Genomic DNA, 57,671 nt, shown 5'->3' on the forward strand with positions numbered 1-57,671 from the left:
CTGGTAATCGTGATCGTAACATCTGCCGTGGGCTGACTATTCAGCGCTACGGTATAGGTATCCGTTGCTCCTCCTTCCGTAACGGTCGTGTTATTGAGCGTCTCCCGAACCAAAACACGGTTGAGCGGAACAAAATAACCGCCGGGATTACCCACGTTTCCTGCTACGGATGAATACGAGTTCTGAACATCGTTGACAGCCGACAACACCCAATTACCGATCGTATTGGTGCCAAGGTTAGCCTGTGTTGTCCAGGCACTTACTCCGTTTGTAAATACGGTACTTCCTGATGTGCTACTACTTGGATACGTAAGCTTATCGACCAGGTTGTTAGACGCATCGAAGATGTTCATTTCATCGCCGTTGCCAAGGTTCTGGTTATTACTGCCAACGACTTTTACGGTTGAAGGCAGATACCAGGCCGCCCGGAAAGTTGCTGCTGGCGCTTCAGAAATGATTACCGATTCGCCGGGTTGTACCACGCCAAAGCCGCCAATTGAAAACGCGCCGGGCACCGGATTGCTGTCATCGAAACTCCAGCCTGTCAGGTCGATCGGCGCAGTACCTACGTTCGTCAGCTCGATAAATTCATTGGCATTACCGGCTCCATTATACGCATATTCTGTAATCCGGATCACGCCCGCCGAAGCCGCATTGACCGACAGTGAAAACGTTGCGCTGATAGTGTTGCTGGCCGGATCAGTCGCCACTATAGTCACTAACTGGACACCAGCGGCCGTAGGTGTACCCGAAATAACACGCGTGTTATTATCTGCCGACAACCCATTGCTCAAACCCGTAATGGCGTAAGTAAGCGTCTGACTTTCGGGATCAGTAAAGGCCGGTACTGTAAAGCTAAACACTGTACCTACTGTAGCCACCTGATTGGCTATCGCCGGAGCAATAGGAGGTAAATCTCCAGAGCCAACCATGGTCGTGACAGCCGCAGCCGAGTTATTGGCTTCGTTACTTTCGGTAATGGTATTCGCTGGATCAACCAAAGCCGTGCCGCTTAGCAGCGTGCCATTTGCCGTTGGAGTTACCATTACGGTCAGCGTAGTACTGGCTCCAGCAGCCAGCGTACCGCCCGAAAACGTAACGACACCCGCCGAATGGTTGTCTGTAAATCCACTAGCCCCAACGGCTGAATTGTAGGTGGCACTGGTAGAGGCAGGCAACGTAAACTGAGCCGAAATGCCCGACGCGCTGACGCCCCCCTGATTACGAATCACCAGCGAGTAATTGAACGGCTGGTTGAGCGTAGCCGACGCTGGGGCCGAAAGTGCGATGGTGAGGTCTGGCTGGGAATTTGATGGAGCGAACGCGATGCCCCGGAAAACGGTGTTGGCAGGAGCGGTTGCAAACGTTGACGCCGTTGCATCAGAACCCGTATCAGTTAGTTTAACAATTCTATTGATCGCCGTCGAACTTGTCTCAAACGTTGACGCGTAAATAACTGGATTAGCTCCCGAAAAATCAACGGCAAGCCCGTAGGCGCCAGCGGTACCACCTACTGGCAATGTATAAGCCAACGACCAGGTGCCTCCGCTGTTTGTCCACTTCTGCACTCCGCCACCGGTTGTACGTCCATCTGCTACATAGCAGACTGTGCCATCAGAATTAAACGCAAAATCGTATGTATTTGAGCCACTACCGGCATTTACAACCAAAGTAGTTGTGTTTCCAGATGACGTTGGCAGGCCAGTTCCGACACTGGAAACGCCTAAAAAAGTGGATGAGGATGTAGAGACATACAACTGACTATTAAAAATACCTACTACACGAATATTTGTAACGGTACTGCTTACCTGGGTTCCGCCGTCCGTTGCTCCCAGTGTCGTAGCCCGTACACCACCTCTACTATTGGTCGAAGCCGTTCCTGCTGTCCATATAGCGGTTCCATCGCTCGAAACCGCCGACCGTATATTATTTGTATTATAGGCAGCGCTTTGGGGGAGAACCGTTGTCGTGTTAATACTCCGGTTATTATCGATCAGCGCTACTACCCGATCAAAACTACCGCTCGACGCAACGCCTGCGGTGGCAACGTCGGCATCATACCCAACCATTGTCAAATAGCGACCATCAGCCGAAAGCTTCAAAATACCTTCAGAACTGGCTGACCCACTCACAGTCAATCGTCGATTCGAACCAGCTACTGCTGTTGGCAAGGGCAGCGTATTAACGACCGAACCAGCGGGGGTATATTCAACCAAATTAACAGGATTGGCAGCACTGGTAGGCGTCGCAGAGCCATCTCCTATCTGAGTAACGACGAGGTTCCCAGCCGTATATTGTGCCCAGGCGGCATTTATAACGCCCGATCCGAGCACTAGTGATCCGCATAAAAGTAATGCGTTGAAAAGATGAGTTCGTATAGTTTGGTTCATAACAAGACATGAATTTCTCTTGCGCAAAACTACGGTCCCCCTCTTGGCCATATGTTACTCAGATATTATGTTCTACAACTTAAGCGATAACTATTCCATAATATCACCGCTTAATATACTCCGCTAGCCTCTATGTGTATTAAGCGGTGATTTACCAGGCCACAACAGATAGGCGTGATCAGGATTATATAAAACTGATGCGCGATTATTTTATCAATTAACCTGTTTAGGCTTTCCCTTTTATAGAAAAATTCAGGCAGTTTTTGGTCATTTCTCCTGCGTAGAAATGACCAAAAAAACTAGTCAACTTTCAATAGGCTTTGGGAGATTTAAATGCTTTTATTAATGAATGAACAAAAAAATGAGGCTAAAAAATTGCCTCATTTTTTTTGTTTTCTCTTAACCTAATCTACAATTTTTTAATAAAAACTATTACTATTATAAAAAATAGAATAACAAAATAGGGATAGATAAAAATGCAAGTAGAAGTAGTATAAATATAGTTTTCCATCGCCAATGATAATTAACATATCGGCTATTACCAGCAAACAAATTCATTAATTCGTTCACCCAATGGCTAATCATTCGGTAAGTTTCCATCTGCGATGGCACAAAAGTATAGCAGGAATTAACATCACAATATTATGAAATTATTATTGACAACAATATATTGATAATCAGCAATTTAATTCAATTCAAATACATTATCAGACTACACAATAACTCATTAACTAGCTGTTTATTACACCTGAAGCAAGATCATTATCACTAGTTTATGAATAGTTCTATTTGATAATTGATTGGTCATACTGTCTTCTCATCCAGTTAATACTAGCTATCTACTTTTGCAGCCAAATAAAAGGGCCTTATAAGGTCATTCTACTTTTTTTATCAATTTCTTCGGCAGCAAATACTGCCTCTCGTATTGGCGTACGCTTTTACGCATTTTAGCATTCACTGTTTCTTACTAACCAATTTATTCTGATGAAAAAAAGATTTACGCGATCAACTTATCGATTGCTGTTTTATGGTCTCTGGATCATAGGCACACTTGCGGGTCATGCCGCCTATGCGCAAAGCAGAAGTGTCAAAGGAAAAGTCTCGGATGCTAAAGGAGGTGGACTTCCAGGTGTTAACGTGATTATTAAAGGTACCAGCACAGGTACATCAACTGATGTTAACGGTGATTATTCACTAAGTGTACCAACAGCCGAAGCGGTATTGACCTATTCGTTTATTGGGTTCGATTCGCAGGAAAAACCAGTGGGTAATCAGGCCATCATCAACGTCTCGTTAGTTGAAAATACGGCGCAGCTAAACGAAGTTATCGTAACGGCGCTGGGCATTAAAAAAGAAGCCCGCACCATTGGGTACACAGCGCAGGAAATTGCCGGTGATCAGTTGGTGAAGGCTCGTGAACCAAACCCGATCAACTCGCTAACGGGTAAAATTGCCGGTCTTACAGTAGCCTCAAGTGCCGAGTTACTGGGTCGTCCGCAGTTGATTCTGCGTGGCAACAGTGACCTGCTCTTTGTGGTCGATGGTGTCCCCATTAACTCAGATACCTGGAACGTATCGGCAGATGATATCGAAACGTACACCGTATTGAAAGGACCAAATGCCGCTGCTCTTTATGGCTTCCGTGGACAGAATGGTGCTATTCTGGTGACAACAAAAAAAGGTACGAAAGACAAACGTAAGGTGGCTGTCGATTTCAATACCAGCACCATGTTTGAGCCTAGTTACCTGGCTATTCCACAGCGCCAGAGCGAATATGGGTTCGGATCGAACTATCAGTATGCATATGCCAATAACCTGTACGACGTAGGTAACCCGAACCGCCGTGCCAACATCTGGGGACCTCGTTTTGAAGGGCAACCCGTGCCTCAATATGACAGCCCGATCGATCCCTCAACGGGTATCCGGCAGGGTACGCCCTGGGTAGCGCGTGGCGCCAATAACTTCCGGGATTTCATGCAGACAGGTATGCTATCGACGAACAATCTTTCGATTTCGTCGAGCGGTGAGAAGTACGACATTCGGATGTCGATTTCGAATAACTACCAGAAGGGTATGGTGCCTAACACCCGGTTGAACATTACCAATTTTAACCTCAGCACAGGCATCAACTTCACGGAGCGGCTTAAATTCGATGGTAGCCTGAACGTGAGTCTTCAGAACTCGCCAAACATTCCGCAGTCAAGCTCAGGTCCAGAAAGTGAAACCTATATTTTTCAGGTATACGGATCGAGCAGCTGGTCGGTGAATGATATGAAGGATTATTACAAAGCGCCACTGGGCGTGCCAGGTGTTCAGCAGTATTATGCGGAATATGGCCGTGGTAACAACCCATACTTTGTCGCTTACGAATGGCTTTATGAACACCGTAAAACGGATATCTACGGCTACGCCCGGTTGAACTATAAGATCAACGATTTCCTGAATTTATCCGCACGTACACAGGTAACGACCTGGAATCAGCTTCGTACCGAGAAAGTGCCTTACTCGGCAATTACGTACAAAGTGCCTGACCTTCGATTGGGTGACTATCGCGAAGATCGTCGGAATCTGTTCGAAAATAACACCGATCTGTTGTTGAGTTTCAACAAGAATGTCTCGAAAGATTTTCACGTAAGTGCAGTGCTTGGTGGTAATGCCCGGACGTTCAATTACAACTCTAGCTGGGCTACCACCGACTTCCTGATCGTACCGGGTGTGTATGATTTCAGTAACTCGAAAAACCCAGTTCAGGCCTACAACTGGCGTTCGGATATGTCGGTGCTGAGTGCTTATGCGACGGCCGATTTGACCTATAAGAACTACCTAACGCTGGGCCTGACAGGTCGCTTCGATAAACTGTCGACCCTGCCAGCCGCCAACCGGACCATCTTCTATCCATCGGCTGCGTTGAGCACTGTTATTACAGATTACGTGAAATTGCCAGAAGCCATCTCGTTCCTGAAACTGCGCGGTTCATATGCCGACGTGAAGGGGGGCAATACGATGTCGACAGTTGCCTCAGCTTACCAGCAGGTAACGGGTCAGTCGACCTCAGCGCTGCTTGGGTACGGTACAGAGGTGATGACGGCCTACGACGGTCCAAGCTACGTGAACCAGAACACTTACACCATCAGCAAGCCGTATAACAACCTGCCTGCCGCTGGTTACACAAGTAGCCTGGCGAATCCGAACCTACAGAGTTTCAACGTAGAATCGTACGAATTCGGTTTCGATGCCAAGTTCCTGCGTAACCGATTAGGATTGGATGTAACGCACTTCACGTCAATCAACGGTCCACAGATTTTCCCACTGCCGGTAGCCTCATCGTCGGGTTACAGCAGCCAGATTGCCAATGCCGTAACAACCCAGAAGCAAGGCTGGGAAGTATCGCTGACGGGTTCTGTATTAAAGAATCCGAACGGCCTGAACTGGGACGTATTGGCCAACTGGTCAACGTACAAAGAGACGCTGAAAAAGATCTATGGCAATGAGCAAAGCATCTACCTATCAGGGCCTAACCACGTGTTTAACATTGGTGACCGTCTGGATGGATACTACAGCTACAACTACCTGCGCAGCCCGGATGGTCAGATCATTCAGTCGTCGACAGGTACGCCCCTGACCCGGCCTTCAGGAACAAACACCCTTCAGTTCATGGGCAACACGAACCCCGATTATGTGTGGGCTCTTAACAACAAGTTCTCGTATAAGAACTTCAACTTTAGCTTCCAGTTCGACGGTCGTGTAGGTGGTGTAATTCGCGACCAGGTATATGCTTACGCGCTGAACTCGGGTAACCAAATTGAAACGGTTCAAGGTGATTTAGGCGCTGCCCGCCTGAAAGAGTGGCAAAGCACTTCCCTCGGCACGAAATCGCCAACAGCGGCTTATGTGGGCCCAGGTGTGGTTATTTCCAACGGTGGCGCGGCTAAGTTCGATGCCAATGGAAATATCAGCAACATGAGCGAATTGCAGTTTGCGCCAAATACCAAAGCTGTTACGGTGCAGACCTACGTGCAGGGTATTTATAACAGCGGTATCGAAGAACCCTACATGGTAAGCAAAACGTATGGTAAACTACGCGAGGTAATTCTGGGCTATACATTCACAGGATCTATGCTGCCCCGCTTTATCAAATCGGCTAACATCTCGTTCGTAGGTCGTAACCTCCTTTACTTCGCCCAGCGCAAAGATTTCGATCTTGACCAGTATGCTCAGGGGTACAGTGCCTCAACACAAAGCACTCTGAAGAATCCAAGCCTGCAATCGGCCACCACACGCCGGCTTGGTGTAAACATCAATCTGACATTTTAAGGATGTAGGATATATGATGTATGGTATATGATGTGCAGTCCCCCAAGTAACAGGCCAGCATACATCATATATCCTACATCATATATCACCAATCATTTTCTCCTTTTAGAAAAACGATGAAAACAAAAATTCAATCTCTGTTTTTAGGACTGACGCTTCTTGTAGCGGTCAGTGCCTGCAAATCATTTGACGAATTGTTGCCTAACCCCAACGTAGCGGGTGAAGATAAAGCTGTTCCACCTTCGTTGATTCTGCCACGTATACAGTTTGACGTGTATAGCATAGGCGACGGAGGCCCTTTTACGCAGGTGCAGATCTGGAATCAGTACTCGGTTTCCAACAACTTATACTATGGGGGCAACAACACTTATAACTGGACGACTACGGCTACGTTATATAATACCCTGAAGAACGTAAACCAGATGGATCTACAGGCGACTAAGACATTGGGAACCAAAGCCAATGCTTTTTCTGCACTAGCTAAGTTTTACCGGGCGTGGATTTTTGTGTGGCAGGCTAACCGGGTTGGCGATACACCCGCTTCGCAGGCAGGTCAGGGGCTATCCGATCTAGAACCAGGTTACGACACACAGAAGGCCGTTTTTGCGCGAAGTCTGTCCTTACTTGATTCTGCAAATACAATGCTGGCTTCGCTGGCAGGGTCGACGGCGTTGCCCGCTTCGATTACGGGCGATATCTACTACAACAACGACCTGACCAAATGGCGTAAGGCGATCAATACCTTCAAGTTACGGGTGCTGATTGATCTGAGCAAGCGAGCTACCGATAATGCCGATCTGAACATTCCAAGCCAGTTTGCGGCCATTGTCAACAATCCTACGCAATATCCGATCATGACCAGCAATGCCGATAACCTGAATTTTGTGTTCAACTCGGCCTACAATACGTATCCGCACACGCCAAACGATGGCAACAACCAATATCAGTTTGAAGGCGCTCCTTATCTGAATATAACGACTGCCACTCAGGACCCTCGCACGTTCGTGTTTGCCACACCAGCTCCCGCACAATTGACAGCTGGGAAGAAAGTAGGTGACTTTACGGCTTATGTTGGCGCTGACATTTCGAAACCAATTGGTGATTTGTATACCGAAGGTGGTAGTGCTGGCCCAACGGGCAAGTATTCATATACCAACAACCTGCGTTATTACGGTTCGGTAGTTGGGCCAGAGCCATACATCATTATGGGGTACTCTGAAATGAACTTCAACATTGCCGAAGCAATTAACCGGGGTTGGGTATCAGGAGCTTCTGCAGAGAGTTACTATCTGAAAGGAATCAACGCATCGCTGTCATTCTACGGTCTGACCGAAGGACAGACTTACACGATAGGTGATCAGGGCGGTAAACTACTTGGCACAACGACCCTATCGATCAGCACCTTCCTGGCGAATCCTGGTGTGGTGTACAAAGGCGATAATGCCGACGGGCTGGAGCAGATTCTGAATCAGAAGTATGTGTCAATGCACCAGAATTCAGGCTATGAAGCTCTTTACAACTGGCGCCGGACAGGCTTCCCCAAATCATTCGTAGCAACGGGTGGTGGTATCAATTCAACGGGCAAAATTCCCCGTCGTTGGCAATATCCGGTCGATGAGCAAACGTACAATACGGCGAATTATAAGGCTGCTGTAATGAGCCAGTTCAATGGTACCGACGATTTGAACATGGATACCTGGTTGACGAAGTAATCTATAAAAAGCCCGGCCGGTTTTAACGCCTGCCGGGCTTTTTGTTTCCCGCTAAATGGCAAAAACGTATCTGCCAACGAGATCACTGTACATGAAGACTCTTTTTCTTTTTATGATTGCTCTGGCTCCGGTTTTACCGGCTTCTGCTCAACAACCACTAGTTGCCAAAAAGCCAAAAAACATCATTCTAATGGTGGGCGATGGAATGGGAACCGCTCAGATTTTTGCCGGCTTAACCGCCAATCATGGCACACTGAATCTGACACGCTGCACCGCCATCGGATTCCAGAAAACTCAATCGGCCGATGCGTTCGTGACTGATTCCGGTGCAGGAGCAACTGCCTTTGCTATTGGCAAAAAAGCGAAGAATGGCGCGATCGGTGTTGATGCACAGGAGAAACCGCAACAGACAATTCTCGAAACAGCCAAAAAGAACGGGCTGAGTACCGGCCTTGTGGTGACCTGTTCAATTACCCACGCTACGCCAGCTTCCTTTTATGCCCACGTACCCTCGCGTTCGCAGGTAGAAGACATTGCCGCCGATATGCTCAAGGGCAATGTGGATGTATTTGTTGGTGGTGGACGCAATCATTTTGCCCATCGGAAAGATGGCCGGAATCTGGTGCAGGAATTACAAACCAAAGGCTACCAGATTGCCGACTCAACAGCTGACTTAAGTACGATTAAAACAGGAAAATTAGCCGCCTTCACAGCTGATCTGGAACCAAAAAAGATTAGCGAAGGTCGGGGTGATTTACTGCTGAACGGAACCACCACAGCGCTCCGGCTGCTCGATCAGACTAAAAAAGGGTTTTTCATGATGATCGAAGGGTCGCAGATCGACTGGGGCGGCCACGAGAACCAAACCAACTACATCGTTGGCGAGATGCTGGATTTTAACAAAACGATTGGTGCCGTTTTAGATTTTGCCGAGAAAGATGGCAATACGTTAGTAGTGATCACCGCCGACCATGAAACAGGTGGTCTGGCCATTACAGATGGTGATATGCAAGCTGGTCAGGCCGAAGGCAAATACGTAACGAAAGGCCATACAGGCATTATGGTGCCGGTCTTTGCTTATGGACCAGGTGCCGAAGCCTTCATCGGCATTTACGAAAACACTGCAATTTTTGACAAAATGATGGCGGCCTATGCGCTCCGCATCCATTGAGTAAACTATCGTGCAAGCGCAGAATTTTCACGTTTCATAATCTAGCTATTCATGAAAAAGCTCACTCTTCTTCTCTCTATTTTCGTTACATCCGTCTCCTTCGGACAGAGCAACGACACCTTGGTTTACAACTCAAAACGGGCCGTTACGCTCGAAGGTGCGAGCAACTTTCGCGACCTTGGCGGCTACCCGACTCAAGATGGTCATCATGTAAAATGGGGACATCTGTACCGCTCCGCTGATATCAGCAAATTAACCGATGCCGATTTGACCGTTCTGAGCCAGCGTCACATTGCAACCGTCTGCGATTTGCGCGGTCCCGATGAAGTCAAAACCAGCCCCGATCGCCTTCCTGCTGGCGCAACCTGGTACAACATGCCCGCTGGCAGTGAAAACACGCGTGCTGCTACGGCAGCCTTACAGGGAGCCCGACCCACTAATCGCGATTCAATGATGATCGCTTTTTACGGTCGCACAGACCATCTAAAAGCAAAATACAAACCCATGTTCGATCAGTTGCTGGCTCTTGATGGCAATAAAGCGCTGCTGTTTCACTGCACGGCGGGTAAAGATCGGACGGGTGTCGGCGCAGCTTTAATTTTGTCCGCACTTGGTGTAGACCGGTCTATAATTCTGAAAGATTATGCAGCCACGAATGAATACTGGAAAGGCAACCGCGAACAGGTTGTCCAGTCGATGACCAAACAGGGTATGGATGAGAAGGCCGTAAAAAGCATGCTGGCGGCCAACCCGGCTTACCTTCAAAGTGCCTTCGATGCAATTGACCGGCAATATGGTTCAATGGATAAATTCCTGACTCAGGAAATGGAATTAACCCCGGCGAAACTGGCTCAACTACGTAACAAGTACGTGCAGTAATCTAGAAAGAGTTCTTTTGACAGGATTTACAGGATGAACAGGATTATGTAGAAAGATAAAATCCTGTTCATCCTGTAAATCCTGTCAAAAAATAGTATAAAATCTGGTCATCTGTTTAATAATCTTGCCTTAACAGACAGCAACGGGGAGCGCTTTACCTTTGTGGTGGTCAAAATGAATCATCGTTATGCGCTTTATTGCTGTTTTCAATCAATTTCAAACGTCTTACGGATTAGGATTTGACAGTCTACTCGACGCTGTTGATTTCCTGTTCTGGGGCTACGAAGACCATGAATTAGTGCCTGAAGGTGTTTATGATATCCTAACTGATCAGGTAACGCCGTACGAGCATGCAGGCCAATTGCTGAGTTCTGCCAGTATCTCTTCAATTCGCACGATCGCTAAAGATTATCTGGCGAATATTCGTCAATTGAGCTATTTTCTTCGCTCCAGCGCCGGTTAACGGTCTACCACTTCTTTATTAAACATGTATTCGTTCAGGTGAATTTTTCACCGAGACGTACTGCTATCTACCATCTCACAAAATTCCTCATGGCTCATCACCGATTAAAAGCAACTTCAAATAATATCAGCAGTCTCTGGTTTGGGGCTGATACACCTATCCGTCAGTATAAAATAAAGTCGAATCCTGAATTGTGGGAGGCTTGTCAGCGAGTTAATCTGGTATTTAAGGCCCCTTCTGGCGCATCATCCACTGAGCACTATACGAAGTCGGATAAGAGTGCATTTGTCAGAGCTGTTCAGGAAAAATTATATCAGCCCACTACGAGCCGACGGGCTTATTATTACTGCCGTCAGCTAGAAATGATCTGAACTTACCGGGAACATATTTCACTAACAATCAACCACTTAAAACTTAATACTCACGTAACAAACCGGGCGTTTATATTACATTCGGATAATATGGGGAGCTATAGCTTTGCGCACAAAACAAAGCTTTTCCTCATGAGAATATCGTCTCTACCTCTCTCAATTGCTACTAGTTGTGCAATCGCTAGTGGCCTTCTGGTAGCCGCCTGCCAAGACCACCGGATTCCGGCTGTCCTTCCCTCCTTTTCCGAAGCGTCGAATCCAGCGGTGCTGGCTACGTCTCCCAATGGAACTGTAATTTATAATGGCGGATTTGGATCGGCCATTGCACAGGATCATAACGACCCAACGGTATTTTATCTACTAACCGATCGGGGACCAAACGCAGCCGGTTCAGCCGCTAATTCCATCATTTTTGGTAAAGCCGATTTTACACCCCAAATCGGTCGGTTTCATGTAGTTGGTAATCAACTGGTTTTAGAAAAAACTATCCTGCTCAAAAATGCAGCCGGACAGCCATTAACGGGTCTACCAAACCCAATTGGTCAGGGAAATACGGGTGAAATAGCGCTTGATCTAAATGGACAGACCATTGCCCCTAACGCCGATGGTATCGACTCAGAAGGTCTGGTGCTGGCATCCGATGGCACATTTTGGATTAGTGATGAATATGGCCCGCACATTGCGCACTTCGATGCTAACGGCAAAACCATCGAACGTATCAACCCATTTGGTTCTGGCACTGGCGGACGTACCTTACCTAAGGTACTGGCCCGTCGTCGGCCTAACCGGGGTATGGAAGGTCTAACAATCACCCCCGATGGAAAAACGCTGGTCGGCCTGATGCAGTCGCCCATGTACAATCCATCATCGGGAGCTACAACGGGCTCTGTAGTTCTGCGTGTTGTAACCTTCGAAATCGCTACTGGAGTCACGAAGCAATATGTGTATCTGATGGAAAACGCCAGTCTGACTGGTTGTAGCGATATTGCTGCCATTACGAACACGACCTTCCTGGCTTTGGAACGAGACGGCGATTATGGTGGAAATCCAGCAAAACCAGCCACATTCAAACGGATCTATAAATTCGATATTGCCGGTGCAACGGATATCTCCGACCCATCGAACGGCGATGGTGGTAAATTATATGGTGGACTTACCGTTGAGCAGCTTAAAGACAAAGCAGGCTTACAAAATGCGGGTGTTGTTCCCGTTACGAAATCATTGGTCTTCGATATCCTGACGGAGATCTCACCGGTTTATCCGCACGATAAAGCGGAAGGTATTACCATCCTTAGTAATACCCAGTTGGCAATCTCCAATGACGATGATTTCGGGGTGATTGATAACGGTCAGAATGGTTTCACAACCAAAATTCTGCCAGCCACCGGCAAAGTTGACCTCAACCGGATCTATTTTGTAACGCTAAAAGCACCGCTTAAATAAGTGAGTTAACTAAAAATAGGTGACGATCTGGTGCGGATGAATCCCTACTCCAGATCGTCACCTATTTTTAGTTAACAAAAACTTCACATTACAACCGATAACGTAAGCTCTATCTTTATGGGTTAGATAAATCCATACAGGATGCATCAGGTTTATGACCGCACTTCATACCGTCTACTTATCCGTCGTCTGGGTTCACTGCTGAAAACCCCCTATTTAGCCTTCTGGTTGGTTTTTGGCATCTCGACATCGGCGACGGCTCAAGTTCTTACGAATACCGAACAGCTATCACGTCAGTATCCCGACTCAGCTTACCGGCTGATCAAGGTTATGCTGGATAAGGCCATTAGCCAGAACGATCAACAGACAGAAGGCGATTGCCTGCAACAAATTGGCCTGTTACTATACCATCAGGGAAGCTATGTTCAGGCCATCGACTATCTTCTTCAGGCACAGAAAATTTTCCACACGACCCGTGATGCCAGGCGATTGGCCCGTAATCACAATGAACTCGGTACGGTTTACTATTACAACGAACAGGTAGAGCGGGCACTGAGTCAGTTTAAAGAAGCGCTGACTTTTTACCGCCAAAACGGCAATGCCGAAGGACTGGCTCAAACCTATGCCAACATCGGGCATATTTACGAAAAACGACAGGACCCTAAGCAGGCTTATCACTACCAGAAACTAGCCCTGACGAATAGTCTGGCAGCTAATGATGTGACCAGCCTGACTAAAATTTACGAAAACCTGGGGAGCATTTTTGAAGATGAAGCCCAATACGACTCGGCTCATTTCTACTATCAGAACGCGCTGGCTCTGGCCCAGCAAACCCACGACGAGATTGGTCAGATCGAAATCATCAATAACCTCGGCGATGTTTTCCGAAAAACGGGTCGGTACCAGCAAGGGCTAAAATTCTCGCGGGAAGCCATGCAGCGATCGCAGAAAACGGGTGAGTTATATCAGCTTAGTGCGGCCCTCCGAGATATTGCCAAGACGTATCGGTTAGTGAATCAGCCCGATAGCGCCTATAGCTACCTGGAACGAAGCCGCGATTTAGTCGACGCGATTTATGCCGCAGACAATACCCGTCAGATTACCCTGCTTCAAACACTGTACGATGTAGAGCGGAAAGACAGCGAGATTGCTCAATTGAACGCCCAGAAACAAATCGACTTCATTATCATTATCGCTGCCAGTGTCGTATTGGTATTAATTGGTATTCTGGGGGCGGTAATTATCAGTCGACAGCGGCTGAAGATTCGGAATGAACAGGCGATCAATCAGCAGAATCAGCAGATATTCCAGACTCAGAACGAACTGATGCAGGTTGAATTGAAGAACCAACAGTTGGAAGAGGAGAATTTGAAAGGACAACTTGAGCTGAAGAGTAAGGAGTTAACCACGCACACGCTTCAGATAATTCAGAAAAATCAGGTACTCGAAGAAATCAAAGAAGACCTGACGGCGATTCTGAAGGATGATAAGCGCGATCAGAAAAAACAACTTCGGCAGTTAGTACAAAAAATTAGCCTGAACTTTAGTCAGGATAAATACTGGGACGATTTCAGAACGATTTTCGATCAGGTTCACCCCTATTTCTTTACACAGCTCACCCAGCAATTTCCCGATTTAACTGCCACCGATCTGCGCCTGATTGCCCTGTTGAAGATGAACATCAGCTCTGCCGATGTCGCCACGCTACTCGGTATTTCGTCGGATAGTCTGCGGGTATCTCGTTATCGACTTCGCAAAAAAATCGGGCTTGCAGAAGGCGAATCGCTCTCGGCTTTCATTCAGCGTTTTCCTTCACAACCGCTGTTATCGCCCGAAAACAGTACGATTTAGTAGCTGTGCCCTTCGCAGCAATCAGTTTCCAATAATCGTTTTGCGATGAGCCAATCCCCAATAATGAAGCTCTTCCATCACTTTCTCAAGTGACGTTCCGTGAGCCGTAATTGTGTATTCTACAGTCGGAGGAAACGTGTCATAAACTGTTCTTTTCACCAGTTTATTTACTTCTAAATTTTTCAACTCCTTCGACAGCGTTTTATCAGTAATCCCACCAACCTCTTTTGATAGTTGCTTAAATCGCTTGGGACCGGATGACAGTGCAAACAAAATCAGTAGTTTCCATCTTCCCTCCAGCGCATCTAACGCATCCTTGATAGAAAGCATATTTTTAGGGCATCCGCCTGTCGTCAGCATTTTTTGGCTTGTTAATCGTTCGTTCTTTTTGCGTTACTATCCCGTTGGATAGCGCTATCTCAACAGGAAGTGCTTTCCAATGGATAGCAAACATAAATACTTTTGTGCCTTTAACGAAAAAATATTCACTGATGACAAATCGACAAAAACCGTCAAAGGCCATGCACATAACCCTTTGGCTGGCGCAGGTAGTTCTAGCAATCGTTTTGGTTTGGGCGGGCACCATGAAATTGTTTCAACCGATTGAAAAGCTGTCTGCCATGTGGCCCTGGACAGGTCAGATTCCGGTATTATTGGTAAAACTTAGTGGAATTGTCGATTTAATAGGTGCCATTGGGTTAATACTACCAGCACTAGTCCGCATAAAACCACAGCTTACGCCAATTGCTGCTTTAGGAATCATTGCCCTCATGGTATGCGCAAGCATTTTCCACATTGCCCGAGGAGAAGCATCGAGCATAGGCGTGAATATAGCTTTCGCACTTATTGCCGCTTTTATAGCCTGGGGAAGATTGACGAAAGCACCGATAACTTCTGTTCAGTAAACTACAGACAAACCAATCGTTCACCTTTGAGCTTGCGTCATTGTCTCACAGGATTTCTACATATCCTTCTGTCCCATTCACGCGAATTCGTTGCCCATCTTTGATCAGCTTGGTTGCATTTTCTACGCCAACAACTGCCGGTAAGCCATATTCACGGGCGATAACGGCTCCGTGGGTCATCAGCCCACCCACTTCGGTGACCAGGCCTTTTATGGATACAAACAAGGGTGTCCAGCTGGGGTCAGTAAAGGCGGTAACTAATATATCTCCATCTTCCAGGTCAGCCTCTTCCATGTTTAAGATGACACGTGCCCGCCCTTCTATAACGCCGGATGAAACAGCCAGACCGACAATCGCTTCGGCGGGTAGATTTTCTCGTTTGTACGCACCTGTAATGATTTCACCGTCAGACGTAATCACACGTGGCGGAGTTAGTTTTTCATAGATTTTGTACTCGTCTTTTCGGTCGCTGATGAGCTGATAATCCAGTTTATGAGTGCGTACAACCTCGCGAAGTTCGTCAAACGTGAGATAGTAAATATCCTCTTTATCCTGAATAACATCGGCTTGTACAAGTTGTTCGGCCTCCTTCAATAGCGCCTGCTTATACACGAAGTAGCGACTAACGATGCCGTATTTGGGGTATTCACGATAACCCGCAAAATTCCGAATCAGGTCGATCATTCGTTTTGTCTCTTGAGCTTTTTGTTCGCCATCCGGCAATTGCTTCAGTCGTTCCAATAACTCTTGTTCTTTTTTCAACGCTTCCTGTTGCCCTTGCTCAAATTTCCGACTGCTTGCATTCGGCTCAAAGTTTTTGATGTTACTGAGAATCAAAGGGACAAGTGTAGCTGGTTTTTCACGCCAACGAGTTCTCGTAATATCAATCTCTCCGACACATCGCATTCCGTAACTGTTGAGATAATTATTGATTACGTCCAGGGCTTCGGGGCCACCCTTTAACTGAACCAGCCCCTCCAAAAAGTTATCGTCTTTTGCCCGTTGCAGATACTCGATTACTTCCGGAAAGGGGCGAATTACATCGGCGACATCCAATAACGCCAGACCCATTTCCGAAGTAATATTGTTGGGTGCAGATTGTGCAAGCGTGTCTGCGGCATTTTTCTCATCTAACCATTCGTTCATATTGGAATTGATCCATGATGAAGCATTCATGCCCGTCATGATCACGTTAAAACTCTGTGAATCAGCGTTGTTTTTCTTTAATTGCTCAAGATCTTCCAGGATAAAATCAAATAGATCTGGCCCTGATTTCGGCTGGATGTTTTGTTTTAACGCTTCTATCGCTGTTTGACTGCGCCTGATCAAATCAGAAACGATGGTTGGATCGTATTCATTTAGTGTTTGATATTTCTCGAGCGACGCACTTGCATTGCTTTTACCGGGACTCTGTTCTTTTATATCATCCGGTAGCGATTTTATAAAATCTCCCCGCTCTACGATGGTTGTAAGTGCGTCTTTTATGAGCGGATCGGATTTTCCCAGTGTGACATTTAGTACAGTTTCTCTGCCGACAGGTGAAGCCAGCAACGGTGTAATATCAACAAATAACCTTCCACCAGCTGTACGCATGGGTGCTCGAGTCGTTAACAGGAAAAAAGACAATCCCAATGGTTTCATAGCATCGGTCATCATTTGGTTATGACCAACAGATACGTAAACACGATTTTCGTCGTCATTCGCTTCCGGGATTGGGTATAGCGTAGTGATTGGCCGACTCTGGACGATATAAAATTCGTCATCGGCCAAACACCATTCGATGTCCTGGGGGCGGCCGAAATGCTCTTCGATCTTTCGGCCCATGCGCTCAAGATGCAAAATCTGATCATCCGTTAGCGCCTGGCTATTCTGTTGTTCAGGCTCAATCGCCTGTTCGTTCGTACCGCCATCTTTTACGGCATAAATAGCCAGTTTCTTGGTGGATATCTTCTTATCGATAACCTTGCCGTTGTACACTTTATAGTTATCTGCATTTACCAGGCCAGAAACCATGGCCTCCCCTAGTCCGAAGCTGGCATCAATGGATAGCACTTTCCTGTTGGAAGTGACGGGATCGGCAGTAAACAAAATCCCGGCCACTTGCGGGAAGACCATCTTCTGAACAACCACAGCGAGTTGTACTTTACGGTGATCGAAGTTATTTTGAATGCGGTAAATGACTGCCCGCTCGGTAAACAGCGATGCCCAGCATTTGCTGATATGCGTTAGGATTGACTCTTTTCCAATAACGTTCAAATACGTATCCTGCTGACCAGCAAAAGATGCCGTTGGCAGGTCTTCTGCCGTAGCACTAGACCGCACAGCAAAGGCACTTTTTTTATCAAGTTGCTCAAGATGGTGTCCGATCTCTTCCTGAATGTCCTGAGGAATGGCTATACTTTCGATGGCTATACGAATCACACCGCTCAATTCACGGATTTTATCCCGGTCTTCTATCTTCAGCAGCGATAACTGATTAAGGAGTTCATTAATCGATGACGTTTCGTCAATGATTCGTTTAAAAGCGTCGGTAGAAATACAAAAGCCATCCGGCACATGAATTCCATCAATTCTGGCAAGTTCCCCAAGGTTTGCGCCTTTCCCTCCGACAAGCGTGAATTTTGTTCTATCAATATCCTGGAAACCAAGTATGTATGAACTTATATTTTTCATTTTTATGGTTATTTATTGTTGAGTGTATTGGTTGTTTCAACCATTATGTCAATTGCCTTTGAAAAGTAGGTTTCAATGACCTTGATTTCCTCATCTGAAAATGAGGCAATAAGCTGTTCTGACTTGCTTCGGAATTCTTTATAAAGCGGGACCAACAGTGCCATGATAATTTCGGTGTTAGGTTCAATGATTACCTTCCGCCTGTCGTCCTGAGCAAATTGTCTTTTAACCAGATTTTTCTTCTCAAACCGGTCTATTAAACCGGTCACTGCGCCTGTCGTCAGGCCGGTTAACGTTGAAAGCTCACCCGCCGTCATTTGCCCTTTTTCCAGTAGAAACCCTAAGTATTTATGGTCAGTCCCAGAAAGTCCTGCCTTTTGGGCAACAGCTTCGTGCATCTGAATAGAGGTGTACGCATATATCTGGCTTAGTTTTCTTGTTCGTTTGAGTGTGTCGTTATCCATGTTATTATCTTTACGACTAAATATCTTAGCAACAAAGATAATAGTAATTTAGTAATGTATCCAACTAATTTTGGTAGGCTTCACATTTAGGAAACAGTTTGGTAACAATAACATAATGGCTAACCAGCACAACACCAACCCACTGAATACCAACAATTTAATTCGAATTTAATTTAGTTGTTGCCTATCTGTTTACGCTCGTAAATGGGTTGTTGCCTTTTTGTTCACGGGTCAAATTTGTCGGGTTCATACGCTCACCCTCACCTTTGCGCCATCAACTAAACACGGTCTTTGCCTTTAGGTGGGCCACGTACTAGTTGCCATTCGCAAACTGTATGAACCGACTACTACTGACAATCGTTTGCCTGCTGCTTATCCCAAAGGTCTGGGCTGGTACCATCCGGGGGCGGGCCATCGATGCTATTACAGGTCAACCCGTTATTGGGGCGACGCTCATTCTGGAAAATACCAAACTGTACAATGTATCGGGTCTGGATGGATCTTACCTGATTAAAAACGTACCTACTGGCAGCTATAAAATTCGGATCAGCTACGTCTCTTACAAAACAATCACCCGTGATGTGGTCGTGACAAGTGAAGAGCAAGTGGTTACGATGGATCTGCCGCTGGAAACAGAAAACGACCGCCAGATTACCGAGGTCACGGTAAAAGCCAAACGCGACGGTAGCAGTGATCGCACCGCCCGCGACCTCGAACGGAATGCGCTGCAAGTGACGAATATTGTGTCGGGCCGAACCATCGAACTCTCTCCCGATTTAACTGTTGCCAACGTCATTCAGCGGGTATCAGGTATTTCTATCGAACGCAACAGCAATGGCGATGGGCAGTATGCCATTCTGCGTGGCATGGACAAACGGTACAATTATACGCTGGTCAACGGCGTGAAGATTCCTAGCCCCGACAATCGCTATCGTTATGTCCCGCTGGATATTTTCCCATCCGAACTCCTTGACCGACTCGAAGTTTATAAAGCGCTCACGCCGAGTATGGAAGGCGATGCGGTTGGTGGTGCTATCAACATGGTTATGAAAGATGCGCCCGACCGGCCGACTATTCTGGCCAACGTTTCATCGGGGTATAGCGAGCTGTTTTTCAACCGCCCCTTTGTGAGCTTTGACACGAAAAACATCAACTCGCAATCACCTTACGAGCAATTTGGCAATCAGTACAGTGCCAAATTCTCGGACTTTAACAAAGCATCAACAACCTACACCAGCCAGGCTCCCCCACCGAATTTACTGGGCAGTTTTGCAATCGGTAACCGATTCTTCAATCGGCGGTTTGGCATCATGCTGGCGGGGAGTTTACAGAATACGTTTAGAGGTAGCAATAGCCTGTTTTTTACCGGCGATGTGGTCGATACGTTACGCGGAGTAACTCTCACGAAACAGAGTGAACGGCAATATTCAGAGCGGCAAACGCGCTATGGATTGCACGCCAAGATGGATTTTCGGGTCAATGAGAACAACAAAATCCAGTGGTTTAACGCACTGATTAGCCTGGCTAATGAGCAAATTCGGGAAACGAAAACAACCGAACTGGGCATTGGCGGTTTTGATCCGGTGCTGGGTAATGCAACACTCGGTTACGAAACGCGCTCACGCCTAACGAAGCAGAAAATTTACAACAGTACGCTCCAGGGTACGCATCAGCTTACCCCAATGTTTGCCATTAACTGGTCGGCGGTTTATTCGTTGGCTACCAACGAAGTTCCCGACCAGACGTACGTGCCGCTACTGGGTATACGCACAAATTTTGTAGAAAAACGAACAACCGTGCAGGATGGCCAGCGCCGATGGGAACACAATTCCGACACCGATTTGGCAGGCTATCTGAACATGACGCTGAAAACCAAACTAGCGGGCGTAGCGGTCGAATGGATGGCTGGTGGATTATACCGCGACAAGCAGCGGACTAATTTTTACAACAATTACACGCTACGGCCTTCCAACCCGTTCGCCCAATACGGTGTCGATTTCACCGATTACAACCAAATTGTCTGGACTATTCAGAACCCGCTCGGTTCGGTTGCTTCGGCCCTGAATTATGATGCTACGGAGAAAACGGCATCGGGTTATCTGCAATTCCGCACCACCGATCAGCCGCTCGAAGTAACCGGGGGTGTTCGCATCGAGCATACCGATCAGGGTTACGCCATGAAATTTCCGATTGGCGAAGATAACCCTACCAGAAGCCAGATTTATACAGATGTGCTACCAAGCCTGCATTTCCGCTATCGGCCAAACGAGCAGACCAACTGGCGCTTGTCGTACTTCCGCTCACTGAACCGGCCCGGCTTTTTCGAAATCGTACCCTACCGGATTGTCAATGAAGAATATCAGGAGCGAGGCAATCCTAATCTGAAACGGGCCATTGCCGACAACGTTGATTTGCGATACGAGTTCTTCCCCCGTCCGCTGGAGCAGTTTATGGTTGGTCTGTTCTACAAACACATCCAAGACCCTATCGAATATACGCTTCAGAAAGACGCCATCCGGGGGCAGGATTTGTACTATGGACCGGGCAATTTCGGGAATGCGACGAACCTGGGGATAGAGGTCGATGCCATCAAGTATTTCCGGCAGTGGGGTATCAAAGCCAATTATACCTACACCAATTCCAGCATCACAACGCCCAAATCAAAGCGGATTCGGAATGCACAGGGCGATCTGGAAACCATCACAGTCAATCAGACGCGCTCGCTCTATGGGCAGTCGGCACACATCGCGAATTTGTCGCTGCTCTACAAGGACACTGAACATGGCTGGGATGGGCAACTGGCAGCCAGCTACACGGGCCCACGTATCAATACGGTATCGCAGTTTGTCGATAACGACCTGTATCAGAAGGGCTTTATTCAGATGGATGCGTCTGTCGAAAAGAAGCTAGGCAAGAGCTTCCTGTTGTTTGCCAAGGCGAATAACCTGCTCAACACACCTACGGAGATTTTCATCAAAAACATCAATACGAAGAATACGGATGTACCGAACCAGGATGTATCGGGTAAGACCCTCATCCGGCGTGATTTCTACCAACGCTCGTATGTGCTTGGGATACGGTATAAACTGTAAAACTTAACTAACGCATTAACAATCAATCAATAACCATGAAACAAGTAATTATTCTAGCCGCTCTGTCGGCTGCTGTACTAGTAGGTTGCTCTAAGAGTAGCGACAATTCTGGAACGGTAACACCAACCCCAACTCCCGTTGTGAAAGAAGCCGTATCGGGCGATGTTTCGGGAACCTGGGCCAAAGGAAGCACCTATAAAATTACGGGCCATTTACAAATTCCAGCCAGTACGTCATTAGTCATTGAAGAAGGTGTTAACATCGTTTTCAGCGACTCGACGGTGAAGCCCGAGTTGATCGTAAAAGGGAATCTGTACGTAATGGGTACATCGGCAAATCCGGTAAAATTCACAGTGCCCGACGCCTGGAAAACAGCTGCCAACCAGTGGGGCAGCCTGTGGGGTGGCATTATTGCTGCGCCAACCTGCACCGAACTACTGCTCGACAACGCTATTATTGAGTATGGTGGCGCAGTAACGACTGAGAGTTCTCCTTCGGTAAAAGCAGGCTTGTACAAAGCCGCAGCTGGTAACCACGTTCCTGCAGTAAACTACTCGAATGTGAATGGTAAGCTGGTTATCGTAAACAGTCGATTGAACAATCAGAACGAAGATGGTTTTTACATTGAGGGTGGAAAGGTGATTGTTGCCAACAACAAGATTTATACGCAGGGCGTATCGGGTGGTGATGCCATCAACATCAAATCGGGTGTTCAGGCCGATGTAGCCTTTAACACGGTCTATAGCCCAAACACCAACGCGCTGAAACTCTCAAACACGGGCGACCGTGTACCACAAGCCTATGTAGTTGCGTACAATAACACAATTGTAAATGCAGGCTGGCGTCGCCCAACTCTCAAAGGTGGGTCAATATGGGTAGAAGTTGCGGTTCGGGCTGAGTTGTACAACAACCTGCTGGCCAACGATCGGTTTGGTGTAAAACGCGATCCTAAAAACCCCGAAGACAGCCGTACTAAAGTGAGCAATAACCTGTATTACGGGGCAACTCAGGATGGCGTTACGGGTTTCCAGCCTAGCACTGAAATTCTGACTGGCACTAACGATGTCATCAGCAAAACGGTTGGCGACAATGATCCTAAGTTTGTAAACTACCCGCTCACAACCGATTCTAAAAACGCAACCTTCAACACAGCCTGGGATTTCCGCCTGCAAGCCGGTTCGCCTGCCATTGGCAAAGGAACTACGAGTTTCACGCGGCTGTATGCTGATGGCATTTCGTTCGCGAATGGCACCTTGTATAAATCGCCTGCCCCATCAACAACCATTGGTGCTTTAGGTACGAATTAAGTTCACCTCACGGCAGCGGCCCACCTCACCCCCGGCCCCTCTCCTAAAACAGGAGAGGGGAGCGAGACTGCCCTATTTTTTCACCCCTCTCCTGTTTTAGGAGAGGGGCCGGGGGTGAGGTGAATTATTATAGCCTATAGTATCCATGAATTATCGTCTGACGCTTTTCCTTCCTCTATTCGTAATTGCCTGTCAATCCACGGCTCAAACTCCTGTCAAGCCCGTTGTTATTACTGACACCGTTCGGCACGACACCGACGATCCAGCCATCTGGATTAACCCTGCCGATCCAGCTAAAAGCCTTATTATCGGAACTGATAAAGACCAGGATGGCGGATTGTATGTGTTTGATCTACGGGGCAAAATTGTCCGGGAGATTCACGATCTCAAGCGGCCAAATAATGTAGACGTCGCCTATGGCCTGATGCTCAGCGGTAAACCCACCGACATTGCTGTAACCACAGAACGGTTTACGCACAAACTCCGAATCTTCTCGGTGCCCGACATGAAACCCATCGACAATGGTGGTCTTGATATGTTTGTTGGCGATACCACCAGTGGCTTCCGCGATCTAATGGGCATTGCGCTTTATAAAAACCCGTCAGGCGTTTTATACGCTATGGTTGGTCGTAAAACCGGGCCTACAAACGGGTCGTACATTGGTCAGTATCGGCTCGAAGACAATGGTAAAGGGCAGGTAAAAGCTACGTTGGTCCGAAAATTTGGGCTATATAGCGGCAAGAAAGAAATTGAATCCATTGCCGTAGATAATGAACTTGGCTATGTCTACTATTCCGACGAAGGCGTTGGTGTTCGGAAATACTACGCTGAACCCGAAAAGGGCAATCAGGAACTAGCACTTTTTGCCAAAACGGGCTTTGCGGAGGATCACGAAGGTATTTCGATTTACAAAACGGGCCCTAAAACGGGCTACCTGCTGGTTTCAGATCAGGGAGCAAATCAGTTCCACATTTTCCGACGCGAGGGTGAAGCGGGTAATCCCAATGAATATAAAGTACTGAAAGTAGTAAAAGTGGCCGCTCAGGTTAGCGATGGTTCCGATATTACGAACGTGGCTCTGGGTAAGCAGTTTCCACATGGACTATTTGTGACCATGTCGGAAGGGAAAACATTCCACTACTACCGATGGGAGGACATTGCCGGGAAAACGCTTAAATAGGGAAGCTCTTTAAACAGAACGGGCCAATTTTAGTCGAAATTGGCCCGTTTTTCTGTCATTCCTCCTGACGCCAGGAGGAACCTCAAAGTTGCCTATTAATCAAGCTTGAGATTCCTCCTGGCGTCAGGAGGAATGACAAACAATTCTATAACAAGAACGTATCAACGCTCGGGGGTTAGGTCTTCCGAGCGTTGATACGTTTTAAGCTTCTACAGGCTTTGTCTTAACTTTGGGAGCCTTGGGCGTTTTAGCAACTTTAGCTGTTTGCTTCTTTGGCTTTTTAGTTGGTTTGGGCGTTTTATCCTCAGCCTTCTTCTTTTCTTCTTTTTTAAGAAGTTTCACCAGTTTCTTCGCTAGCTTCTCAGCAGCTTTCTCGATGGTTTTCTTTGTTTTTTTCGACTGCTCTCCTAATTCGCTTATCTTCGTTTCAACAGAAGTAGCAATTGATTCAGCAAGTGCCTTTTTTTGAGCTTTCATTCTTTGGTTTTGTTAGCGTCTGGTGATCATAAAAAAATCTACAAAGAACTACGAAAAAAAAGGCAGAAACAAAAGCCCAATGTTAAGTTTTTGTTATTATTTGGATGCTTTTTTTCGTTTTTCAGCACAGTCAGCTACACTCAAAAAGCCTTTTATTTACCCATAGAGGCCTAAAATGACAGAAATTCGCCTGGTATATAGCTATACACTGGACGAATTTCTGAAGTTGTTTAAACTTTTCCTTTTTGCTATAGTATCGGTTATAAGTACCCGACATCACAGCTCCTACCTGTTTACTTCATTACTCGTTTCGTATCTCGTTTGTAGGTAAGTAAGCGCCCTCTAACAGTGTTCATTACCTGATTTAATTGCTTATATAGATGACTCTGTGTCAGTTGAATTGTCCGTAATATTTCAGCTTCCTGCGTAACCTCTTGCGTCAGTACATTAAACTGACGAGCCTGCTCCCGAAACTCTTTCAGACAATAGGATGGATTAACAGGAATAAAATCAACGATCTGTAACAAATCCAACAGCCAACTGAAGTACTGCCCTAGCAACGCATACGAATCTTCGTGCAAGCGTAAATCTTTATAGAGCACTGGTTTCCGTCTGTTAGCGGGGAAAACAGGAAGTTGTAAGCGATGAATTTTTAGGTACAGTATTTTAATCAGGTCATTAGCTACCGTTCCCCCTTTAAACTGATAACCAATATCGTCCCACAGCCGCTCGTTGATCGGCTTTATACCATCCTCCGACTCGTGCGCTAATTGCCTGCGTTTTTCACAAAGCTCCCAATATCGCTGCCATTGCTCTTCAAACTGCCGATTAGCAAATTGAATATGCTGGATGAGTGCCTGAAGAATTGACTCTTCCGGAGGAAAGTCATTTCCCGTTGCATTCGCCCATTTTGTCAGACTGGAGCTAAGTTCAATGGCCTGACTGAGCTTTTTTGACAATGCGCTTTCATAAGGTGTCATGAAACTGTTTTCTCTGACTGGCATTACCGTAAGAAGGACTGGCATCCTGTTTAGAAAAAAAAGTTTTTATTAATACAGACCACCCGTTCGTAATAGTTTGCTAACAAGGCTATTCCCGATCTAATTACCCGAATTAGTTTATGTTCTATTTTAAGTTGACGAGCTAACTAATCAGGCAAATAAACCACATCAAATCAGGAGTTAAAAAAGGATTAAGAAGAGATAATAGAAGGGTAATCCTGGGATAATCTTAAGGTAATCTTGAGTCAGTAGGTTTGTAGAGTAAAAACGGGCAATCTTTCGCCCGATAACCGCTTTACCATAGTCTACATGACTTCTTATTCTTAACCGTGACAATGCATTATCCCTTCCCTATTTATAAAACAGAAGAGCGCCAGAAACTGGCATAGTATTACTAATATCCACCCATTCTCTCAAATTGGTGTCGCACGAAAAGGCTGGGGTTTTACTCTGGCTTTTTTCTTTAAATCCCATTACCAGGGCCTTTTTCTGTTACCGAAACAAGCACGACGTTTCCTAAACTCCGAGGGGAATACGCAAACAGGATGCTGGTTTATTTTCAAAAAATTCGACGCACACACCTAGTTAACATTAGCTTAACAGGCGTCAAATTTAGTTGACTTAGCTTTGTTGCATCAATCTGATTCACTCTAATAAAGGATTGACATTCTTTGGATTGTATCGAATTAATCCATTCATTTTATTAAACGTCTTTATGCTAAGCAAACGCTACTTTTGGTTGGTTGCGTCCATCTGTCTATTCTTCACCACATCACTCTTTGCCCAAACACCCGGCATTATTAAAGGCCAGCTGACTGATCTGCTTACTAAAGAGGCACTGATTGGAGCCGGTGTACTCGTTAAAGGGACAACGTTAGGTGGTAGCACTGACATTGAAGGTAACTTCATTATTAATAAGGTTCCGGCTGGTAAGTATACCCTTGTTATCTCGTCTGTAGGTTACCAAACCGCCGAGATTCCGAACATAACCGTAGAACCAGACAAGATTACATTGGTCAATACAACCCTGGCCACAGATCAGAAAAGCCTGCAGGAAGTAGTGGTTCGGGCTTCTCGTAATACCAATACAGAAATTGCCGTAATTTCTCAGATTCGCGAAGCACAGCAGGTTGTGAGTGGTATTTCGGCTGAGCAAATTGTTAAATCGCAGGACCGCGATGCTGCCGAAGTTGTTCGGCGTATTCCCGGCGTTACAATCGTCGATAATCGCTTCATTAACATTCGGGGGTTAAATGACCGCTATAACACCGTCTGGTTAAATGATGCCGTTGCACCGAGTTCGGAAACGGATCGAAAAGCGTTCTCATTCGATATCATTCCCAGTAACCTGCTCGACCGGGTGCTGATTTTCAAAACGCCCTCTCCCGAATTACCGGGCGATTTTGCGGGTGGCATGGTGAAAGTGTATACCCGTCAGCCAAGTTATACGGAGCGCTCACTCAACGTAAGTTATACGGTAGGTGCCCGCGCGGGAACAACCTTTAACAATTTTACCAGCGACGTAAAGTACAACAAGGATTGGCTGGGGTTTGGGGACAGCGACCGAAAATTGCCAGTTGCCATACCAAATTCAAATGGGGTAATTCCAACCGCCCAGGCGAAAACGTTCCCTAATACCTATCCGCTGACGACTAATTCGGCCATTCCCGATCAGCGATTCAACATTAGTTATCTGACGGGCATTAAGCTTGGTAATCAATCGCTGGGTAGTTTATCGGCATTGAGCTATTCCAATACCTTTACATCGTTTGACATCAATCGTCTGGATGTTTTCCGGGAAGATGTGTTCAATAAAGACAAGCAGTACTCCAATAACGTCCGGTTTGGGCTCTTGCAGAACTTCATTTACTCGTTTGGCAATGGCTCTAAAATTGAATTCCGGAATATGTTCAATCAGTTGTCGCGCAATCAGGTTACCACGCGGGATAGTTATGACGAACAAGGGGTTAACTTAACAAAATATAGTTATTCGGAAGGCTACCAGAGCCGCCAGGTTTATAATGGTCAGTTAGCTGGTAATCATACGGTTGATTATAAAGGTGGGCTACAAATTGATTGGGTACTTGGATATGCCCGGTCGAACAAACACGAACCCGATTACCGCCGGCTTCAGTATAATGCCCAGAGCAACCAGGCCATTCTCCCGCAAAGTGGTGTTGACTTATTCACCGGTTCGCGGCTTTATCAGGATTTAGGAGAGAACATTTATAGCTTAAATCTGGGTCTGAAACAAAAATTCTCCGATCACGTAGAGGTTAGCCTCGGAACGTACATTGAAAATAAAGACCGGACATTTGTTGCCCGTCAGTTCGGCTACTCACTGTCGGCCATCAATCCGAATTACACCCAATTGCTTTCTCAACCCATCAATCAGATTTTCAATCCCCAGAATGTTGAAACAGGAACGGGTTTTGGTTTTGAGGAAGATGGCAACAGTATTGCTACGCAACCCGGCGTAAAACCGAACTATAGCTACGATGCCTCGAATAAATTGGCGGCTGGTTATACCTCACTCAACTATACGTCAGACAAGATTAAGCTGTTGGTAGGTGCCCGGTTTGAACACAATGTTCAATCCATTGTGGCTGGTTTAAATGGTACACCTATCAACCGGAGTGTTACGACAGATAAGCTGCTACCCTCGGCAAACTTTAGTTACAACATTACCGAGAAAGCCCTTATTCGGGCGGCTTATGGACGTACCCTAAACCGGCCTGAGTTCCGTGAATGGGCACCGTTTGTTTACTATGATTTTGATTTGAACGCCCTCACATACGGTTCGCTCTATTTGCCATCGGCAGGGAACGGAACAGTGGGGACGCTGCTAAAAGTAGCTGACATCGACAATTTCGACCTACGTTACGAGTATTATCCATCAAATGGCGAAAATGTCCATTTCGGTGTGTTTTACAAGCACTTCAACAATCCTATTGAATCCAGCATCGCCAACAATCCATCGAACCTGGCTTTCACCTATATCAACGCCCCGAGTGCTTATGCAATGGGCGTGGAATTGGATGTTCGCAAACGGCTCGACTTCCTGTCGGGTAGTTTCTTCAAGAATCTGACGCTACTGTTCAACGGTTCGTTAATTAAAAGTGAAGTAAAAGTGGATGCCCAACAGTCATGGACGCCCAACCGCAAGTTGCAGGGACAGTCGCCTTACGTAGTGAATATGGGGCTATATTACCAGACAACTAAATGGCAGTTCTCCGGTCTTTACAATGTTTTTGGACCACGTATTGTCTACGTTGGCAGCAGCAATCCACCTTACTCCGAAGTAGTTGAGATGCCCCGTAATACCATTGACCTAACCGTTTCGCGGGACATTACAAACCGGTTCTCAATCAACGGGGGGATATCAGACTTGCTCAATCAGCGAGTACTGATGCTCCAGGACGATCCTACGAATAAAAACAGCAAATTCGAGCGCAGTACAGATCCTCATTTTATTGATTACAAACGAGGAAGTTACTTCACACTTGGCCTGCGCTACCGTTTCTTTTAGGTAGTAAACCCGGCTGACAAAGTTGCCATTTTACAAATGAAGCCATCCAGTTATCATGCTGGATGGCTTCATTTTTTTCTGATTGAAGGCTCATTTTATCCCATTCGAGAAGTATATCAATATCAGCATTAAGGCGACAACCATTCTTTATCTTTCGACCTCATTTTCAACAAATTAATAAATTCTACACTGATTCTTTAACAATTTCATAACTCTAAAAATCCATTTCGTTAGACCCCTTTTGGGCAATTTTGCGCCAAGTATTAACCAATTTAACATATCCTGAATGAACCGTCCAAACGCACTTATTCGCCACTTTCTAGTTGTGGTGAGTTGCATCCTGGCAGGGAGCTTGTTTGTCACTTCCTGTAAGAAAACTGAAGATCCTGCACCTGTAACTCCTAGTCTGGCTATTACGAGCTTTTCGCCAACTTCGGGCAAAGCTGGTGATGTTGTAACGATTACTGGAACAGGGTTCAATGCTTCTACTACTGGCCAAACAGTGTCATTTGGTACAACTGCGGCTACCGTTCTGGCGGCCACGGCTACAAACCTGGTAGTACAGGTTCCTAACAGTATCAATGGTAATTTCCCGATTGTCGTTAGTCAGCCAGGAAGTACGTCTGTTTCTTCTTCAACGCAATTCAATGTAACAACTACCATCTCCAAACCAGTTGTTAGTATTTCAACAGCCATTACGGCTAACCAGAACTGGACGGCTGATAATATTTATCTGCTCAGCAACTTCGTGTACGTACGGAGTGGTGTGACGGTTACGATTGCTCCGGGTACGATCATCAAAGGAGATAAACTTTCGAAAGGCACATTGATTTTTGAACCAGGTTCTAAAATCATGGCTCAGGGTACGGCCGATAACCCAATTATCTTCACATCGAACTTAGCACCAGGTCTCCGGAATCTGGGCGACTGGGGTGGACTGGTTATTACGGGAAAAGCGGATGATAATGCCGCGACCGGAATCACAGACCCAACAGCATTACCCGTTGTAGAAGGTGGTCCAACAACACAGGTTTCGGCCATTGATGGTCAACGTAGTAATACGGATAATTCGGGGGTATTAAGCTACGTTCGTATTGAGTGGGCGGGCGTTGCGCTTTCGCCTAACAACGAAATCAATGGTCTGTCGCTTTATGCAGTTGGATCAGGCACGAAGATCGACCACGTTCAGGTTTCGTTTGCCAATGACGATTCGTTCGAATCATTTGGTGGTGTGCAAAACATGAGCTACCTGATTGCGTATCGGGGTATTGATGATGACTTCGATACCGACAATGGTTATTCGGGTAATGTTCAGTTTGGTTTGAGTGTTCGCGACTTAACCATCGCTGACCAATCGGGTTCGAAAGCGTTTGAATCAGACAATGACGCCAATAACTCAACGAAGCTTCCACAAACGTCGGTTGTATTTAGCAACATGACCTTGATTGGGCCTTCTGCGGTTACCACAGGCGGTGCTTCGATGTCAACAACAGCTAACCCTGCCAACGCTGCTGCCAGTGCTAACTATGTATCTGCTATGCACGTCCGTCGTAACTCAGCCTTGAGTGTCTTCAACTCAATTGAACTAGGCTGGCCAGCTGGGTTGCTTTTAGATGGAACCAACGTAGGTACGAATGTAGGTACTGGCAAATCGGTCATTGCTAACAACATTTTTGGTGGTAACCTGGCCGGATCAGTCAATGGAGTAGCTGGTTATAACCGCGATGTACTCTACATTAGTGGCTCTGGCGGAGCTGGTAGCTTGACCCCAATCAATGCATTAGGACCAGATTCGTCAGCATTCGGTGCTGCTGTTGGACCAGTGACTTATTTGAAAGCCAACAATAACCGTCGTTTGGCTGGTACAGCTGCGTTCATGCTGACCAATCCGTTTACAGCTTCGGGCACGAAACCAGATGTAACACCTGCAACAGGTTCACCAGCATTGACAGGCGCAGACTTTACAAATGCCAAACTTGCCAATGCTTTCTTCGACAAAACCCCAACCTTTGTTGGTGCTGTTTCTGCTGATAAAAATTACACAAGCGAAAAATGGGTCAACTTCGATCCACAGAATGCTGTGTATCAATAGTCGATAGTTGTTTTTCGAATAGAAAAGCCTGGGCAACGTGCTCAGGCTTTTCTGCAATAATTTATTGTCAGTAATGAGAGCTCTTATCAATTGTTTTTTCACAATACTAATTTTAACCAGTTGTTCGGGAAAGAAAACCGCCACGTCCACAGCCATAACCTCGGCTGCCACGTCACTCCTAAAAACACTCCCCGATTCTATCGATGCGGCTATTGGTACATTAGATCGTCGCCTGGATATAAAGATGAAGCGCAAGACTTATGAACCCCAACCAGGCAACTTAGTCACTATCCAGAAATGGTTTGAATTTGGCGATACGACACGGCTGGTTAAACTCCGGGAGGAAATATTGACCGGCGACACTAAAATGGACGTTAGTCAATACCACTTTCTCAATGGTAAGCTTGTCCAGATTCATGAGTATCAGCTCAATAAAAAATGCGCTGAAAATGGAAAACAGTGTATGGATGAAGCCAAATACTATTTTACCAACGATAGCCTAAAAGTAGGTGTTCAACGGCACGCTGAGGGAACAGAATCCAGCCCTCCCCAAATAGAAACCCAATCGTTTCAGGCAGTAAAGCCCGGCACATCGTTCGTAACTACCAGAATAAATAAGCTAGCGACGATCAATAAAAAATACGCATCTCTTCCCAATCCTAAGCCAAAAGAAGAAAAAGGAACGCACTGAAACTGAGTGCGTAGTACCGTAATTCTAACGTTAAAATCGGATTATCAGATACGCTGGATCAACTCGGCTACTTTATGCACCTCCCGGCCCATTATGTGATCGATAATGGACTGAGCGTGTTCCCGGCCATTCTCGATAAACACTTTCTCCGTATAAATTCCGGCCAGCACCGTACCACAGACGTAAAGCCCCGGCACATTGGTTTCAAACGTTTCTTTATTATAAACGGGTACCTGAGTCTGCGGATCTAATTCGATATCGCAGCGGGCCAGGAGTGCCGCATCAGGAATATAGCCAGTCAGAATAAACACAAAATCGGCGGGGAGTTGCGTTTCTTCGCCGGTTTTTAGATTATTGATCGTTAGCTGATGCGGGGCAATCTGAGTGACAAACGAATCGAAAACCGTTTTTATTTTCCCCTCCTTTACCCGATTCTTCACGTCAGGTATAAGCCAATATTTCACAGTACTGCGGAAATCTTCGCCCCGGTGCACGATCGTGATATTCACATCATGCCGGTATAATTCCAGCGCGGCTTCCACCGCAGAATTCGATGCACCGATGATGACTACATTCGTAAACGAATACTTAAATGGCTCATCGTAATAGTGCGATACATGGGGCAAGTCTTCGCCCGGAATGTTGAGCCAGCGTGGGCGTGTGAAATAGCCCGTAGCCATAATCACCTTGCGGGCGTGATAGCGATCACCAGTAGTGGTCGTAATCGTAAATAAATCTCCTTCCTTCTTCACATCCCAAACCTCCTGAAACAGGTTGAAATTCAGGTGATAATAGGCCGCTGCTTTCCGATAGTACTGGAGTGCTTCGTCACGACCAGCTTTCACGCCCGAAATGGGAAATGGCAAACCACCGATTTCGATGTTTTCGGCAGTCGAGAAAAAGCGCATTCTACGTGGATATTGCCTAAGCGACTCGGTCAGGCTTCCCATTTCCAGAATTAAATGGCTCAAACCAGCTTTAGTTGCTTCGATACCGGCGGCCAATCCACAAGGTCCGCCCCCAACAATGACGACGTCAAATAGTTGCATAATATAGGTTTTGAAAGGCCTGTCTTTTCGGATAAAACTGCCAGGAGTTGCCCAAAAACGGCTTTATATGTCCACGAATAGACTAAATATTGTCTGTAAAGGCAACGAAGAGTTATTGGCAAAGATTCCTCTTACTCGATATAACCGGGCGAGCCTTTACCTAGTAAAAGTGTCTTTTAACAGATTCTTGAGTCATAAGTATCGATTATCCTCAACGACTAAAGAATCTGTTAACTAAATGATCTACGTATATATATAATTACACCATTATGATACCATTTTTCGTATATACGCACCGTTAAGTATATTTTGAAAAAAATAAGCAAACATAAAATTTACAAATATGTTCTTTCGTAAACTAAAATAATCTCAACTATGAAACGAACATTTTCCCTTACCATTCTCTCTACGTTATTAGTTACAGTAATTAGCTGCACACAAGAGTCAACAGAAAAGGCGCTGAGTTCCATGACGCCAACGGGCAAAGCCACCCGACCAGAAGAAGCATTTCCTAATCAGCGGGGCACTCTTCAAACCGGCATTCTGAATGGACAAAAAATAAGTTATTATCTGGTTGGCGATCAGGCTGTATTTGAGAGTGATATACTCTTGCTTCCCGAAAACCTGAAAGAACAGAGTGATTTGCACACCGAAGGAACCGCACGCTCAAAAGTATCGGCTCACTGGCCCAACAAGATCGTTTATTATTCTATTGACCCATCCTTGCCCAATCAGGCACGCGTAACAGATGCGATTGCCCACTGGGAGGCTAATACGCCTGTTCGCTTCATTCAGCGTACAACACAACGAGGCTATGTCGTTTTTAAAACAGGCTCTGGCTGCTCGTCTAACGTTGGTTATTCAGGGGGATTACAGTATGTCAATCTGGCCAGCACTTGCACCACAGGAAACACGATTCATGAAATTGGCCATACACTGGGCCTCTGGCATGAACAATCGCGTGTTGACCGAGACACGTATGTGACGATCAATACGGCGAATATACTCTCGGGCTATGAAACGGATTTCCAAACCTATGCTCAGCGTGGTCTGGATGGATTCGACTATCCTGGCGGACTCGACTTTGGATCGATTATGCTTTATGGCTCGTATGACTTTTCCAAAAATGGTCAACCAACCATGACAAAGAAAGATGGTTCGACGTTTGTAGGCCAACGTAACGGCCTGTCAGCAACAGATGTCAATACCGTACTCTATATGTATGGCGAAGGGGATGGGATACTAATTTCCAGTAAATCAACTAAGGGGGATCAATAAATTGCGCGACTTATAATTTTTTCCAGGGCAAGTTATTATACTGAAAAACAATAGCTTACCCTGGAAAAAATTATGAATCATTTAATGCGTTTGATGGTGATAGGTACGCAAATAGGCGTGTGATTCGCGCAAGGATCATCATGATCACTGGGCAACAACTCAGCAGTAGTCGATATTTTACAACCATTTACACCCGTCGCCGTAACAGTGTATTCGCCGGGAATAGTAACGACAGGTTCAATCTCTGTACTCGTAAACCCATTAGGACCAGTCCAGAGTAATGTTGCACCAGGTGCTTCGGCATATAATGTGGCACTACAAGTAGAACATTCCAGCCCAGCTCCAAAAGCGCTTAGTTCAGGTACAACAGTATCTGATGTTACAACAGCGGTCGTGGTCGTGAATGCACTGGGACAACTTGGATTGCCAATTGTGAGTATATATGCACCCTCAACCGATACGATTGGATTCTGCAGCGAACTGGTGAAGCCACCAGGTCCTGTCCAGGCATAGGTCGCTATAGGAGCTATAGATCCGTCGCCGTAAATCGCCTGCCCAGTTAGTGTAACCTCCTTCACACTACAGGTCAGTTTTCCTCCCGTAGCCGTAACCGATAAGGCTGGCGTAACCCGAATGATGACTACGCTGGATTGACGACAGGCTGGATTCTCTGGCATTGGGTAAATAATTGCATAAACGTACTGCGATGAAGCCACAGCCGAATTATTAACCGTGTTAATTGCTGGATTATAAAGTACGACCCGATTGCTGGCATTAGGCTTCACGGTACCTAACAAAGTACCTGTGTTTCCATACATTGCCGTACCCGATTGAGGGCTACTAAAGACGACAAAGCGTACTGAATCGACACGGCTGAAGTATTTCCCAGTCGCAGCAATCGAATCCACGGCTGTGCCTGCACATACGCCAATTGTGTCTTTTTCGGATACTAATTCAGGGCAGGAATAGATGGATAAGTCATTAGTAAAATCATTCTGACCGGGCTCAAGTGATGTTACGGCAATTACGGCTGAACCACCAACTAACTGGGCATTGGAGTCACGCAGGTCGGGGGTTGTAAAATCAGAGCGGTTAGCGGGCGAGAGTGTATAATACCGTTGTAGACCAGAAGCCGCCTTTCGGGCACCACGAGCGGCCACTCGACCACCAGATGCGCTTAGAGGTACGGCTCCGCTCAAGGTTATATCTAACTTCGGTAACTGCGTTGTATCCATTCGAATCTCATACTTGTGGTTATACAGGAGCCCAGCCGGCACGGTCGTGTTATTGAAATAAAACTGTCCACCGTCGTGTGTTGTCTGCGTACCAATCTGGACACCTCCATTTTCCATATCATGAAGTGTGAGTACAATACCATCGATACCCGGTTCGTACGCATCCTGAATACCATCCCGGTTATCGTCGAACCAAACGCGGTTACCGATTTGAACAGGTGCGGGATCGCAAAGAGCCTTCGTATCACCTAAGCCAGCAGCTTTCCCAAACGACCCTACCTGCTGCGTATAAATTACATAGTTGCGATTTTCCTGCCCATTTTTATTGCTGAAGACTTTCATCCCTGCCGATTGGAAGACATTGGTAATTGGGTCAAAAGCAGATGTAATAATCTCGTTATAGCCAGGAATAGCAACTAAGGCCCCGTTAGTTATCTCAAAGTGAGCGATATGATCAATAAAGAACCATTCGTCTTTACCATAGAATTCCCCGCCACCAGGTCCTTCGTTATTACCAACGCCACTTCCGGTTCGGTCTCCAGCTTGGCCGTTACTTTCCAGAACAAACGTTCCGTTGTTGTTATACGCCCGCAATAAATCTCCACCGGTAAATCCATTGTATAACCCATTGCCCTGAGGATCATGATTGGCTAAGCCTGAAAGGTGACCAAATCGATCCAGAAACCCAATCATCATCGATCCATCGTCATCAAAAGCAAAATCGCTTAAAATTGGCTGAGGAAACATAACAAATGTAGGATTAACGCCTAGCCCGCATGTTTCTGGCCAGGCTTCAGTCCAGGGCAACCAGTGATCGTATTTCAGACAACTCTTATCCGGGTTAAGCGGATCGAACGTGCCATCGGCTGGGCCACGTCGAAAATCAAGAGGAAACGATAAAATCTCTTCAAAATTTGGTGTTGGCTCTGTTGGATCAAAGCGGTAGACGGTTGCTTTTAGATCGCTCTGCTGCTGCGAAGTTTCGGCCGAGCAGATTACACCGACATAAATCTTCCCATGATGTACTTTAACTGCCCAGGGCCTAAAATCGCCATTTGAACAACCCGGATCAGGAATTTCCCACGATTTGACGTCGGCAGCTGTTGGGGTACGAGCGGGGGCATCAACGAAAATTCCGTATAATTTCCGGTCTTTAAGATTAACAAAATATAACGTCTTATCATCCTCGGATATATCCATACCACCGATGCTAATACGACCCATAGCTACCATTGGCCCAGGATCGACACTAGCCTGAGTTTTGTCTCCAAATAAACCACTATGTGGATCGTCGCCGGTGTCAATACCGAGTGTTCTTAAATCTATAAAATTAGTAGTCGTACCAGTCGTTATATCGGTAATATAAAGCCCCCCAGTGCCAAGAGGTCCGAAACTCATATGGCGCTTCACAACAGCTCCACTAAAGAGTTTTTTTGTCCGTCGCTGGTAAGCTAATGACCAAACAGATCCTATCTGTTGGGCAGTAGCCAATTGGTTGGGCAAAAAATCACTCGCACTTGCCACGCCAGATGCAATGTAAGAGAAGCTGATCAAAGCAGTCGCAGCGGCAGCCTGTTTATCGACTGGCACAGGATTACCGTCTTTATCTGTTGTTATTTGTGTATTCCCATTAACATAATTGGGTGTAGCTATATTAACTCCTGATGGTTGGCAATAGTCTGCCGGATAGTTTATACCCAGATTTGCATTGTCGATAGGTGCCTTCACAAACTGTACACTTGTTCCACTACCCGCTCCATAGGGCCCATTATAATCCCCTCTTGGGAAGCCATCAAATTCGATACGTATTGTTTTACCAGCTGGCGCGTCGGTACTGCTAAATGCATATGTACCGTCAGCGGCCGTTGTTGTTGAAATCGGTGTTTTGCTCAGATCGACAAAAGCCCGAACTGTTACGCCTGCCACACCCACTTCAATAGGGAGCGTATCGGAGCGAATACCATTTAGGTCAAAGTCGCGAAAAACTACCCCTTTTACCTGTGCATTAGCGGTTGTTATACAGGCTAAAATCACCAAAAATGTTGCCAGCCATTTCCTAAAGAGATCAGTTACGGATAAGTAAACTTGCTTCATAAATTGAGAATTTTTCGTTGGAAAAAGAAATGTATCGACCGCTATCAAATCAATAAACTGTTGTTAATTATTCAGTTACATAAAAAACTACTAACTTTTTTACTATTTATACTGGTTTATAAATTCAAACAGCCAAGCATCCATTAGACAAAAGCCTTGCCAGATGGCTGGAGGTTTTATGTGTATATTTACTGTCCATACCTGCCAGATTTGTGGAAAACCAGTTAAATACATTGTTTTCGTCATTTGAGAGTGAAGAAATAACTTTCTTCGCCGATTTAATTTTGCCCATTCCAGTACCAAAATTGTTTACCTATCGGGTTCCAAGAGGAATGGCCGATATGCTCAAAATTGGTGCCAGAGTTATTGTCCCATTTGGCAAGAAGAACAGTCGGGTGCTCACAGCGGTAGTAGCCAAGCTCCATAATTCACCACCTACAGCCTATCAGGCGCGTTATATCAGCGAAGTGCTGGATGAATATCCGTTAGTTACGGGCTATCAACTGGAGTTATTCAGGTGGATGGCTGAGTATTATATGTGCTGTATTGGCGACGTTATGAACGTGGCTTTGCCTTCGGGACTGAAGATTTCGAGCCAGTCAAAAGTGCAGGTCAATCCTGATTTTGACTACCCCGAACTGCTGACCGAATTTGAAGGAGTCCTGCTGACCGAGCTCAAGAAACACCCGGCTCTCTCCTACGAAGAACTGGGTCGGCTGGCAGGTGAAGGCACCAATGTTCCTGCGCTTATTAAGTCACTGGTAGGCAAAAAAGCGGTCATCGTATTTGAAGAAGTTCGGGAGAAATACATCCCCAAAATGATTCGTAAGGTTCGGCTTCATCCCAACTACGAAGAGAAAGAGCAGCTTCTGGTTTTGCTTCAACGACTCGAAAAACTGCCCAAACAGCAGGAGGTGGTCATGCGTTATCTGAGCTATGTGCCCATGCAGCGAAACCCCGATCTGAATCAGAAGGGATTGGATAAGGCGATTCTTAATCAGGATGACGAGCTTTCTCAATCTTCGCTGACAACGCTCATAAAAAACCAGGTATTCGAGACGTTTGAGGTTATCCAACCCCGCTTCTCGGACAATGCAGCCCCACAGGTAGAAATCAAACTAACCGATGCGCAACGAGCGGCTTCGACGCAAATCATGACGCAGTTTGAGAGCCAGAACATCGTATTGCTGCATGGCATTACGGGTAGCGGTAAGACAGAGGTCTACATCGAACTTATTCAGCAGGCCCTTGATAGTGGCTCACAGGTACTTTATCTACTACCCGAAATTGCATTAACCACTCAGATTGTCGTACGTCTGCAACGGGTTTTTGGCGATAACATGGGGATTTACCACTCCAAATTTTCAGATAACGAGCGGGTAGAAGTCTGGAAAGGCGTTGTTTCGGGCCAGTATCAGTTTGTTGTAGGCGTGCGCTCAGCGGTATTTCTGCCGTTCGACAATCTGGGTTTGATTATAGTAGACGAAGAACACGAAACCAGCTATAAGCAGCATGATCCTGCTCCCCGCTACCATGCCCGCGACGTAGCCATCATGCTGGCTCACTGGCAACAGGCCAAAGTGCTGCTAGGATCGGCAACTCCCTCACTCGAAACCTATTTTCAGGCTAAACAGGGCCGTTATGGTTTAGTCGAACTATTCCAGCGATTCGGCGATGCTACGTTGCCCAACATTCTTCTGGTGAATCTCCAGCAGGAGAAACGACAGAAAACGATGAAAAATGAATTTTCATCGGCGCTGCATGCTGCGCTCGAAGCCAACATTGAGCGTAAGGAGCAAAGTATTCTGTTCCAGAACCGGAGGGGTTATTCGCCCTATATGCAGTGCGAAGACTGCGACTGGACGGCCGAATGTCCCAACTGCGCTGTAAGCCTTACCTATCATCAGCGTGATGCTGAATTGCGCTGCCATTATTGCGGCCATAAAGATCAGGTACCCCGCACCTGCCCAACCTGCGGTTCTACAAAAGTTCGCACCATCGGCTTCGGGACAGAGAAGCTAGAAGACCAACTACAGATTTTCTTTCCGGAATCGAAAGTATTGCGAATGGATTTAGACACGACCCGCGCCAAAAACGCCTATCAGCAAATCATCCAGGAATTTGAGACTGGGCAGGTCGATATTCTGGTTGGTACACAGATGATTACGAAAGGGCTAGACTTTGATAACGTTAGTCTGGTTGGCATTTTCGACGCGGATCGGCTCATCCACTTTCCTGATTTCCGAGCTACGGAGCGCGCTTTTCAAATGATTACGCAGGTGAGCGGGCGAGCTGGTCGGCGAGCCGGACGACAGGGAACCGTGTTAATCCAGACTCAAAACCCGCAACAGCCGATTCTGCAAAAAGTAATTCAGAACGACTACAAGGGTTTGTACGAAGAAGAGATTCAGGAGCGGCAGGATTTCAACTACCCGCCCTTCTGCCGACTCATAAAACTCACCGTTCGACATACCGATAAAATCACCAGCCACCGAGCTGCCGAACGTCTTGCTGCTGAACTGACCGATGCCTTGGGTAGCAGCCGAATTCTGGGACCGGAAGAACCATTGGTTGAGCGAATTCGAAATCAGTTCCTATTTGATATTCTCATCAAAATCGAACGCGACAAAGTGAACATCAAGGCAGTGAAAGCCTATATTCAGGATCGCATCAACGACATTCTAACCGATAAGGGATTACGCCAGGTAAGCATCGTAGCCGATGTGGATTGTTTATAAACAATGCAGCATTCCCGTAAAATTTCCATTAATACGACTATTTATAAGCCCATCCGGTTATTTTTGCACCGGCTTCTGGCCAATTTTGCCCAATTTTTCCCGTACCATGTCAAAGAAAACCAAGATCGTGGCCACTATTGGCCCGGCTTCCGAAACGAAAGAACAATTGTTGGCATTAGCCAAAGCTGGAGTTAATGTGTTCCGGCTAAATTTCTCGCACGGTACTCACGAAGACCACCTTATGCGGTTGAGCCGCATCCGCGAGCTGAATGCAGAATATAACCTAAACCTCTGTGTTCTACAGGATTTACAAGGTCCAAAAATTCGCATCGGTAATGTCGAAAGTAAGGATGGGGTTATGATTGTACCTGGCCAGGAGCTCGTCTTTACTAACGACGACATCATTGGCACTGCCGAACGCGTGAGTACGCCATACAAAGACATGTATCGGGACGTGCATCCGGGCGAACGCATTCTGATGGACGATGGAAAACTGGAAGTTAAGGTTCTCCGAACAGAAGGTACAGACGTTGTTACGGAAGTGGTATATGGTGGTTCGATGAAGTCGAAGAAAGGTGTAAATCTGCCGAACACGAAGGTGTCAATGCCCGCCGTAACCGAAAAAGACTGGGCTGATCTCGAATTTGGTCTCGAACACGATGCGGAATGGATTGCGCTGTCGTTCGTACGGGAAGCATCCGAAATCATCGAAATTAAAGAGTACATCAAATCGAAGGGTAAGAAGAGCCGCGTCATTGCGAAGATTGAAAAGCCTGAAGCGATTCAAAACATCGACGAAATCATTGCGGCTACCGACGGTCTGATGGTGGCTCGGGGTGACCTCGGCGTTGAATTACCGGCCGAAGAGGTACCGATGATTCAGAAAATGCTGGTTGAGAAGTGTAATAAAGCAGGCAAGCCAGTTATTGTGGCCACGCAAATGCTCGAAAGCATGATCGATGCCCCTCGCCCAACCCGCGCCGAAATCAACGACATCGCCAACTCAGTAATGGATGGTGCCGATGCAGTTATGCTCAGCGCTGAAACGGCCTCGGGCAAATACCCGATTCTGGCGGTTGAAAGCATGGCGAACACCATCAAGCAGGTTGAAATGTCGACCGACAAAATCTATTATCGTTACCACGCGTATGTGAATGAGCACCCAACCGAAAACGTGCTCAACGATAACGTCGTTATGAGTGCCTGCCGGTTAGCCCGCGACACACATGCCAAGGCGATTATTGGCATTACGAACTCAGGGTATACGGCTGTTCGGATTTCGCACCATCGCCCGAAAGCTGATCTGTACGTTTTCTCTAACGATGCGCAACTGCGGAATACGCTCGGTTTGTATTGGGGCGTACAAGTGCTACCTTATGAACCCGATTTAAGCCTAACCGTTGATCAGACCGTTGAGGGAATTAAACAAACTCTGGTAGGGCAAGGCAAATTGGTATCGGGCGATATTTTCGTCAATACACTCAGCATGCCATTAACCCAGTCTCGTAAGACGAACACGGTGAAATTGAGCACGGTCGATTAAAATAATTGTAAAAAAAGTAGAAGGGTGTTCGAGATTCGATATGCCATATCTCCGGGATATGGTGTATCGAATCTCGAACACCCTTCTACTTTTTTATATACTTTATTAAGCAAATACCACCTGTTTCTGCAAGTTGTTTTTCAACAGACGCCCTTGTTTAACCAGCTTATGAATGAACTTCATTTTAAGAATCACCGCTGGCGTAAATACCTCAGGGACCATATCCAGTAATCCTAGTGTGCGATTCATTTCATTGAGCTTAATCCCTAACTCTTCGTATTTAAGAAGCATATTTTCGAATGGAGCGCCTTCAAAATCAACCGCATCTTCAGCTTCGAGAAGCAGGTGAACACTTTCGGCAGTATCCAGAATCGTAATCATTTCCAGATAGGCCCGGAACGTTTCCGCAAAATCTTCCCAAGGGTGCATACTGGCATAGGCGCTGATATAATTGAGCGGCCAGTCAAGTTTGGGCCCATACTGATAATACTGATTCATGGCATACGAGTAGTTAAAGGTCGTATGATCGCCAAATACAGCCTTGCATTCTTCCTCGCACGTATTCCGAACCAGCAGTTGCCAGTAATAATGGCCTATTTCGTGATGAAAATGTCCGATCAACGTGCGACGGGCCTCCCCGAAATCTACGCGTAGTTTTTCCCGCTCTATTGGATCAGCTTCTTCGATATTGATCGTGATTGTTCCATCGGCGTGACCTGTGAATACTTTTTCAGCAATAATCGCATCCGTTCCTGCCTGAGTTATCTGAACCACATTTCCTTTGAAGTCAAAGGTTAAGGGTAACGGAAACCGATCGTATATTGACCCGTAAGGAAGATTCAATAAATCAAGCGTATAGATTAGCCGTCGTTTAGCGGCTTCAAGATTATACCATTTCTCTCGATTACCAGGCACCGTCATATCCGGCACAATCCGGTTTAAGTTGCAGCATTTACAATAAGCGTTCGCTTCATGCCAGGTCGTTTTTACTTCTACCAAACGATTACAAACCTGATAGTCCCGGTAATTTAAACACTTCGTCAACTGAGACTGGCAATGGTTGCAGCTATACGTATAGGCATCTACGGCGTCGAGCGACCGGATGCCTTCACATACAGGGCACCAGCCTACTTCCCGATGACAAACAACACAGGATGAGTTTTCGAAGTGTAATGTATTACCGCATTGGCATGGGTATATTTTCATCAGTAAGATCTGTTCATTTAACGTGAGTAAAGGCTTGTTAGCCTTTACCATAACTACGTCATTAGTAAAGTTGTTGGGTCAATCTACCTGATTATTCGCTCAATTACAGCTTTTTAATTTTTCGAACGATCTACTTACGCATCTTTATTACAAAGTATTCCCGTATTAAATCGAGCTACGCTACTTCGTTAGTTGGGTGCTCGAATAACCATAATAGCGACCGTCTGTTCCAAAGTCCAATCAATACTCCTAAAAACGTAAAGGCAGTTGTGCTCCACTAAAATATTGGCAAAAATTGGACTATTAGAAAGGATATTTTGCTTAATCCAATAAAAACCAGAAAAAAATTGGCAGAACCTAATATCACGATAATTTTATCCCCTCTAACAGTACCCCACCTCACTAGTAACTACGGTTCCGGTTTCTATGGCTATAAAAGTTGCAATCTCGCATAAGACAACCTATAATTTCGATCGACTGGTTGGCCTTTCTCCGCATATCTTTCGGCTTCGCCCTGCTCCACATTCACGCACGCCAATTGATGGGTATACGTTTAAAGTATTCCCCGAAAACCATTTTATCAATTGGCAACAAGACCCATTTGGAAATTACCAGGCCAGGGTCGTCTTTCCCGAAAAAACCAAGACGTTACGGATTGAAGTAGAAGTAATAGCCCGACTGGAAGTCATTAATCCATTCGACTTTTTTATTGAGGAATATGCCGAAATGACTCCCTTTAGTTATGACGAGCATTTACTCTCAGAACTGAGTCCTTATCTGGAAATCAGAGAAAATGGCCCCTTGTTGAACGAATGGATTGCGAAAAATAGAATCGACGAAAAAATTAAAACGGTCGATTATCTGGTTCACCTCAACCAGAAGCTCAATCAAACCATTGGGTATAACATCCGAATGGAACCGGGTGTGCAATCCTGCGAAGAATCATTGAGTTTATTAAGTGGCTCCTGTCGTGATTCTGCCTGGTTATTTGTGCAGGTTCTCCGGCATTTGGGCATTGCGTCCCGCTTTGTATCGGGTTATCTGGTGCAGCTGACACCCGATGTAAAGTCATTGGATGGTCCATCGGGGCCTGAAGCTGATTTTACGGATTTACACGCCTGGGTCGAAGCCTACGTGCCAGGTGCAGGCTGGATTGGGCTCGACCCAACTTCAGGCCTTTTTGCCGATGAAGGCCACATTCCCCTTTGCTGCACACCCCACTACAAAAGCGCGGCCCCGGTTACAGGCGCGACTGATATAGCCGAAGTTTCGTTTGAGTACGAAAATCAGGTTTTTCGTATTTTGGAAGATCCGAGGGTTACAAAACCCTATACTGAGAAACAGTGGCAACAAATTTTAAAGGTAGGTCACGACGTAGAAAAAGACTTACAGGCAGGCGATGTACGCATGACAATGGGTGGCGAACCGACCTTCGTATCCATCGACGATAGCGAATCGCCTGAGTGGAATTCGGCCGCCGATGGTCCACTCAAACGCAAATTGTCCTATAACCTGGCCCTTCGTCTGAAAAACCGATTTGCGCATGGTGGATTGCTGCATTTCGGGCAAGGAAAATGGTACCCAGGCGAGTTATTCCCGCGCTGGCAATATGCGTTGTATTGGCGAAAAGATGGGTTGCCAATCTGGAACAACGACGACCTCATTACAAAAGAAGAACAAACTTCGTATACCCATAAAGAAGCTAAAGTTTTCATTGATGAGCTAACCAACTATCTTGGGCTGAGCAGCGGCAACATCATCCCTGCCTATGAAGACCCTATTTATTGGGCACTGGAAGAAGATAAGCTTCCGGTAAACCTCGATCCACTAGCCTTTGATCTGAGCGATTCAATTGAACGCCGAACGCTGGCGGGCATTCTGGAACGAGGCTTAAACAATCCGGCGGGCTTTACTTTGCCGCTTGAATGGGATATGGATAAGAATACCTGGGTAAGTTGCTTATGGAAATTCCGTCGAAAAAATTGCTTTCTGATACCAGGGAATTCACCTATTGGCTTACGGCTGCCTCTCTCATCGCTGCCCGAAGTATCGGAAGAGCGTCGAAAACACCCGATCGAACGGAGTTCATTTGAAGAACTACCCGATTTAGATACACATCAGGCCTATCAGTTGGTTGTGGAGAATCGGCACGGAAGCGAGGCTCTTCCTTACAAAGCCCCCGTTCGAAAAAAGGCGAGTGAAAAGGCAAAAAAGGCGCCACTCTTTGAGGTCGACACCATCCGAACGGCTTTAAGCGTTGAAGCACGCGAGGGAATTATTTATGTGTTTCTGCCACCTGTTGATTATCTGGAACACTATCTGGATTTAATTGCTTCCGTAGAAGCCACTGCCGAAAAGCTACAGATGCCGGTGCGGATTGAAGGCTACACTCCTCCCTCCGATTACCGAATCCAGAAATTAGTTGTCTCGCCCGATCCGGGTGTGATCGAGGTAAATGTACAACCAGCTGCCAACTGGCAGGAGTTAGTCGATAACACGACGGCGTTGTACGAAGAAGCTTTTTTTGCTCGCCTGGGCACTGAAAAATTTATGGTCGACGGGCGACACACGGGCACAGGTGGCGGTAACCATGTGACAATCGGCGGTGCAAAACCGTCAGATAGTCCGATACTTAGACGGCCCGATTTATTGCGTAGTCTACTTACATACTGGCAACACCATCCTGCCCTCAGCTATCTATTTGCGGGGCCCTTCATTGGTCCAACCAGTCAGGCTCCGCGCATTGATGAAGGTCGAGACGAACGGTTGTATGAGGTCGAAATTGCGTTTGATCAAATCCCGGAGACGGGCGAAGTGCCATTCTGGATGGTCGACCGTATTTTCCGTAATCTTCTGGTCGATATTACAGGCAATACGCACCGCACCGAATTCTGCATCGACAAATTGTATTCGCCTGATTCATCAACGGGCCGACTTGGCATTCTGGAATTCCGGGCGTTTGACATGCCTCCGCACAAACACATGAATATGGTGCAGACGCTATTGGTACGAGCGTTGGTATCTATGTTCTGGAAGCAGCCTTATAAGAAAAAGCTGGTGCGTTGGGGAACCGAACTGCATGATCGTTTCCTGCTTCCGCACTTTGCCTATCTGGATATGGTCGATATTGTAAGCGATTTGAAAGCAGCTGGTTATCAATTAGATATTTCCTGGTTTGATCCCTTCTTCGAGTTCCGATTCCCACGCCACGGCACCATCATCATGGATAATATTCAGATGGAACTACGACTGGGTATCGAACCCTGGCACGTATTAGGCGAGGAGTTATCAAACACAGGAACCGCCCGTTTTGTCGACTCTTCGCTGGAGCGCCTGCAGGTAAAAGTGAGTGGATTCGTGGAAGGGCGCCATATACTGGTGTGCAATGGTTGCCGCGTCCCCCTTCGAAATACGGGCATTAAAGGTGAATATGTATCCGGAATTCGGTACAAAGCCTGGAATCCAACCTCGGCTCTTCATCCGACTATTGGCGTAGATGCCCCTCTAGTATTCGATGTTATCGACACCTGGAATAACCGAGTATTGGGTGGTTGCACGTATTTTGTATCACACCCTGGCGGGCGTAGTTTTGATACCTACCCAGTCAATAGCTACGAAGCCGAATCGCGCCGAACCAGCCGTTTCTGGGGCTTTGGCCACACGCCTTCACAAAAAGAGGAAATTCCCGTTACGGTGAAGTCAACGCCAAGTATTTCCCGGTTTGTAGCAGAACATAAAAAAGATCTTCGGATGGATACACCTGTCGAATTAGTCAATCAGGAGTACCCGCATACGCTTGATTTGCGTCAGTTTTGGCGTTCGAAATAAATTAGTACGTTGCCTATCTAACAGGAGTCATGGTTTCAGAATCTACCCGCAGTTTACTTGACGCATACGCGAGTAAGCTAAATTCGTATGATGAAATATTAGGATCGAATGGGGCAATAAAACCTCATTGGGAAAAATTATTTTCTTCGTTAGAAAAAGTCGGGAATGAGGAGTTAAAAAATCGCTCTCAGGAAATAAAAAATAAAATTCGCGAGAATGGGGTTACGTATAATATTTATCAGGGAACAGGCGGTTTAAATAGTCCGTGGAAGTTAGACTTGATTCCTTTTTTAATTGAACAAAACGAATGGCACGCTATTTCTAAAGGCTTACAGCAGCGTGCCATTCTTTTAGATTTAATACTTCGAGATATTTATGGTGAACGGACTCTCCTAAAAGAGGGTATTCTGCCGCCTGAATTAGTTTATAATAATACTGGTTTTTTTCGTCCATGTCAGGACGTAAAATTGCCAACCCAACATCAATTGGTGATGTATGCCGCTGATATGGCCCGTGGACCTGACGGTCGAATGTGGGTTGTCGATAATCGGACACAAGCACCATCAGGATCAGGTTATGCGCTGGAAAATCGGGTGATTCTCACCAAGATAATGCCAGAGCTTGCCAGGGATATGTATGTTAGTCGCTTATCGCCTTTTTTTACCCAGGCACAACAATCTATATTCAAAGTATTCAGAGAAAAATCAGACTTTTTAAACGTAGTTTATTTAACACCTGGCCCTAATAATGAAACCTATTTTGAACAGGCTTATCTGGCCTCTTATTTAGGCTATACACTTGTTCAGGGTGATGATTTAATCGTAAAAAATGGCTTTGTCTGGATAAAAGCTATCGATGGTTTGCAACGGGTAGACATTATTATTCGACGGGTGGACGACGAATGGTGCGACCCTCTGGAATTACGCATCGACTCGAAATTGGGCGTGCCTGGCTTATTGCAGGTAATTCGGAATGGGAATGTTATGGTTATTAACCCACCTGGCAGTAGCGCGGTCGAAAATACAGCATTCAATGCCTTTTTACCCTCCTTATGTCGCCATTTATTACGTGAAGAATTAATTTTACCGTCGGTAGCAACCTGGTGGTGTGGGCAGCCTAAAGAACTTCAACGAACACTGGATAATCTGGGAAGTCTGATTATTAAAAAAGCTAACCGGAAACAGATATTCCGGTCGGTATACGGTAAAGAATTATCTAAAGATCAATTGCAGCAATTACGAGCACAGATTCTGCAAAATCCAACGGAATATGTAGCTCAGGAGGAAGTTAGCTTTTCAACAACGCCCACGTTCGTTGATGATCATATTGAACCTCGCTATGCTGCCATCCGCGCTTTTTTGACGGCTACACCCAACGGTTATCAAGTAATGGAAGGCGGGTTAACCCGGAGTTCGGCGCTTAAAGACAAGTTCACCTTTTCGAATCAGTATGGTAGTGTATCTAAAGATACATGGATCGTATCCGACGAAGCCGAAGTAATACGGGAGCGCATCAAACTTCCGGGCGCTTCTTACCAACAGTCGCAAACATCATTACCCAGCCGCAGTGCCGAAAATTTGTACTGGGCAGCCCGCTATAGTGAGCGCAGCATGACCGCAACTACCTTTCTGATGATTACGCTCAACGCGTTAAATTTTCAACGAAACTTCGGTAGTCAGAATAAAACGCAGCATATCGACATACTCTTAAAAACACTCTCAAAATTAATTAAAATTGAACCTTGTTTTTCAGATAAAAATAAGAGTGATTTCAAAAATCCATACCCAATTATTGCGGATAGTATTTCCAATGCAGCAAAAATTGGAACCATTACATCATCTATTCAATCGTTTCTGAGAGCTATGATTGCTGTTCGCGAGCGCTGGAATAATGTAACCTGGCGAACGATCGATGTCATTGAGGATATTAACGAAAAACTTCAAAAAATTCGGCCTGATCAAAATCCAAACGATATTCATAATACGCTTACCAATTTACAAAATAAATTATTCACGTTCTATGGTATAGTCAACGAATCGATACCAAGAAATGATGGCTATTATTTATTTGAAATTGGCAAATTAGTTGAGCGTATTTTATCGAAAATTACCATTATTCAGTCTATTTTTAGTATTAAAACGGAGCAATTTATTGAAAATGAATTGATGGAACTTGCCTTGATGAATCATTTTGCGTTATCGCACTATCGAGCAACTTACAAGACAAATTTTGAAATGGAATATGTATTGGATATGCTTTTATTAGACAAGCAAATTCCAGCTTCCCTTGCCTATCTGTTAGACTCACTGGATCATAATATTAGTCAGTTACCACAGCCTTCAGTTCGATTAAGTAAATCCAGAAAAGCTATTTTAGAAGCATCTACGCAAATAAAACTTATTGATGTATCGGAGATTTCAGCAGCAGAAGAGAAATCGCAGGCTTACGAAAAGTTAGATACGATCTTATCTAATGTATATTCACTAATCTTATCGGTATCCGACTATACAACTAATCAGTATTTTAACCATACAGCTCCGCAGCACTCTATTACCGAAACAATAATTGATTTGGAGAATGAATTATAGGCTAATTCATAAGACGCAGTACAATTACAGTGAAAATGTGACTAACTATCACGGGTTGGCTTGTATAATGCCCAAGAGTTTATTTCGACAATCTTGTCGTGATTTTTCACTTTTAATTTCTCCCTTACCGGATGAAGTGTACGTTCGCACGGACTATTTTGGCAACACACTCCACTACTTTTCAATCTATAAACCACATAATAAGCTTACACTCCTGGCTAAAAGCATTGTTGAGACGCATTCGTCAATGGCCAACGATTTTTTTATGACACCTAACGAGGTCAAGGAAAAATTTAAGGCGGATAGAGTGCTAAAAAATGAGCTTCTCGATTATATGCTTCCGAGTCCATTCGTTCAATGGGATAGCGAAATAAATCGTTTTGCCACCGACTGTTTCAATGACAATCAGTCGTTTTATCAGAGCGCACGCTTATTATGCCGTAAAATCTATACTGAGTTTACGTATGTTCCTGGCTTCACAACCATTCATACGCCACTCAAAACGGTGTTACGGGAAAAGAAGGGAGTTTGTCAGGATTTTTCACACCTTGCCATAGCCTGCCTTCGCAGTATGGGCTTTGCTGCCCGATATGTTAGTGGTTATCTCGAAACGCAACCTCTACCGGGCAAACCCAAATTACAGGGGTCCGACGCAACGCATGCCTGGGTATCGGTTTATGTTCCAGATGTGGGCTGGTGCGATTTCGATCCTACAAACGACTTAGTCCCGCAGGAAAGGCACATTACTACCGCCTGGGGGCGGGATTTTGGCGATGTATCTCCCCTGAAAGGAATCATTTTCAGCACGGGCAAACACGCTTTCCAGGTTGCGGTTGATGTGACACCATTTTGATTGTTTTCTGACAGGATTAACAGGATTTCTTTCTATTCCCTAATCCTGTTTTATCCTGTTAATCCTGTCAGAAAGAACTAATTGTAAAGCATAAAAAAAAGCCGCGAAACCAAGGGTCATCGCGGCTTTTCCGTTCTCACTGAAAATGAAGAACTTTAATGTGATCTATTTATTAACTCTCCAGAGTTAACAACTGTTTATGCTTCTTGTGTTTTTTCTGCTTTTGGCGTTTCAGCGACTGGCGCTTCTGCGATCTCAGTAGCTTCTGGCGTTTCAGCAATTTCGGCTGTTTCTTCTGGAGCTTCTTCAGCCGGAGCTTCAAATACTTCAGGAGCAAACTGACGTAAAATACCGTACCAGCTAACCAATTTTTTAATGTCGGTTGTCCGCACGCGGTCTCGATCATACGTCGGTACAACTGAAGCCATAAAATCGGCTAACTGGTCATTTGAGCCTTTGGGATCAACGGGTAGTTCATCACCGTATTTTTCATTAATTGCCAGTAATACAGTGCTTAGCGATACAGATTGTTCCTCACTGTCATCATCGACATAGATAGAAATATCATTTAGCACTGATACACGAGCGGTTGGACCCATCATTGTTTTGGCTTTCTTGTCATCTAATGATTCGACAATAACGCCCGCCCGGCCAGGTTTCAGAATTCGGTAAAGGCCGCTGTATCCAGCCACATTGGCAATCTGTTTTAATGCTTCCATAGAGAGACTTTGTAAATTGGTAACGTGTATTTTGGGCGGTGTATTGCCCATTTAAAGTATTGAGATACTACTTGCCCGTTTTTCGCCCTTTCATTCTTTCGCTCTTTTGCTCTTTTAAATACCCCTCATTCAGCGGTCGAATAAAGGACAGAATGTCTTCTCGACCGACTGAAGTAATGGCCGATGTAACAAAAAAGTCTGGGGCTTCCTCCCAATCTTCGAGCAGTTTAGATCGGTAAGTTTCAAGCGTAGTTTGCAGTTTAGTCGGGCCAAGTTTCTCGGTTTTCGTGAATACAACCACAAACGGTAATCCCCGTTCCCCTAAATTACTCATGAAGTCAAGATCAAGTTTTTGGGGTTCAATCCGCGAATCGACCAACACAAAAATACAAAGTAAATTGGGGCGGGATGTCAGATACCCATCAATAAGAGCGGCAAATTTTTCGCGTTCGCTTTTACTTACCTGAGCGTAGCCATAACCCGGCAAATCGACTAAGTACCATTCGTTATCAATAAGAAAGTGATTGATTAACTGCGTTTTGCCGGGTTTTCCCGAAATTTTAGCTAGGGATGAACGGCCCGTTAGCATATTAATCAGCGATGATTTACCGACATTCGAGCGCCCGATAAAGGCATATTCAGGCCGATCGGGCTTGGGGCATTTGGCCGGGTCGGAGTTGCTGACAAAGAATTCGGCTTGTTTAACAGGCATAATAAACGGGAACAAAAACGGCTGCAAAGTTCGGAAAGATTACCGAGAATGGCACGTCATTTGCAATTTGTCCTGCTGCCCACTAATTTGCTTCATAAACAAGTGATTGCAGAAGAAACGAAAATCACTTGCTGACGCGTTATACACTCAGAAAACCATTAAAAGACCACCGGTTTGCCGGTTTGACTATGAAAAAAGTATTTTGGCTACTTGCAATCCTCTTTGTTGGCTTCAACGCCCAATCGACTCATGCCGCTCTTAATTCAACCCGGCCAAACCCCGCTGCCCCTAAAAAGCTCGCTCCTAAAAATGACGCAGAAGGCATTCAATTTACGGAAACCTCTTGGAGAGAGATTTTGAAAAAGGCCAAAGCCGAAAAAAAGGTAATCTTTCTGGACGCCTATGCTAGCTGGTGTGGTCCTTGTAAGAAGCTTCAGAAGGAAGTTTTCACAAAAAAAGCCGTTGGCGATTTCTATAACGGCAAATTCATCAACGTGAAAATGGACATGGAGAAGGGTGAAGGCCCAGCCCTGTCGCAAGTGTATCCGCTCGAAGCCTATCCAACCCTGTTGTTTATTGACAGCAATGGCAAAGTGCTGAAGAAAGTATTAGGACTACAAACGCCCGAAGATCTGATTGCTATCGGCAAGAGTGTAAAACCGGCTGGTATTTAATAGAGTCAACGATTTTAAGTGAGTTCAGTGGGGTCGGTTTTGAGAAACCGACCCTTTTTTTTATGAGTTCCTCCACCAACTCTACCAGATCCTATTGAATTCGGCTTGTACTTGGTTACGCTTCCAGTATCCGTCGAATTTGTTGCGCCATGTCGGTATTAATCGTCTGTCGACTAAACCGCTGCTTAAAAGCTATTCTGGGTTGCGTATAATACGATGTTTCACGTAACTGTCGGGTTAAACTTGCTACGTCACTAGGGTCAAATAGGATGGAGTTAGGTAGGTACTCCCGCACAAATGATGCCGCATAACCAGCTACCCCAGCCAGGATGGGCTTGTCTGTTGCTCCATACTCAAATAGCTTGGAAGGTAACACTCGCTTACAGGCATCGATATCATTTAGGTGCACAAATAGATAATCAGCCTTTTGATATTCAGCGATTAACTCCTTCCGCTTGATAGGGCTACGTAAGTCAACGTTTGTACAGTTGTTACCCTTAAGGGCTGATTCCAGTTTCTCTCTAGCCCCGCCATCCCCAATAACCAGGAAGCGATATGCCGAACCCAATTGTCGGGCCGCTTCTGGAATAATTGTATGTAATCCTTGTCCTTCGCCAATATTACCCGCGTAAAGTATGGTTTTAATCTGTCGATTCAGGTTTAGAAGGCTAGCTGGCATATCCAGGAAATCCACGTCAATACCATTCGTAAAATAGCTGTAGGTTGCTTGTTGAAATGACTCGAAATAAGATCGAAACCCTTCAGATACCAGATTGATGTGGCTGGCATAGCCAAATGTATATCGTTCAACTGCGCGTAATAATGGATTCAGTACGGCATGAACTAATGAGAACCTGATAACATCTGAAATGGCCTCCCGGAATAAATCACGAATGTCTAAAAACAGTGGAATAGTCTGTTTTCGAGCCAGTCGCGCCCCCAGAAAAGCGGTAAACAAACGCGATGAGGACGCTATAATCAAGTCATAGTTATGTCCTTTGGTGAGTTGAAAAACACGCCTATAATAAGCGAAAAATGAGCGTATTTGATCAAAAAAGCCACTTTTATGGTTCGGTATCTTAATTCGCTGGACCGAGATCGAGCAACCTCCATTACGACACTCTTCGCGTTCAACAGCGGCTGGTTTATACGAGTTATAGCGATTCGGTTGCGTTGTAATAACATGAACAGAATCGTTGGCTGTCAATTGCGAAGACAATTCATTGACCAGAGTCGTATTTCGGAAGGCGCCAGGACCTATGTCTGGCTCGAAATAAAACGTAAGATAAAGTATGTTCATTCCGAGAATAGTAGGGTCGTTTCAAGACTAGTTGTGAATGCAACTTCAAGGCATTGCCCTGGACAAAGACGATTGAAACCTTCGGCCATAGCATAGCTTATGACGCAAAACCTTGGTTTAGTCTCTGAATGAAATGACATTATTACGGAATCCGCTCTAACGAAATCATCAACAAGTTGTACAGAAACAGTTGGGTGAAAATAAAACCGAGCAACTCCCGATTTCATGGACGATGTTTTGGTATGCATCTGCAACAGCTGATCGGTTATAACTAGACGGCTAGGTTCAACCAGCCAGGTGCGCTCATGTATGACACCCAATTGTCGATAACCGTCATGCAGAGCGGTCAGGCCGGTTTGGGTATCAGCCAATACCTTTACCCGTGCTCGACGGCCAACCCGGAAGTTAGCCCAGACTTCCGATGAATTGGTTTCACGTATGGTTACGGTATTATGTGCACTTGTACTCCGCTCCCATGATCGACGAGCGCCTGACTGATAGGTACATATGGAGTTATCCACAATCAGAGGTAAGTTATCCACATTTAGTACAAATGAAAACGTATCGGCATGGGCATGTCCAGGTTGATGGTCAGGGCCAACCGGTCCAACATCAACAAAAAGCTCATACAGGTTTTGTCGAAATAGGCGATAACCGCTGGCCGTTAACGGAACCTGGATTTGCGTCAGTTCAGGCAGTATAATTTTGGCCTTTTCTCGAAGTTGGGTAGTTGTTGGAGCAATTCCCCAGGCAGCATCGTTAACCATGGGCACATCGCCATTGTTGAAGGTGATGCTATTGAGCCATCCGAGCATTTGAGTGGCTTTGTCGGTTAGGAACCGAATAAAGTGGGTATCGTTATGCCAGGTCTGACGCTGCAAAATCAGCAGGATATCCAGCAATCTGTCGAGGAGAATCTGGTGATACATCGGGCTGCGTTCATCATGCCCAGCATCGGCCAGAATTTGCTTCGTTAGTTCCTGACGAATAAGCCGGGTAGCCTTGTAGAACCAATGTTCCTGATGAAAATAGATGCCACCAGTAAGTAATGCAAAGCCGTTTTCGAGGAGGTGATTACCAGCTAAGTGATATTCTAAGCGGTGGTTGAGCAAGGTGATCTGAGCAAACAGATGCTGATTGATAGCCTCATTCTGAATCTGATGGCGACTCAGAAACTGGACCCAATTCATAATTCGTAACGAGGTTGGATAAGGCTCCAGACCATCCTGCAATGAATCTGTTTGGGTTATGAAATTATGGATAAACTCCAACCCAACCTCAACCTTCATATCTGGCTGATTAAGAAAGTCGAAGTAGTTGAGGTTGTATGTCCAGAGCTTACCATAATCGTCGTAGTTCCAATCAATTTCAGACGTAAACTGAACCGACTGATCTAGGAACGTAAATACACCATGTTGCCAAGAAATGGATTTATCGGCCGCAGGTACGGTTGTGAAATACCCTTGTGGAGTTGTTTTGGGCAACGATAATCTAGGCTGACGACGCAGTCGGTGGAGAAGTTGATAAACGATCTGTCGTAGCGTTAAATGCCGAACAGTTCGCCAGATCAGGCCAAGGTTATTCATGGTGGCACCAACTCTGGACCTACACCGATACCTGCTACATCGATCCAGCGATTTTCTCGCAGACTTTGCAAAGCTCCCAATGTGGTTTGCGTTGCATTAATAAGTTCATTAAATGGTATTACTGAGGCCCCACCGGTTCGTACTTGTGCCAGCAACCGTTTTATCTGTTCCGCATGGCCTTTATCCTGACGACCAGATAAGTTCGAAAAGCGCTTAAACCCATAACCGGTTAGTTGCCGAAAGTTGTCCAGAACCAATGTTCTGTCCAGTGAATAAACCTCAATTCGTTCTTTCGAGTACGCTTTGCTTCCATTGCTGAAATAATTAACGACACCTGTAGAGCCATTTTCATAACGTAATAGCAGCGATGCTGAATCACTTGTTTCAGTTGGCGATTGGCCCATTGCGTTCATGCATACACTATGCACCAGGCTTCCGGTCAGGTAGGTAATCAGATCGACAAAATGACTCACTTCACCAAGAATACGCCCGCCACCAACGGCTCGGTCATGCACCCATGAATTCGCCGGAATAAAGCCCGCATTTATAGTGACGACTACGTTCATAGGAATTTCGGGTTTACCCAGCAACACATTCATTTTTTGGACAAAGGGCGAGAATCGTCGGTTAAAACCAACCATTACCATTCGGTCTGATGCTCGTTGTGCATCAATAATCTGGGCGAGTTCATGGTCGTGTATCGCTAAAGGCTTTTCGACAAACACATGCTTACCGGCTTGCAAGGCTTCGATCGTTAAACGGGAGTGATTATCGTGCCGCGTTGTAATGATGCAAAGATCAATGTCGGTATCAGCCAGAATTTGCCGGTAGTCAGTTGTGCTTTGGGCAATGCCGTATTTCTTAGCCAGTAATGTTGCGTTCAGACCACCCGCACTGGCAATCGTTTTGAGCGTAGCACCTGCTGATTTTAAGGCTGGCAATAATATCGAGCCCGTAAAGTTGCCCGCGCCAATAATACCAACCGTACCTGTGCCCTGCTTGTACCGATAACTTTTTAGGTTTATCCGTGAGCTTAGGCTAATTTCTTCAGGATAGGTAAGCAATGAAGCAATTCGGTGGCTTGATTTTATATCGCCATAAATCCTGGCATAGTCAGCCAATGGAACTCGCTCGGAGATAAGCGTCTTGACGTCCAGTTGCTCGCTTGCCAGAAAATGTAGTACTGTCTGGAAGTTTCGGTTTTCTGTCCAGCGGACATACCCTATTGGATAATCATGCCCTTGCTGTTCATAAACGTTGTCGTACCGGCCGGGACCGTATGAACACGATACCTGAAATGTCAATTCTTTTTCATAAAACTCCGCCCGATTCAGGTTTAGACCAACCGACCCAATCAGCACAATTCGCCCTCGTTGGCGACTCATGCGGGCTGCTTGCGACATGAGTTCATCTGTTCGCGCCGAAGCGGTAATTATAACGCCATCTGCACCAATGGTATTGGTGAATGCCAAAACAGATTTGATCAGATCTGTTCCGGCTGCTGCGTTAAAAACTGTAATACCCTGTTGCTCGGCTAATTGACATTTTGTCTCGTCTATATCGACTCCAATTACACGGCAACCATTCAGTCGAAGCAGTTGGGCGGTCAACAGACCAATCAGGCCCAAACCGATAACCACGATGGTTTCATTCAGTGTCGGATTTAGCAGTCGAATCCCCTGCAATCCAATAGACCCTATAACCGTAAAAACAGCTTCGTCATCGCTAACATTAATCGGAATTGGAGCGACTAAATTACGAGATACACAAACCACTTCTGCGTGAGAACCATTCGAAACAACCCGGTCATTAATACGCAAATCTGTAACGCCTTCACCCAAGGCTAACACCGTACCTACATTGCAATAACCCAGCGGCAACGGCTGATCAAGTTTTCGAAGTACAGCCTCTAGCGTCGGTCGTAACCCATCCGACTGAACTTTCTCAATCACCTGCTTCACCCGGTCAGGCTGTTGACGAGCTTTGTTAATCAAGTTAGCTTTCCCAAACTCGACCAGCATCCGCTCTGTACCTAGCGACACTAAAGAGCGTCGGGTTTGAATCAATACCTGGCCCCTGCCTACCTGAGGAATGGGTACATTTTCGAGCACCGTTTCACCGGTTTTCAAGTTTTGGATAAGTTGCTTCATAGGTTTTTCAAACGCAGAGACTAACGAGATAAAAAAGAGTGTCGCAGAGATTCCTCCACATCCTCTGCATTTAGAAACACTTTTGCAATTCGCCCGGCGGCTTGCCCGTCCCA

General features: G+C 45.8%; 37 protein-coding genes (2 of these 37 cut by a window edge). 22 read left to right on the forward strand and 15 right to left on the reverse strand.

From position 1 onward, the window contains the following. Positions 1-2,390: the 5' portion of a beta strand repeat-containing protein gene (locus GO755_RS04195; RefSeq protein WP_198174754.1), read on the reverse strand. It extends 2,062 nt beyond the left edge of the window; 2,390 of the gene's 4,452 nt are visible here — the first part of the coding sequence; it begins with the start codon at positions 2,388-2,390; its stop codon lies beyond the left edge, outside the window. A gap of 984 nt (positions 2,391-3,374) precedes the next feature. On the opposite strand from GO755_RS04195, the gene GO755_RS04200 reads away from it, so the two are divergent. The 8 genes from GO755_RS04200 (at position 3,375) to GO755_RS04235 (ending at position 14,594) form a co-directional block, all read left to right on the forward strand. After that, on the forward strand, positions 3,375-6,704 hold the full coding sequence (locus tag GO755_RS04200) for a SusC/RagA family TonB-linked outer membrane protein (protein ID WP_157583408.1): 3,330 nt from the start codon (positions 3,375-3,377) through the stop codon (positions 6,702-6,704). A 116-nt stretch (positions 6,705-6,820) separates the two neighbouring features. Further along, positions 6,821-8,416 carry a SusD/RagB family nutrient-binding outer membrane lipoprotein gene (locus GO755_RS04205; protein WP_157583410.1) on the forward strand — a complete coding sequence of 532 codons (1,596 nt, stop codon included), beginning with the start codon at positions 6,821-6,823 and terminating at the stop codon, positions 8,414-8,416. Positions 8,417-8,507: 91 nt separating this feature from the next. Continuing rightward, positions 8,508-9,587: an alkaline phosphatase gene (locus GO755_RS04210; protein ID WP_157583412.1), complete on the forward strand. Its 1,080-nt coding sequence runs from the start codon at positions 8,508-8,510 to the stop codon at positions 9,585-9,587. A gap of 51 nt (positions 9,588-9,638) precedes the next feature. Beyond that, positions 9,639-10,466 (forward strand): tyrosine-protein phosphatase, encoded by an 828-nt coding sequence (locus GO755_RS04215; RefSeq protein WP_157583414.1) that lies wholly within the window; start codon positions 9,639-9,641, stop codon positions 10,464-10,466. A 187-nt stretch (positions 10,467-10,653) separates the two neighbouring features. Beyond that, a complete protein-coding gene (locus tag GO755_RS04220) occupies positions 10,654-10,929 on the forward strand; it encodes a hypothetical protein (RefSeq protein WP_157583416.1) in 276 nt (91 codons plus the stop codon). An 89-nt stretch (positions 10,930-11,018) separates the two neighbouring features. Then, positions 11,019-11,300 (forward strand): hypothetical protein, encoded by a 282-nt coding sequence (locus GO755_RS04225; RefSeq protein WP_157583418.1) that lies wholly within the window; start codon positions 11,019-11,021, stop codon positions 11,298-11,300. Positions 11,301-11,432: 132 nt separating this feature from the next. Continuing rightward, positions 11,433-12,743, forward strand: coding sequence for an esterase-like activity of phytase family protein (locus GO755_RS04230; RefSeq protein WP_157583420.1), 1,311 nt, complete (start codon positions 11,433-11,435; stop codon positions 12,741-12,743). A gap of 141 nt (positions 12,744-12,884) precedes the next feature. Further along, the gene (locus GO755_RS04235; RefSeq protein WP_157583421.1) at positions 12,885-14,594 is read left to right on the forward strand and encodes a tetratricopeptide repeat protein; all 1,710 of its coding nucleotides are present in this window, start codon (positions 12,885-12,887) and stop codon (positions 14,592-14,594) included. 21 nt (positions 14,595-14,615) lie between these two features. Here the strand turns inward: GO755_RS04235 and GO755_RS04240 are convergent, their stop codons facing one another. After that, positions 14,616-14,954: a winged helix-turn-helix transcriptional regulator gene (locus GO755_RS04240; RefSeq protein WP_157583422.1), complete on the reverse strand. Its 339-nt coding sequence runs from the start codon at positions 14,952-14,954 to the stop codon at positions 14,616-14,618. Positions 14,955-15,085: 131 nt separating this feature from the next. Between GO755_RS04240 and GO755_RS04245 the strand changes: the two genes are divergently transcribed. After that, positions 15,086-15,499, forward strand: a complete 414-nt coding sequence (locus GO755_RS04245) for a DoxX family protein (RefSeq protein WP_157583424.1) — start codon at positions 15,086-15,088, stop codon at positions 15,497-15,499. A gap of 45 nt (positions 15,500-15,544) precedes the next feature. Here GO755_RS04245 and ppsA read toward each other — a convergent pair whose 3' ends face one another. Next, complete coding sequence (gene ppsA / locus GO755_RS04250) at positions 15,545-18,172, reverse strand: phosphoenolpyruvate synthase (protein ID WP_157583426.1); 2,628 nt, start codon at positions 18,170-18,172, stop codon at positions 15,545-15,547. Between the two features lie 8 nt (positions 18,173-18,180). Continuing rightward, positions 18,181-18,636 carry a MarR family winged helix-turn-helix transcriptional regulator gene (locus tag GO755_RS04255; protein ID WP_157583428.1) on the reverse strand — a complete coding sequence of 152 codons (456 nt, stop codon included), beginning with the start codon at positions 18,634-18,636 and terminating at the stop codon, positions 18,181-18,183. A gap of 335 nt (positions 18,637-18,971) precedes the next feature. Here GO755_RS04255 and GO755_RS04260 point away from each other — a divergent pair, with 335 nt between their 5' ends. The 3 genes from GO755_RS04260 (at position 18,972) to GO755_RS04270 (ending at position 24,215) form a co-directional block, all read left to right on the forward strand. Beyond that, positions 18,972-21,728 carry a TonB-dependent receptor gene (locus GO755_RS04260; RefSeq protein ID WP_157583429.1) on the forward strand — a complete coding sequence of 919 codons (2,757 nt, stop codon included), beginning with the start codon at positions 18,972-18,974 and terminating at the stop codon, positions 21,726-21,728. Between the two features lie 35 nt (positions 21,729-21,763). Then, complete coding sequence (locus GO755_RS04265) at positions 21,764-23,035, forward strand: right-handed parallel beta-helix repeat-containing protein (protein WP_157583431.1); 1,272 nt, start codon at positions 21,764-21,766, stop codon at positions 23,033-23,035. A gap of 145 nt (positions 23,036-23,180) precedes the next feature. Beyond that, entirely contained in the window at positions 23,181-24,215 is a 1,035-nt protein-coding gene (locus tag GO755_RS04270) for a phytase (RefSeq protein ID WP_157583433.1), read from the forward strand. A 201-nt stretch (positions 24,216-24,416) separates the two neighbouring features. On the opposite strand, the gene GO755_RS04275 is transcribed toward GO755_RS04270, so the two are convergent. After that, positions 24,417-24,692 (reverse strand): hypothetical protein, encoded by a 276-nt coding sequence (locus GO755_RS04275; protein ID WP_157583436.1) that lies wholly within the window; start codon positions 24,690-24,692, stop codon positions 24,417-24,419. Between the two features lie 293 nt (positions 24,693-24,985). Next, the gene (locus tag GO755_RS04280) at positions 24,986-25,717 is read right to left on the reverse strand and encodes a hypothetical protein (RefSeq protein ID WP_157583437.1); all 732 of its coding nucleotides are present in this window, start codon (positions 25,715-25,717) and stop codon (positions 24,986-24,988) included. Between the two features lie 691 nt (positions 25,718-26,408). On the opposite strand from GO755_RS04280, the gene GO755_RS04285 reads away from it, so the two are divergent. The 3 genes from GO755_RS04285 (at position 26,409) to GO755_RS04295 (ending at position 32,005) form a co-directional block, all read left to right on the forward strand. Further along, a complete protein-coding gene (locus tag GO755_RS04285) occupies positions 26,409-29,222 on the forward strand; it encodes a TonB-dependent receptor (protein WP_157583439.1) in 2,814 nt (937 codons plus the stop codon). 286 nt (positions 29,223-29,508) lie between these two features. After that, the gene (locus GO755_RS04290) at positions 29,509-31,314 is read left to right on the forward strand and encodes an IPT/TIG domain-containing protein (RefSeq protein WP_157583441.1); all 1,806 of its coding nucleotides are present in this window, start codon (positions 29,509-29,511) and stop codon (positions 31,312-31,314) included. A 73-nt stretch (positions 31,315-31,387) separates the two neighbouring features. Continuing rightward, positions 31,388-32,005, forward strand: coding sequence for a hypothetical protein (locus GO755_RS04295; protein ID WP_157583443.1), 618 nt, complete (start codon positions 31,388-31,390; stop codon positions 32,003-32,005). Positions 32,006-32,049: 44 nt separating this feature from the next. Here GO755_RS04295 and GO755_RS04300 read toward each other — a convergent pair whose 3' ends face one another. After that, on the reverse strand, positions 32,050-33,054 hold the full coding sequence (locus tag GO755_RS04300; RefSeq protein ID WP_157583445.1) for a YpdA family putative bacillithiol disulfide reductase: 1,005 nt from the start codon (positions 33,052-33,054) through the stop codon (positions 32,050-32,052). Positions 33,055-33,429: 375 nt separating this feature from the next. On the opposite strand from GO755_RS04300, the gene GO755_RS04305 reads away from it, so the two are divergent. Then, positions 33,430-34,332, forward strand: coding sequence for a M12 family metallopeptidase (locus GO755_RS04305; RefSeq protein WP_157583447.1), 903 nt, complete (start codon positions 33,430-33,432; stop codon positions 34,330-34,332). 77 nt (positions 34,333-34,409) lie between these two features. Here the strand turns inward: GO755_RS04305 and GO755_RS04310 are convergent, their stop codons facing one another. Beyond that, positions 34,410-37,661 (reverse strand): SdrD B-like domain-containing protein, encoded by a 3,252-nt coding sequence (locus tag GO755_RS04310; RefSeq protein ID WP_157583449.1) that lies wholly within the window; start codon positions 37,659-37,661, stop codon positions 34,410-34,412. A 212-nt stretch (positions 37,662-37,873) separates the two neighbouring features. On the opposite strand from GO755_RS04310, the gene priA reads away from it, so the two are divergent. Continuing rightward, complete coding sequence (gene priA / locus GO755_RS04315) at positions 37,874-40,399, forward strand: replication restart helicase PriA (RefSeq protein WP_317165790.1); 2,526 nt, start codon at positions 37,874-37,876, stop codon at positions 40,397-40,399. A gap of 106 nt (positions 40,400-40,505) precedes the next feature. After that, complete coding sequence (gene pyk / locus GO755_RS04320) at positions 40,506-41,942, forward strand: pyruvate kinase (protein WP_157583452.1); 1,437 nt, start codon at positions 40,506-40,508, stop codon at positions 41,940-41,942. Positions 41,943-42,047: 105 nt separating this feature from the next. Here pyk and GO755_RS04325 read toward each other — a convergent pair whose 3' ends face one another. Continuing rightward, on the reverse strand, positions 42,048-43,148 hold the full coding sequence (locus GO755_RS04325) for a zinc-binding metallopeptidase family protein (protein WP_157583454.1): 1,101 nt from the start codon (positions 43,146-43,148) through the stop codon (positions 42,048-42,050). A gap of 426 nt (positions 43,149-43,574) precedes the next feature. Between GO755_RS04325 and GO755_RS04330 the strand changes: the two genes are divergently transcribed. The 3 genes from GO755_RS04330 to GO755_RS04340 are packed head-to-tail and all read left to right on the forward strand — an operon-like array spanning position 43,575 to position 50,417. Next, the gene (locus GO755_RS04330; protein WP_157583456.1) at positions 43,575-46,976 is read left to right on the forward strand and encodes a transglutaminase family protein; all 3,402 of its coding nucleotides are present in this window, start codon (positions 43,575-43,577) and stop codon (positions 46,974-46,976) included. Between the two features lie 29 nt (positions 46,977-47,005). Continuing rightward, on the forward strand, positions 47,006-49,564 hold the full coding sequence (locus tag GO755_RS04335; RefSeq protein ID WP_157583458.1) for a circularly permuted type 2 ATP-grasp protein: 2,559 nt from the start codon (positions 47,006-47,008) through the stop codon (positions 49,562-49,564). Then, a complete protein-coding gene (locus tag GO755_RS04340) occupies positions 49,554-50,417 on the forward strand; it encodes a transglutaminase family protein (protein ID WP_157583460.1) in 864 nt (287 codons plus the stop codon). Before GO755_RS04335 ends, GO755_RS04340 begins: the two co-directional genes overlap by 11 nt. A gap of 197 nt (positions 50,418-50,614) precedes the next feature. Here GO755_RS04340 and GO755_RS04345 read toward each other — a convergent pair whose 3' ends face one another. Continuing rightward, a complete protein-coding gene (locus tag GO755_RS04345) occupies positions 50,615-51,136 on the reverse strand; it encodes a DUF5606 family protein (protein WP_157583462.1) in 522 nt (173 codons plus the stop codon). 67 nt (positions 51,137-51,203) lie between these two features. After that, positions 51,204-51,848 (reverse strand): ribosome biogenesis GTP-binding protein YihA/YsxC, encoded by a 645-nt coding sequence (gene yihA, locus GO755_RS04350; protein WP_157583464.1) that lies wholly within the window; start codon positions 51,846-51,848, stop codon positions 51,204-51,206. 188 nt (positions 51,849-52,036) lie between these two features. Between yihA and GO755_RS04355 the strand changes: the two genes are divergently transcribed. Then, the gene (locus GO755_RS04355) at positions 52,037-52,522 is read left to right on the forward strand and encodes a thioredoxin family protein (RefSeq protein WP_157583465.1); all 486 of its coding nucleotides are present in this window, start codon (positions 52,037-52,039) and stop codon (positions 52,520-52,522) included. Between the two features lie 115 nt (positions 52,523-52,637). On the opposite strand, the gene GO755_RS04360 is transcribed toward GO755_RS04355, so the two are convergent. The 4 genes in view from GO755_RS04360 to wecB are tightly spaced (at most 20 nt apart) and all read right to left on the reverse strand, a layout consistent with a single transcriptional unit that may run on beyond the window. Then, positions 52,638-53,822: a glycosyltransferase family 4 protein gene (locus GO755_RS04360; RefSeq protein ID WP_157583467.1), complete on the reverse strand. Its 1,185-nt coding sequence runs from the start codon at positions 53,820-53,822 to the stop codon at positions 52,638-52,640. Further along, on the reverse strand, positions 53,819-55,408 hold the full coding sequence (locus GO755_RS04365; RefSeq protein ID WP_157583469.1) for an alginate lyase family protein: 1,590 nt from the start codon (positions 55,406-55,408) through the stop codon (positions 53,819-53,821). The genes GO755_RS04360 and GO755_RS04365 overlap by 4 nt, the downstream gene beginning before the upstream one ends. Continuing rightward, positions 55,405-57,558 (reverse strand): bi-domain-containing oxidoreductase, encoded by a 2,154-nt coding sequence (locus GO755_RS04370; protein WP_157583471.1) that lies wholly within the window; start codon positions 57,556-57,558, stop codon positions 55,405-55,407. The genes GO755_RS04365 and GO755_RS04370 overlap by 4 nt, the downstream gene beginning before the upstream one ends. A gap of 20 nt (positions 57,559-57,578) precedes the next feature. After that, positions 57,579-57,671, reverse strand: partial view of a non-hydrolyzing UDP-N-acetylglucosamine 2-epimerase gene (wecB, locus tag GO755_RS04375; protein WP_157583473.1) — the final stretch only. The gene runs 1,041 nt beyond the window's last position; 93 of the gene's 1,134 nt are visible here — the last part of the coding sequence; the start codon falls outside the window, past its right edge; the stop codon is at positions 57,579-57,581.

It is taken from the genome of Spirosoma arboris, assembly GCF_009754945.1.
In the GTDB taxonomy this organism is placed as follows: Bacteria; Bacteroidota; Bacteroidia; order Cytophagales; family Spirosomataceae; genus Spirosoma; species Spirosoma arboris.

What these genes read in the sequence shown, in the direction of transcription:
- GO755_RS04285 (WP_157583439.1), top strand. Translation starts at nt 26,409, where the DNA reads ATGCTAAGCAAACGCTACTTTTGGTTGGTTGCGTCCATCTGTCTATTC.
- GO755_RS04200 (WP_157583408.1), top strand. Translation starts at nt 3,375, where the DNA reads ATGAAAAAAAGATTTACGCGATCAACTTATCGATTGCTGTTTTATGGT.
- GO755_RS04260 (WP_157583429.1), top strand. Translation starts at nt 18,972, where the DNA reads ATGAACCGACTACTACTGACAATCGTTTGCCTGCTGCTTATCCCAAAG.
- GO755_RS04235 (WP_157583421.1), top strand. Translation starts at nt 12,885, where the DNA reads ATGCATCAGGTTTATGACCGCACTTCATACCGTCTACTTATCCGTCGT.
- GO755_RS04245 (WP_157583424.1), top strand. Translation starts at nt 15,086, where the DNA reads ATGACAAATCGACAAAAACCGTCAAAGGCCATGCACATAACCCTTTGG.
- GO755_RS04305 (WP_157583447.1), top strand. Translation starts at nt 33,430, where the DNA reads ATGAAACGAACATTTTCCCTTACCATTCTCTCTACGTTATTAGTTACA.
- GO755_RS04210 (WP_157583412.1), top strand. Translation starts at nt 8,508, where the DNA reads ATGAAGACTCTTTTTCTTTTTATGATTGCTCTGGCTCCGGTTTTACCG.
- GO755_RS04230 (WP_157583420.1), top strand. Translation starts at nt 11,433, where the DNA reads ATGAGAATATCGTCTCTACCTCTCTCAATTGCTACTAGTTGTGCAATC.
- GO755_RS04225 (WP_157583418.1), top strand. Translation starts at nt 11,019, where the DNA reads ATGGCTCATCACCGATTAAAAGCAACTTCAAATAATATCAGCAGTCTC.
- GO755_RS04220 (WP_157583416.1), top strand. Translation starts at nt 10,654, where the DNA reads ATGCGCTTTATTGCTGTTTTCAATCAATTTCAAACGTCTTACGGATTA.
- ppsA (WP_157583426.1), bottom strand. Translation starts at nt 18,172, where the DNA reads ATGAAAAATATAAGTTCATACATACTTGGTTTCCAGGATATTGATAGA.
- GO755_RS04240 (WP_157583422.1), bottom strand. Translation starts at nt 14,954, where the DNA reads ATGCTGACGACAGGCGGATGCCCTAAAAATATGCTTTCTATCAAGGAT.
- GO755_RS04295 (WP_157583443.1), top strand. Translation starts at nt 31,388, where the DNA reads ATGAGAGCTCTTATCAATTGTTTTTTCACAATACTAATTTTAACCAGT.
- GO755_RS04355 (WP_157583465.1), top strand. Translation starts at nt 52,037, where the DNA reads ATGAAAAAAGTATTTTGGCTACTTGCAATCCTCTTTGTTGGCTTCAAC.
- yihA (WP_157583464.1), bottom strand. Translation starts at nt 51,848, where the DNA reads ATGCCTGTTAAACAAGCCGAATTCTTTGTCAGCAACTCCGACCCGGCC.
- GO755_RS04205 (WP_157583410.1), top strand. Translation starts at nt 6,821, where the DNA reads ATGAAAACAAAAATTCAATCTCTGTTTTTAGGACTGACGCTTCTTGTA.
- GO755_RS04365 (WP_157583469.1), bottom strand. Translation starts at nt 55,408, where the DNA reads ATGAATAACCTTGGCCTGATCTGGCGAACTGTTCGGCATTTAACGCTA.
- GO755_RS04345 (WP_157583462.1), bottom strand. Translation starts at nt 51,136, where the DNA reads ATGGAAGCATTAAAACAGATTGCCAATGTGGCTGGATACAGCGGCCTT.
- GO755_RS04330 (WP_157583456.1), top strand. Translation starts at nt 43,575, where the DNA reads ATGGCTATAAAAGTTGCAATCTCGCATAAGACAACCTATAATTTCGAT.
- GO755_RS04215 (WP_157583414.1), top strand. Translation starts at nt 9,639, where the DNA reads ATGAAAAAGCTCACTCTTCTTCTCTCTATTTTCGTTACATCCGTCTCC.
- GO755_RS04255 (WP_157583428.1), bottom strand. Translation starts at nt 18,636, where the DNA reads ATGGATAACGACACACTCAAACGAACAAGAAAACTAAGCCAGATATAT.
- GO755_RS04265 (WP_157583431.1), top strand. Translation starts at nt 21,764, where the DNA reads ATGAAACAAGTAATTATTCTAGCCGCTCTGTCGGCTGCTGTACTAGTA.
- GO755_RS04290 (WP_157583441.1), top strand. Translation starts at nt 29,509, where the DNA reads ATGAACCGTCCAAACGCACTTATTCGCCACTTTCTAGTTGTGGTGAGT.
- GO755_RS04325 (WP_157583454.1), bottom strand. Translation starts at nt 43,148, where the DNA reads ATGAAAATATACCCATGCCAATGCGGTAATACATTACACTTCGAAAAC.
- GO755_RS04275 (WP_157583436.1), bottom strand. Translation starts at nt 24,692, where the DNA reads ATGAAAGCTCAAAAAAAGGCACTTGCTGAATCAATTGCTACTTCTGTT.
- pyk (WP_157583452.1), top strand. Translation starts at nt 40,506, where the DNA reads ATGTCAAAGAAAACCAAGATCGTGGCCACTATTGGCCCGGCTTCCGAA.
- GO755_RS04280 (WP_157583437.1), bottom strand. Translation starts at nt 25,717, where the DNA reads ATGCCAGTCCTTCTTACGGTAATGCCAGTCAGAGAAAACAGTTTCATG.
- GO755_RS04340 (WP_157583460.1), top strand. Translation starts at nt 49,554, where the DNA reads ATGAATTATAGGCTAATTCATAAGACGCAGTACAATTACAGTGAAAAT.
- GO755_RS04300 (WP_157583445.1), bottom strand. Translation starts at nt 33,054, where the DNA reads ATGCAACTATTTGACGTCGTCATTGTTGGGGGCGGACCTTGTGGATTG.
- GO755_RS04310 (WP_157583449.1), bottom strand. Translation starts at nt 37,661, where the DNA reads ATGAAGCAAGTTTACTTATCCGTAACTGATCTCTTTAGGAAATGGCTG.
- GO755_RS04370 (WP_157583471.1), bottom strand. Translation starts at nt 57,558, where the DNA reads ATGAAGCAACTTATCCAAAACTTGAAAACCGGTGAAACGGTGCTCGAA.
- GO755_RS04360 (WP_157583467.1), bottom strand. Translation starts at nt 53,822, where the DNA reads ATGAACATACTTTATCTTACGTTTTATTTCGAGCCAGACATAGGTCCT.
- GO755_RS04270 (WP_157583433.1), top strand. Translation starts at nt 23,181, where the DNA reads ATGAATTATCGTCTGACGCTTTTCCTTCCTCTATTCGTAATTGCCTGT.
- GO755_RS04335 (WP_157583458.1), top strand. Translation starts at nt 47,006, where the DNA reads ATGGTTTCAGAATCTACCCGCAGTTTACTTGACGCATACGCGAGTAAG.